The sequence below is a fragment of the Microbacterium sorbitolivorans genome, assembly GCF_003327285.1.
Classification (GTDB): Bacteria; Actinomycetota; Actinomycetes; order Actinomycetales; family Microbacteriaceae; genus Microbacterium; species Microbacterium sorbitolivorans.
Window position 1 is genome coordinate 57,328 of sequence record NZ_KZ848473.1, and the last position, 54,989, is coordinate 112,316.

A 54,989-nucleotide genomic window follows, 5' to 3' on the forward strand; every position below is an offset into this window, starting at 1 on the left:
TCGATGGGTGCGGCCGGGGCCCTTCCCGTCCGTTCCCAGGGGTCGACTCTCGAGAGTGTGCTCTCGGCCGCTGAAGCCATCGCAGCCGCGCGAGATGCACAATCAGGCGTCGTCATCATCGGCGATGACTTTGGAGATCGCCTTGACGCATCTTCATCTGAACACATGGCGCGGCTCATCCACGTAACGGCAGGGCAAGCGATCCTCACAACGCGCCGTCCTGAGGTAGTACGAGCATTCGATCCCGGTGAGCTGGTTCGGCTCACGGTCAGCCACGGCGAGAGACGACAGCACCAGCTCTCTGCAGTCACGGACAAGACGGGCCGAGTCAACCGGAGGCTCATCCTGGAGCAGCTTCTCGCAGCGCTGAGCGCGAGAACCGTTGTCCTCCTGGAGGGGCCGCTCGATGTCGAGGGGTACGGCGCGCTCGCGTCGCGGCTCTTCCGGAAGACGAACGAACCGCACCACAGCCTCCCCGCTAACGGCATCCGCCTGGTCGCCCCGCCAGGGTCAGACGGAGGAGTTACCCGGCTCCCAGCCATTGCCGAGATCGCCCTTGAACTCGGATTCCACGTCCGAGCGATCGTCGACAATGACAAGCCAGGACACGAAGATCCAGCAGTCGGAGTCCTTGCAGGAATGGTCGAACAACTCGTCGTGCTTCCCACTCGCACCGCCGTGGAGGCCGCGCTCATCCGCGGCGTACCTGGAGATCAGCTCCGAGAGACGGTCGAGACCCTGGAAGACTTCGGCATGCCTGCCCTGCCACCCGATCTCGGCGACGACGACATCGCGGACCACCTCATCGCGACGAAAGTGATCAAGAAGCAGGGGCTAGGGGCAGCCTGGGCTCACGCACTGACACGACAGCCGCCGATCGCGCGGTCCGCGATCGAAGCAGTCTGCGGCGATACGCTCGGACGCATCGACATCCCTGATCTGCCATGACATTCGCCCCGCAGAACCCGGAGCAGCAGCGAGTCGTAGCGACGCAGGCCGAACTCACTGTCGTGCTCGGCGGAGCGGGTGTCGGAAAGACGACCAGCGCGCTCGCCGCAGCTCACGCCCATCTTGAACGAGTAGCAGAAAGCGAACCCCACGATCGGGTCCTGTTCCTCTCGTTCTCTCGTTCCTCGGTGGCGCGCATCGCCTCCCGCGCAAATGAGATTCTCGGCCGCCGAGGCTCCCAGGTGGACATCATGACGTTCCACTCGCTCGCGTTCTCCGTGGTCCGGAGATTCGGGAATCTGGTCGGACACGGCGACGCCGTCCTCGTCAGCCCCGCTCGCGAGAAGCTCGGGCTGGCCCAGCACGAGATCGGATACAGCAGGCTCATCCCGCTCACACTTGAAATCGCTCAGGCCGCACCTGCTGTCGCAGAACACCTTCGCACCCGATGGGGCCTCGTAATCGTCGACGAGTTTCAGGACACCGGCGATGCGCAGCAAGACCTCCTTCAGCTGATTGCCCGCGACAGCAGGTTGATACTGCTCGGCGACCCGAACCAGTGCATCTACACGTTCCTCGCCGAAGACGGCGTCAGAGTGGAGCGCATCGATGAAGCCTGCTCGGCCGCTGGGACAGAGAACACCATCCTGCTGCCAGAAACCTCCTTCCGAGACCCCTCCGGGATCATCCCGGCCGTCGCCAACGCCATCAGGGGACGCCTGTTCGGCTCAGAGGCCATCGCGGCCGCCATCCAGGACGAAAGACTGGTCATCCAAGACGGAATACCACTCTCCGACGAGACCAGTCAGGTCGCACGGGTCGTTAGCGAGTTGGCCGCGGAAGATATGGGCGTGGCAGTATTCACGCACCATAACGACATGCTCGCGGCTCTCTCGGATGCACTTGAAGCCGCCGGGATCGAACATGAAGTTGCTGGTCTCAGTGACGCGCTCGCCGCCGCTCTCGACGCCCAGACAGCGATGGCGCGATTCCACACCGGCGATGGCACCTGGGGAATTGTTCTCGAAGCGATAGCCGTGTTCCTGACGAGCGCGCAACGTGGGCAGAAGGCGCCCCCCATCGCGTACCAGGTGATGAACGGTTCAGGCCCCACGACCCTGCAAGCTCGCCTGAGCGCTCTTCGAGAGCGTCTCTCCGAGGCGGGGTCCATTCGGGAGGTAATCGAGGTAGCGGCGACGGCACACGACGCGCTCGGACTACCGCAGAAGTCGGGCGCCTGGCAGCAAGCAGCCACCCTGCTCTCGGTGATGTACGCGCGAGCGGCACGCACGAGCAGCGCCCGCGATGACCGTCAGATGGTTGCAGCGATCTGTGCGGAAGCTCGTGAGGCGAGTTACGCGGCGCTCACGGACTCGGCGCTGAGCCCGCGAGAGGTTCAACTAATGAACCTCTACCAGACGAAGGGACGCGAGGCCGACGCAACCGTCGTGGTGTTGCGGGAGGGAGACTTCATGGGCTACGAATCGGAACCGTTCCCCACAACAAGTCGGCTCCTCTACGTGGTCTTTTCCAGAGCCAGACACAAGATCGTCGTGCTGCTCGTGGGCAACAGGTTCCACGCCGCCGTAGCGCCTCTCGCGGCTCTGGCCGCGAACTGAGCTTGCCTACGAGGGGGACCAGAAGGGGACCAGAATCATGCAATCCATGCATCCCGTGACGTGTTCTGCATGATCTGACGCCCGGAATCACGCGGAATCCGGGCAGACCGGAGCCGTCTGGACGCCTGGGGGTCAGGGGGTCGCAGGTTCAAATCCTGTCAGCCCGACGTAAAAGCCCAGGTGAGAGTAGGTTTCTCGCCTGGGCTTCTTCATGTCCGGGGGTCGTTTTCCGTGGTCCCCCTCTGGTCCCCCCCCGGCGCTCTCGTTGGTGGTCGACTGTGGACGAACGGACCGCCCTGGACCTGCTTCCTGTGGATAAGGGGACCAGAAGGGGACCAAAAGGGGACCAGAACGCTTCCGGGAGCACTCCCGCGGGGGTGGGAGCGCATCACAGGCCCCTGGTCGCGGGGCTGCTGCGCCGGGTGTGCTTGCGTTGTCCGGCGGCGGAGAGGAAGGCGTTGGCCTGCTCAGCGGCGGAGGCGAGGTGGCGGTCGTCGGGGTGCAGGTAGCCGCGGGTGGTCTCCATCGACGCGTGCCCGAGGATGTCTTGGAGGACGTGCAGCGGGATGCCAGCGTCGGCCATCCAGGTCGCCCCGGTGTGACGTAGCCCGTGCCGGGTGAGGTCGGGCAGGCCGAGCTTCGCGACGATGCCGTCCCAGTTGGTGGCGTCGCGGACGGTCGCGGTGGTGAGGTAGCCGCCCTTCGGGCCGACCAGTAGCGAGTCCTCGGGCTCCTTGCCGTCGGTGAGGCGTTCCAGCACGGGCCGGAGAGGTTCGAGGATCGGCACGCGGCGTTCTTTGCGGCTCTTGGTCGGCTTGGTGACCAGTCCGCCCTTGCCGGGGAACACCTGCCGGCGGATCACCACGAGGTTCTTGTCGAAGTCGACGTCCCCGACCTGCAACCCGGAGACCTCCGAGGATCGGGCCGCGAGCAGCGCGGCGAGCATCACGAAGTCGCTGTAGGACTGATGGACCTTCCCACACGCCCTGGTGAGCCGGTTGAGGGTCTTCATGTCGGGGATCGCGTGCGCCCGCGGGGAGGCGTGTTCGGCGGACTGGCCGCGGAAGGCGTTGCGGTTCAGGCTCCGCTTGGCACGGTTCTTCGCGGGGTTGATCTGGATCAGTCCGTCCCGCACGGCTTCATCGAGCACCCGGACGAGCGGGGCGATAGTGTTCTTGATGGTCGAGGCACCGTGGCGCTGTTCCCACTCATCAATGGTGCGGATCGATGATCCCCGCGGTGATCTGGGTGACCGGCAGATGCCCGAGCGCGGGCAGCACCCGCAGCTTCAGCCCGTACCCGTAGGTCTCACCGGTGGAGGTCGGGTCCAGGCCACGCGCCCACCGGTCGCCGATGGAGGTGACGAACTCCAGCAGCGTCATGGACACTTCCATGCCCTTGGTCGAGGAGCCGCGGACCCAGAGCGGACGATGACAACCTTGATGCAGTCATACGCCACCGGACCGATCGGACGATGCTCGGTCCGGGTCAAGGCCGTGATGGGTGAGCGCAGGCCTTGTTCGTCTGCCTCGAATCCCAACATGTTCTTGACCCGGACAGTCGCGTCTCAGCGTTCGTCCAGTGAGCGTTCCATCTCGCTTTCGCGCATCCGCCCCGCCAGCAGAGCGATCAGCGCAAGGGCGGGTGGCGCGATGCCGGCAATGACGAAGATCACGGGGATGGGCACGAGCAGTGAGAGCGGGCCTGCGATGGCGATCGAGACCGGCATGAAGGCGATCGAGACGAAGAAGTCGAGGCTCGCGACTCGGCCGATCATGTCGAGCGGCACCAGACGTTGCAGCAGGGTTCCCCAGATGACGACACCGGCTCCGGTCGCCGCGCCGACGATGAACAGTGCTGAGAGCATCAGAATCAGGTTGTCGGCGACACCGATGACCGCAAGGGGGAGGGTTCCGCCGCCCCAGCAAGCGATCATGAATGTGAGGTAGCGGCGCGGGAGTTTCAGCGATGACACAACGAGTGAGCCGATCGCCCCGCCGATGCCGAATGCGGCAAGGAGGAAACCGAACGTCGATTCGGCGTCCTCGAACCTGTCGCGGGTGATGAACGGCAGCAGCACTTCGATCGGTCCCTGGATGATGAGGGCGAGAGAGGAGCCGAAGATCAGAGTCCAGAGCAACCAGCGAGTGCGAGCCACATAGTTGACGCCTGCTCGAAGGTCGCCCCACACACTCGTGCGCTGCTCCGGAGAAGTGACCGTGGTCAGTTCGTCGCGTCGACTGAGGAACAGAGTGAGGATGAACGCGATCGCGTACGACGCTGCGACGATCATGGCCCCGATGGCGGGAAAGAACGTGCCGACGACGATTCCGCCGAGGGCGGGACCGAGGCCTTGCCCCATCGAGGGTCGGAGAGCGCCTTCGAGCCCGTTCGCGGCGAGGAGCTGCTCAGACTGAAGCACCTGGGGCAGATACGCGCTGTAGGCGGGGTAGAAGAACGCGCTTCCTGCGCCCATCGCGAAGGAAGCGGCGCCGACGTGCCACAGTTCGATCGTCTCGGTGAGGGACAGGACTGCCACCACGGTCATCACAGCCGCGGTGCATCCCTGCACGGTGATGATGATGCGTCGTTTGGAGAACCGATCGGCGACAACGCCACCCAGGATCGAGAAGGCGAACAGGCCCAAGCTCATCCCTGTTGCGACCGCTGAGAGCGCGAGCGGGCTGTCATCGAGCGCGAGGACTTGGAAGACCATCACGATGGTCCACATCCCGGTGCCGAAGACCTCGATGCCGACTGCGGCGAACAGGAGCCGATAATCCCGCGAACCCAGTGGCCGCAGGGCACGTATCCGGTTGAGGTTCTTCTCGCTCATACCAGCGCCTCGCCTTCGACCATCGAAGTCAGTTCGAGGCTCGGCCATTCGTCAACGTCACGGAGCAGCTGCCGGTCGTGCGTTGACAGGACGACCGCCGCTGCGGTCGCTCCGAGCGCGTCGGTGAGTTCGTCAACGAGCGCGATTGAAAGGTGGTTGGTGGGTTCGTCCAGGAGCAGCACATGCGGGCGCATCGCGAGCACGAGTGCCAGATCGAGCCGGCGCTGTTGCCCCATCGAGAGCTCGCCCACTCGTTTGCCCGCCTCGCGCGGGCGCAGGAGACCAAGCTGGGAGAGGCCGATCGCATCCGATTCCTGCAAGGTACCTTCGGACACGAGCGCGCCGACGTGCGTGGCGTACACCTCGCTCGCTCTCCGATCGGGCGGCAGGGTCGTCTCCTGATGGAGAAAGCCGAGGCGCGTGCTCCGAGGCATCCGAACCGCTCCGGTGTCCGGCGATAGCTCACTACCGACCACGCTCAGCAGTGTGGACTTGCCAGCACCGTTCGGGCCGGTCACAACGAGACGGCCGCGGTGGGAGAGTGAGAACGACACTGGCTGGCTCAGCCGCCCGGCGACGCTGACGTGATCGACGCTGAGGAGAACCGCGCCGGTTCTTGTGGGGAGTTCGGGGAACCGGAAGAGCTGAGGCGGTTCCGGCACGGTGACGGCGTGGGCTTCGAGTGCTTCCTGGCGTCGGTGCACGTTCTGCACAAGCCCGCCGGCCCGGGTGGCGCGCCCATGCTTGTTGGTGCCCTTCTCTGGTCTCCACCCCGAGACGAGTCGGTTCTGCGCGGCGCTGAGACTGTCCTGTAGCCGAGCATGCTCGGCCTGCTGGTGGTCATAGTCCTGTTCCCAGCGTTCCCGCTCGGCCAGACGTCCCTCCCGGTAGCCGGCATAGCCGTTCCCGTACACGCGCGGCCGATCGTCCGGCGTCGGGTCCAGGTCGACGATGGTCTCCGCGATGTCGGACAGCAGCGCGCGATCGTGGCTGACGACGACAACACCCCCGCTCCGCGCTCGGAGCTGCGCGGTCAGGAACTCGAGCCCGCTTCGGTCGAGGTGGTTGGTGGGCTCATCAAGCAGGACGAAGTCGTGATCGGCGCCCAGGAGGCACGCCAGCCGTACCCGATAACGCTGTCCCACCGAGAGGTCTGCGAGAAGCCTGGTCGAGTCCGTCTCCGCGTCGAGTGCTTCGAGCGCGATCTGCACGCGCCGTTCGGCATCCCACGCATCGAGCGCTTCGGCATGTTCCAACGCGGCCGTGTACTGCTCCTCCGCCCGGTCCGTGTTGTCCGCGAGAGCGAGAGCGGCCGCGTCGAGCGCCGCCAACGCGGCCAGTGGTTCGGCGATCGCCTCTGCGACCGCTTGCCCAACAGTTCGACTGTCAGCGGCGGTCATCTCTTGCTCGGCCACAGCGATCGTGCCAATGCGCTGGACTGTTCCGCTGTCCGGGACCAGGACGCCAGCGAGTACCTGCAGGAGGGTCGATTTCCCTCGCCCGTTCTCTCCCACGATCGCGACACGCGATGAGGAAGTGAGGGTGAGGTCGACATGATGGAGGACGGGTGTGGCTCCGCGCATCAAAGACACGTCGGAAGTGATGAGTTGCGCGCGATGGCGCGCCGGATGACGGTTCGTCGGGGTAAGCATTGAAGTCCTTCGAGACGACGCACCACCAGCCACGGACAGGCAGATAGGTACGCAAATGACGGCGACCCAGAAGGGTCAGAACGAGCGGCCGCCGCAGTCTCGGATTTCTCAACGAGCGCGGTAGGCCTGCTCAACCGTCACAGGAAGTACAAATGCATGGACTCGATTCTACCGCATGACACCGCCGGCTGGCGACTCTGCCTCGCTGCCGACCTCCTCCGCGACACCGGCGCGACGGTCGCCCATCAAGTCGACTCCTCCAACGCGTTCGTCCTCAGTACCGCCTTCGCCCGACAGTTCGGTCACCGGGCTCCGAACACCGACGCCTCCACAAGCGGTATCGATTTTGAGAACGTCAGCGAGAGCGACCTGCGAAGCATCAACCTGCTCGGTGCGATGCTCTATCACGGGGTCAACACCGAGGCAGGCGTGGTGATGCGGATGAGTTCAGTTCCGAGAACGGCAGCTAACTCGCTCGGGGCGGAGTTCGCACAGGGCCACGAACCAGGATCCCTTCGTCCGTCAGAGGCGCGTGAGTTCCTTTCGCAACTGTCTGACGCTGATTGGGGTCGGCACGTTCCGCGCGGGTCAGACCTCGCCGGTTCTGACCTGAGGGACCTGTGGCAAGTGCACTCAGGCAGCACCGCTGATCCCGGCGCTCGGTCTGCGGTTCGCACCGCGGAGCAACCTCGTTCAGGATCTTCGTGATTGATGAGGGGGACCAGAAGGGGACCAGAACCGTGCAAACCATGCATCTCGTGACGTGCTCCGCATGATCTGACGCCCGGAATCACGCGGAATCCGGTCCGGCCGAAGCCGTCTGGACGCCTGGGGGTCAAGGGGTCGCAGGTTCAAATCCTGTCAGCCCGACCAAAAACCCCGGAAAATCAACGATTTTCCGGGGTTTCGTTGTTTCTGCGGGGTGGCAAATCGGCCAATGTCACCGCTAGTATCACCGCTGGAAACCGGGAAACCCTGCGTGCCGGTGTCGGCCGCAGGGTTCTGATGACGCGAGTCTAGCGCGGACTGATCTGCTGTCGGACCCGTCTCGTATCGTGAGTGGATCCCGTCAGGCCCCGGCTCCGGCAGGGGTTTCCTACCTCGCGAGGACTCGTCATGATCGCACGCGCCACCATCGTCCACCACGTGTACGCCGACCGGGGCGATCTGCTGCCGCTGTGCGGCGTCGTTCCTGGTCCGGGGGATCCCGGCCTGGAGGAGGCCCACCTCTGGCACACCGGTCACGATCCGATGATGCTGCGTGTGCACCACCACATCGGCGGCGACTGCTGCATGACGTGCCTGGAGTACGCGACCGGTGAAGCCCGTCTGTGAGTGCTGACAAGATCGGAAGCATGCAGATCGAGATTGACGCTCCGCGGCCTCGGGTTCTCGCGATCGGACTGACCGACGCCGAAGTCGAGTTGCTTCGTCCTGTCGTGGGGAGCATCACGACGACAGAACGCATGTATGACGTGCACTTCGAAGAACACGACGTGCTGATCCACGTGAACGCCGATTTCTCTGACGCTGCCGGACTTCTCTCCCGTCGAATTGCGTTCGCTGCTCCGGTGGAGACGAAGCAACCGCGATTTGCGGTTGCTTCAGGCTCGGGGTCGTCGAACCACACGCCGCCGACGAGGGCGCGCACACAGTTCAATCCTTCGCACTCATTTGAGCTGACCGAGTTCGCGAATCAATCCGGTCTTGTCTCGCTCGTCCGTCGAAGCTGCTGGCCAGCCGAGAAAGCCACGTACACGGGCTTCCCGGGCGCGGTCCACCCGAAGCGAACCGTCTATCCACTGTTGCGTGAGCGGCTCTCGAACCCGCCCGCCGATAGGGGGTCAGAATTCAACCGACGTTGACAGAAGTCGGCTCATCGTCGGGGACCTCGATGTCTATCCCCAGCTACCCCGCACCACCGGCGCGCCCACAGTCAACTCTGAAGAGCCCAAATAGTCCTACGTGTGGGCACGTGGTGGAGTTCCGGTTCAACGTCTGAGTCGACCGGTGCTGAGGAACCGCAGCGCCGGTCGCTGAGCTCATCGGGCATGGGGTAGAACCTCGTAGGCCTGCAGTGATGAGCACTATTGCCCGTAGTACGGGATGAGGTCCCTCTCACGAGTAGCTCCTCGCGTCCGTCAGGGAACACATCGACAAGCTGGGCCGACGTTATGAGCAATCCTGAGACTCGGAGCTGAACGGATATTTCTGAGGGTGCGGACGAAGGGCTCGGAATCGCGCCGGGTCGGGGAAACAGTCAGGTACTCATTCGTCGGGGAGCAGTCCGGTTACAAGATCATCGATTACGTCATCGCTCGAGATGTCCGGGGCGATCGGGGTGGTCAGCAGGTCGAAGAGCAGGCCGTCGATCGCGTAGTGAAAGAGCGCGATCTCCCTGCGTCCGCCGGGCAGCCCCATCGACTGGTTGAACGCGATATCCGCTTCGAAGTTCGCGCGAAGCCACGGCGTGAGGACGGCGGAGAGGTCGGGTCGCCGTGCGGAGTCGAGTCGTAGTTCGAACAGGGCGCGAGCGATGTCGGGTTCGGCGGTCAGGCGTCGCACGATGTCGCGCATGTAGTCGGCAAACACAGCTCGCCCGCGTGGTTGTTCGGCGCGCTTGGCCAGATCATCCGGCGTGGGGGCGAGGCGAGTTCCGATTCTCTCGAACAGGCCCGCGAGGAGCGCTTCCCTGCTCCGGAAGTAGTTCGTCGTCGTCCCGGTGGGGACGCCCGCTTCCTGGTCGATGGCGCGGTGGGTCAATCCGCGGGCTCCTTCGCGTGCGAGTACGGCGATGCCTGCATCCGCGAGCGCGCTTCGGCGTGCATCGTTCTTGGCCATGAGGCGAGACTAGCGCAACCACTGCAGATGATGTAGTCTCACAACCACTGCAGATGCTGTGATTGGAGAACGATGCGAGAACTGACCTATTACGTCGCCGTCAGCCTGGACGGATACATCGCCGGACCCGGCGGTGAGTTCGACACCTTTCTTGCTGCCGGCGATCACGTGGAGCCGATCTGGTCCCGCTATCGCGGCACGGCTCCGACGCAACTGGCCGAGGCGGCCGGTCTTTCCGTCGCCGATGGGCCGTTCGACACGGTCCTCATGGGGAAAAACACTTACGCCATCGGGCTCCCGCACTTGCCGAACCCGTATCAGCACCTGCGGCAGATCGTCTTCACGAGCACGCCGTCACAGCGACCGGAAGGAAGTGACGCCGTCGAGTTCACGACGGCCGATCCGACAGCGGCCGCGCGTGCACTCAAACAGGAGGACGGGCTGGGCATCTGGTTGTGCGGCGGCGGCGCACTCGCTGCATCGCTCATCGAGGAGATCGATCGGCTGGTGCTGAAGATCAACCCTGTTGTGCTCGGCGCGGGCATCCCTCTGTTCGGGTCTGCCGGTTACTCGCCGATGGCATGGAAACCAACCCGCACGCAGGCGTTCGAGTCGGGCGTGATCCTCGCCGAGCACGTGCGCGCCTGAACCGAGCGCGGCATGCGGCGTACGAAGCAACGTCGCGCTTGCTGAGGCCGTTCCCGTTGCCCTGACCTCATTGGAGGAACAAGAAGTATGAGTGCGATGCCCTCGCCAGCAGTGCGTTTGTCCGGCTTGAGCATTCGTTTCGGCGATCGCGTTGCCGTCGATGAGGTCGACCTGTGCGTGCCGGAAGGCATGTTCTTTGGCCTTGTGGGGCCGAACGGTGCGGGGAAGTCGACGCTCCTGTCGATGATCGCCGGCATCCTCGACCCCGACGCCGGGAGCGTGGAGATCGCCGGATTCGATATCCGCCGGAGTCGAGAGCAGGCACTGGAGGTCATGGGGCTCATGCTGGAAGGATTCTCCCTTCCCGAACGGCTCACCGGCAGCGAACTCCTGGAATACACCGCCCGGTTGCGCGGCATCGGGAGCGAGGCGCGCGAACGTGCTGTGGACCTTCTCGAGATCCTTGAGCTCGACAGGTCGCCTTCGACCTTGATCGTCGACTACTCGACGGGCATGCGCAAGAAGATCGGACTGGCGGTCGCCATGATGCATCGGCCTCGCGTGCTGGTGCTGGATGAGCCGTTCGAAGCCATCGATCCGGTGTCCGCCCTGGCAATGGAAACGCTGCTCGGCCAGTACGTCGACGGTGGAGGGACAGTGTTGCTGTCCAGCCACATCATGGACGTGATCGAGCGCAGCTGCGAGCGGGTCGCCGTGATGAACGACGGGCATGTCCTCGCTGAGGGCACGATCGACGAGGTGTCTGCCGAAGGCACTCTCGCCGAGACGTTCATACGCCTCGTCGGTGCTCCTCCGCATCGCGACATCGGGTGGCTGCGATGAGACACCGTATCGACTTCATCTCATTGCGCTGGCGGGTCATCCGCCGCGGCCCGAACGACGAGCGGGTCTTCGGCCTGATCGCCGGACTCATCGCTGCCGCCGGCGTCATCGCCGTGGCGGCTCTCACTCGCGCTGGAGATCTCGATCCAGGCTGGCTCGCCGTTGCCATCTCAGTCTTCGGAGTGACATGGCTGCTCGGCCCGGTCCTGTTGCCGGGCGTTGCTCCGATCCTGGACCCGCAGTGGTTCCGCACGCTCCCGCGACCGCCGGTGCGTATCGCCAGGGAGATGTCGGCCAGCGAGGCGATGAGCGTGGGAACCGTGATCACCACATCTGCCCTGCTCAGCTTCATCGTAGTCGCCGCGCCACACGGGCCCGGCGTCATCGCTGTCGCCCTCCTGGCGGTAGGAGCACAGGTGCTTCTCCTGGTGTGGCTAGGGCGGTGCGCATCCGCCTTGGTGGCCCGTTTGCTCCGCTCGGCCTGGGGCGTCAGGACAGCGATCTTCCAGATGTCCGCGGTGCTGGCGCTCTCCTTCGCCGGGTGGGTTCCCTTGTTCGCGGTGGTCCTGCCGAACCTTGGTGACGGAGATGTCACGATGCACACCCCACCGACCGAGGCCGTCGTGCCCGAATCTCTCGTGACGACCCTGCTCACCCTTCCTACCGGGTGGGGTCTCGTCGCGGTGAACGCAGCGATGTCAGGAGCGGCACCGGCAGCGATCGCTGCACCGCTCGTCGGCACCCTGTCCTGTGCGCTGCTGCTACGCAGAGCATGGATCGAACTCACCGCACGCACGTTGCGCCAACCGCCTCGGACCGCGCGCTCGGGCATTTCCGTGCGTGAGCGTCGTCGCGTCCGTGTCGCGTGGCCGGAGAGCGCAACCGGGGCCGTCGTTGCGCGCGAGGTCAAGACCTGGTTCCGCGACCCGCATCGTCGCCTCGGCCTCGGGCATGCATGGCTCACGCCCGTTCTCATGGTGGTCCTGGTGGCTCCCAGCGGTTGGGCGTGGTCCCTCCCGTTCATCGGTGTCGTAGCGGCGGCAATCGCTGCGATGGCCGCCGTGAACACGTACGCCCTCGACGGCACGGCACTATGGCAGATCCTCACCACGCCCGGTGCCCTGCGCGCCGACATTATCGGACGACAGGTCACCTGGATGCTGCTCTTCGGCCTACCAGCAATAGTCGGCACGATTGCCCTCAGCATCGCCAGCAGGTCCCAGTTCGGTCCGCTCGCGGTCGGTATGACTCTCGCCGCGACCGGTGCCGGGTGCGCGACCGCACCACTGCTCAGCGCGCTGATACCGGCCATCGGAGCAGACGCGAGAAACCGAGTTGCGTCCTCGGACAACGCCGGCAATCCCGCCGGAGCACAATGGACGATCTTCACCGCTGTAGCCATCGCGGCAACCATCCCGCTCATCCCCGCCGGTCTCACCCTTACCGCACCATCCTCGGCCGCACACCTGGCCTTCGGCGCGATCGTCGGCTCGCTCACGCTCCTGCTCGCGCTACCTCTCACGCGTGCCCATGTCGAACGAAGAGGCCCAGCGCTGCTCGCCGCAATGGCCGCCGGAGACCCTACGCGTCACAGCGCAGGACAACGGCGTGCCCCTCAGTTCGACGCTGGCGCGATTCTGCGCAGCAAGGACAGCGATCGCATCTGACATGAGCAGTACGTCAAGCGGTCGATCGCACGGTGCAGCGAGCGACTCTGCGCAAGCTTGAGCCGATCCATGCGGCGAAGGACGTCGAGGGCGGATGTCGAACTCGCCGCCGGCCACTGAAGCCGACCTGATCGAGCCGATCCATCCGGGAGAGATCCTGATGGACGACTTCAGCAAAGTGTTCGAGATCACGCAGAATAGGCTGGCAGTGTCGATCGGAGTGCCGCCGCTGCGGATCAACGAAATCGTGCACGGTAGAAAGGGTCTCACGACTGACAGCGCGATCCGACTCGCGCGGCACTTCGGCATGTCCGAGGAGCTGGGGATGAACCTGCAGTCGAACGACGAGCTGCGCCTTGAGCGGCGAGCCCTGAGCGACCAGATCGCCGCGATCAGGCCCCTGGATGTCGCGTGAGCACTGTCCCTGAATCGAACGAAGGCGACGCAGCGCCGACAGCTCGTACGCGTCGCTCAACGCTTGACGATGCAGCAGCGCTCGTGGAATCGCAGGTCGAGGTGTGAAGCGCCCTGAGTTGGTTGGAGGCTCCTGACGATGCCGATCGCGCCGAATGCAGCGGCTCTCATGATCGGATGCGGTCTTTCATTCTCGGTGGCGGGAGTTGACCGGCGACCATCGCGATGAGTGCGGCGGCGAAGCCGAGAAGTTGGAGTGGGGTCAGGGCTTCACCTGCGATCGCGGTGCCGAGCACCGCCGCCATGAGCGGAGAGAGCAGGCCGAGCAGGGCGGTTGCCGTTACAGGCAGACGCCGGATGCCGGCGAACCAGATGGTGTAGGTCAGCAGCGCACCGATCAGCCCAAGCCAGGCGTACCCCAGCACGGCCTTGCCGTCGATACCGGGCGGAATGCCGTCGATGAGCAGAGCCGGCAGCAGCAGGACAAGACCGGCCGCGGTGAGTTGCCACCCGGCCAGACCGACTGCGGATACCCCTTCGGGGCGCCCCCACTTCTTCGTCAGCACCACGCCAGTGCCCATCGACACGGCACCGCCCAAGCCGGCGAGGATACCAAGAGGCGACATCGCAGCGTTCGGGCCGAGGACGACGAGCGCAACGCCGATCATGCCGAGCATGCCCCACGTGACTCGCCAGAGCGAGAGCTTCTCGTGCAGGATCGCCACGGCGAGGAACGCGATAACGATGGGCTGTGCCGCACCCAGCGTGGCTGCTACTCCGCCTGGCAGCTGCTGGGCTGCGAGGAAGAGCAGCGGGAAGAATGCGGCCATGTTCAAGGTGGCGAGCGCGAGGCTCTTCCACCACCACGAACCGTGCGGCAACTGCCTCGCGATCAGGAGCGCGATCAGACCTGCGGGAAGCGAGCGCATCATCGCGGCGAAAAGAGGATGCCCCTCGGGCAGCAGGTGCGTTGTCACGATGTAGGTGGTGCCCCAGGCCATCGGGGTCAGCGCAGTCAGTATCGTCCAGCCCGCTCGGCGCGTGGATCCTGCCTGCGGGCTTGGAGGCGTGCGCGGTGGGGTCGTGATGCTCATGGTTACATCGTCGGGGCCGACGTTCTGATGAGTCCAGGACATTGTTGTCATGACAGTGATGAACAGGAATCATTGAAGTGTGGAGTTTCAGCAGATGCGGTATGTGGTCGCGGTGGCCGAGGAGCGCAGTTTCACTCGCGCTGCGGACCGGTGTCTCGTGGTGCAGTCCGCTCTGAGCCACCAGATCAAGGCGCTCGAACGCGAACTCGGGGTGAGGCTGTTCGCGCGCACCAGCCGTAGGGTTGAGATCACCGCCGCCGGAGAGGCATTCCTGGCGCGAGCACGAGAGAGTCTCGATGCGGCTGAACGGGCGGTCTCCGAGGCGGCGGAGGCGGACGGTCAGATTCGAGGCAGTCTCACCATCGGTGTGATTCCGACGGTGACCGCCATCGATATACCCGCTGCGCTCGGGCACTTCCATCGCACCCACCCTGCGGTGCGGATCAAGCTCCGAGGCGGCGGTAGCGATGAGTTCGTCACCGCGATCAGCGAGGGCCGTATGGACGTGGCAGTGCTCGGGCTGCCCGACAGCGCACCCCCGAAAGGCGTGAACGCGCGCGTGCTCGCCCGGGAACGACTCGTCGCTGTCGTGTCCGCTGAACACCCACTGGCGCGGCGTCGCAGGTTGCGATTGGAAGACTTGGCCGATGAAGCGTTCGTGGACTTTCCCGAAGGAACACCCGGACGGCTTCCCTCCGACCTCGCGTTCCAGGCCGCCGGCATCCATCGCGAGGTCGCCTTCGAAGCGATGAGCGCCGACCTCATCCTCGACCTGGTCAGGCAGGGCCTCGTGATCGCCCTGCTGTCACCCGCCGTGATCTCACCCAGCAGTATGGGTCTTCGAACGATCCCGGTCACCGATGGCCCCACCCGTATCGAATACCTCGCGTGGAGCAGCTTCAACCCCACCCCCGCGGCAAGAGCATTCCTCGAAAGCCTGCCGATTCCTCAATCGGGCGACGACAAGTAGGTGCACGGGTAGGGGACCGGATGTCAGTCCGTCGGGCCTCACTTCAAGAACGCTTGACGAGTTCGACTGTTCCTTCGGGGTTCTCGGCGTGCTGGACGAATCCTTCGCTCGTGTACAGATGGATGTTCTTCGTGCTCCGCGATCCGGTGCTGAGTTGTATCCGGTCGCAGGAGCTGGCGAGAGCATCCGTCGCGTGCCGGAGGAGCCAGCGCCCGATTCCCCGCCCGTAGAGATCGGGAACGACGGCGAGTCTGCCGATGTGCCCTGTTCGCGATGCGCGTCGAGCGCGAACCATTCCGATGAGACGACCGTGGAGCCAGAGTCCGACGCTCTCCCAGTCGGTGAGCCAGGCCTGCACGTCTTCGAGGGTCTCGGTGAACGGAGCGAGGCCCAGCGTTTCGTTGCTCAACGCCTCGTCGACCCAGCAGCATCGCTGCAGAACCAGTACGTGCGGGGCGTCGTCGGGAGTCAACGGGCATGCGTAGCTACCGGGCAACGGCCCGACTTCGATACCGGGTCGTGCAGCCTCCCGCATGGGCTTGAGCGTGTGAGCTAGTCTGACCAGCTCCTCCAGCAAGCCGTTCGCCGACGCGGTCAGCTGTGCACTCGGACGCACTCCGGTCGAATCGATCGTGTCTTTCAGACGCAGGGCGACGGTCGAGCCGAGGGGGACGAGACGAAGCGTCGTTATCACCTGCTTCGCGTGCTGCACGGATCGGGTGCCTGCCGACGTGTTGCCGTAGCTCACGAACCCCATGGGCTTCCAAGCCCATTCGCGGCTCAGGTAGTCGAGGGCGTTCTTGAGCGTTGCGGGCATGCCGTAGTTGTATTCAGGCGTGACCGCGATGAAGCCATCGGCCTCGTCGACGATCTTGCTCCACGCTTTGGTGTGCGGGTTTCGATAGGCGCCGATTGCCGGATGCTCCTCCTCGTCCAAGAACGGGAGATCGAGATCGCGCAACGACACATGCTGAAGCTCGACATCGAGTGCGTCGGCGCGGGGGGTGAGGGTTTGCAGGAGCCAGTCTGCAACCGCCGGGCCTATCGCTCCGGGCCGGGTGCTGCACGTGAGGATCACGACTCTAGGGGGCTTCGTTGACATGTAAACGAGCATAGATCGTAGAATGATTACATGTCAACGAAAAGGATGGGGTCGGCGGCGCCTTGGTTGAGCGAGGATGAGGAAGTCGCCTGGCGCGCGTTCCGTCGCATGATGATCGCCGTGCAGGCCGGTGTGGTGCACGACCTCGCGGCATCGGGCCTCTCGGAGCCCGACTACGAAGTGCTCAGCACTCTGGTCGAAGCGCCGGAGATGACGAGCGCACTGCATGCCCAGGCGCAGAAGATGGGGTGGTCGCGGAGCAGGCTCTCGCGTCATGCCAGCAGGATGGAAGCGCGAGAGCTCATTCGCCGTGATCCCGACCCGGCAGATGGCCGCGGCTGTCTGCTCGTGCTCGCCCCCCTCGGGCTCGACGCCCTTCGCGGGGCGACTGCCGTGCACCTGGAGTCCGTGCGCCGTCGCTTCGCCGATCGGCTCGACGCGCGCGACCTCCTCGACATCGTGCGAATCTCTGGAAAGCTCGCCCACGCCCCAGAGTCGGGTCTACGACACGGAGGCCGTGAGTAGTCTGTCGAGAACCCTGTGGGACTGCCGGCGAGCCAGGTCGGTGTCATCGTGTTGGGCCGTCCAGAGGGCTGCCTCGTTCATCGCGCCGGAGAGCTGCGCGGTCGATGCATCGAGGATCTCTTCTGCAACTCCTGCCTCGCGTAGTGCCTCTCGCAGATGCGTCGCCGAATTCTCCGCGTCGAGTCGGCGCCATTCCTGCCAGCCGGTCACCGCAGGTGCATCGATGAGCAGGATGCGCATGGCGGCCCCGTTCGTGATCGCATCGAGGAACGCATGCGACCCGGCCCTGAGCTGTTCGAGAGGCTGCGGGTCTGCATTCTCCGCTGCCGCGACGACAGCTCGTGCGACGTCGGCTTGGAGGCGGGAGACGACCTCGCCGAACAGTGCGACCTTGTTCCGATAGTGGTGGTAGACCGCTCCTCGCGTGACCCCGGCGTCCCGGGCGACGTCGTCGATGGAGACTTCACTGAAGCCTCGTGCCGAGAAGAGCTCCTTCGCCGAATCGAGGATGCGTTGGGCTGTCTGAGCGGCGTGGGCCGCGGAGGCGCGGGGCATGGTCCTCTTCCTTTACGTACAGCGTGTATGTATGCTGGCTTCGTTACATTCATATCGTACGTAAAGGAGTGCAATGTCCGTCACCAGCCTCTATCCCGTGCTCATGTCTCGCGATGTCGACGCCGCGGCGTTCTTCTACCGCGACGTCATCGGTTTCGAGACGACCTTTGAATCGGACTGGTATGTCAGCTTGCGCTTAGGCGCGTTCGAGCTGGCAGTCTTGGCTCACGATCACTCCACGGTGCCGGACGGATACCGTGAGCTTCCCCGAGGAGTGATCGTCAACCTCGAAGTCACCGACGTCGATGCCTTCCACAAGCAGCTGGCCGGCAGAACAGGGGTGAACGTGGTGCTGCCGCTTCGCGACGAGGACTTCGGCCAGCGGCACTTCATCGTTGCTGCCCCCGACGGTGTCCTGCTCGACATCATCCAGCCCGTGGCCCCCAGTGAGGACTACGCGAGCGCGTATGCGCAACCATAGCGGCTCCCGTTCGGTGAGACCCTGGGTCCGGTCACCTCAGGTCTCGCCGAAGGGGAACGAAGACGGCGAGAATCGCCGCGATGGCCGCGTATGCCACGAGGGTTGCAGCGCCGACCACAGGTGAGACCATCGTCGCGGGCGTCAGCGCTGTCTGGCTCGCGATCGCGCCGGTGAGGAAGTCGAAACTCGTCAGCGATGCCGTTGCGCCGCCCGGCAGGAACGGGTATATCGCATTGACTCCGGGAATCATCATCAGGAGGTACTCGACGAACAGGAAGTAGCCGAGAACGACGCCGATTGCGACGAAGGGTGAACGGGCCAACGCGCCGATCCCTACGCCGAGCAGCATGTAGGCGGCAGCGGCGAGGCTGAGCTGTATGAGTGCCGGTACCAGATCCGCCACATCGACGCCCAGTGGTACACCGCGCATCCACGCTGCGACGATCAGGGTGAGCAGGGCCGACAGGGATGCGATCGTTCCGTAGGCGATGCCCAGCACCGTGTAAACGGCGAGCTTGGCTGTGAGCACTCGACCCCGTCGAGGAACGACGAGGAACGTCGTGCCGATTGTGCGGTGTCGATACTCGCTTGTGATCGCGATGGTTCCGATCAGTGCGGGGACGAACAGGAGCACGGTTCCGATGCCGAGCACGAATCCCACGCCTTCGGGGGTGTCGATGTCCGGCATGGGAGGCTGGGCGTTCTGCGGTCCGGTGAGTGCAAGGAGAAGCGTCAATCCGCCACCGCACGCGAGCGCAACCAGTGCCGACCACAGTGCTGTTCCGGTGGCGCGCAGTCGCGCGACTTCGCCGTGGACGGCATTCATGAGAGAGGTCCTTTCTGCGTGAGGCGCAGGAAGGCTTCCTCGAGGGGAGCATCTTGCGCCACGAGTCGTTCGAGCGCGCCCGTCCAGACGGTGCGGCCCTGGTCGATGAGGATGACGTCGTCGATCGTGTGCTCGATCTCATGAAGCACATGGCTGGAGAGCAGTACGGCGCCGCCAGCATCGGCGAACTCGCGCAGGAATGTGCGGAGCCAGGCGATTCCGCTCGGGTCGAGACCGTTCGACGGCTCATCGAGCACGAGGATGTCCGGGTCGCCGAGCATCGCGGTGGCCAGCGCGAGGCGCTGGCGCATCCCCGTGGAGAAGGTGCCGATCCGACGATCGGCGTACGACTGCGCCCCCACGAGGGATAACACGGTGTCAACCCGTGACCGGTCCATTCCTCCGAGTGCCGCGTACGTGTGAAGGTGAGCGCGTGCCGTCACGCGCGGATGCGCCGAAGCGATGTCCAGGACTGCGCCCACGGTCTTTGCGGGCGCAGGCAGGCGGGCATAGGGCGCGCCAGCGATGTGCGCCTCGCCGCTGTCTGAGCGGATCAGGCCGAGTAGCGCGCGCATCAGCGTCGACTTCCCTGCCCCGTTGGGCCCGAGGAACCCGACGACGCGCCCGTACTCGACTGTCAAGGTCACATCTTCGAGCGCAACGACTGCCCCGAACCGTTTCGAGAGCGCCTCTACCTCGATCGCAGCGTTCAAGAGCGCACGTCTGATCGAAGGTCTGCCGCGATCGACTCTGCAGAATCGGTGCTCAGGAGGATCTCGTCGAACCCGACGGCGGCCCGGTCGACGGCGATCCGCAGCAGCGGGAGCCCGCGCTTCATCGAGACCAGGCGCCGCACTCCCGAAGGGTGCCTGAACGTGCCCAGTTTGCGGTAGCCAGAGATGACGAGACCGGACTTCATCCCGAGGATCTCGGAAGTCCATCCCTGCTCGCTCGCGACACCACGGATCGCCGACCTCGGAATCGACAGCTTCGGCAAGCCCGTCATCGTCGACTCCCAACCGGGAAACTGCACGTGCACTCCCGCTCGGTCGCATGTGATGTTCGTCATCGTGCTCTCCTCGATCGCTAGAATGGAATCGTACTGAGAACATTATCATCGTGATAACAGTGAGGAGTCAAGGTGCCGGACAATACTGCTCTGGCAGAGGTCGTGCTGCACCCGGTGCGGTTACGGATCATCCAGCAGCTGGGTGGTCGCAATCGCACGACGGCACAGTTGCGCGAGGCGCTCCCGGATATCCCGCAGGCCACGCTCTACCGACATGTGGCCGCCCTCCTCGATGCCAGAGTTGTCGCCGTGGTCGACGAGCGCAGATCTCGAGGCGCAATCGAGCGAACCTTGGCGCTGGGGGACCGGATGGCCTCCATCGACCACGCCGAGCTTTCTGCGATGAGCAGCGCGCAGCTGAGCACTGCCTTCCTGACTTTCCTGGGAGACGTCACGGGTGACTTCGATCGCTTCCTCAGCGCGGATTCTCGCGAAGCCCGTGAGCTGGTCGGATTCGCCCGAACTCCCTTGTACGTGAACACGGAGGATCTCGCCACGATCCAAGCAGGTCTCGCTGAGCTACTGACCCCTTACCTGACGGAACGGCAGGACGGTCAGCAACGCGTCAACCTCGCCACGATCCTCTTACCAGACCCGTGAACGCATAAAGGAACGACGGCAACGCAAAGGAGCCAGGATGCCAACGACAAAGCACATCCTTGTGTACTCAGACTCGCTGACCTGGGGCATAGTCCCGACAACTCGGCAGCGACTTCCTTTCGAAGAGCGCTGGCCCGGCGTCCTGCACGCCGCGCTCAACACGGGAAGGGACGGTCGCATCCGGTTGACGGAGGACTGTCTCAACGGGCGTCGCACCGCCTTCGACGACCCGTACAAGCCTGGGCGGAACGCCCTCAGCGGCATCCAACAGGTCATAGAAGCGCAATCCCCGCTCGACCTCGTGATCCTGCTACTCGGTACGAATGACTTCCAATCCGTGCACCAGCACAAACCCTGGCACTCCGCGATGGGCATCTCAGCGCTCGTCCACGCGATTAGGACAGCGCCGATCGAGCCCGGGATGCCTACCCCGCCGATTCTCGTTATCGCGCCCCCGCAGCTGGACAACCCTCGAGGACCGATCGGCCCGAAGTTCGCGGGCGGGGATATAGCCGCTCGGGGTCTCGCGCGGGCGATTCGACAGGTCAGCGAAGACGCCGGCTGCCTCTTCTTCGACTCGAACACGATCATCACCAGCAGCAAGCATGACGGCGTGCATCTCGACGCCGACCAGCACCACGCCCTGGGTGTCGCACTCGCGCCCGTCGTCGCGGACCTGATGGCAGACCGCGATGGTGGCTGAGGCTCCACGGTCCAGCAACGAGGGTCTTCCGGCCCCTTCTGGGACGGTCTGAATCGGCCTGACTTTCGTTTCTATCGGGAGCCTTGTCCGGCAGGTGCCGGTTGGGCTGATTCGAGGTCAGCGTAGTACGCCTGCTCGACCTCGATCGGGGTGCGCATGTCGAGCTCGCCGTGGAGGCCGGAGTTGTTCCACCACCAGACGTACTCGAGCGTCGCGAGTTCGACCTGCTCGACGGTCCGCTAGGGCCCTTGCTGGCGGATCAGCTCGGTCTTGTAGAGGTTGTTGATCGCTTCCACCAGGGCGTTATCAAATGAGTCGCCGACGGTTCCCGTCGATGGGACGGCACCGAGTTCAACGACGCGGTCGGTGTAGACCATCGCCATGTAGTTCGACCCGTGATCCGAGTGATGCGTCAGACCGGTGAGATCGCCGCCGGCGTCCCACGCGGCCATGTCCAGGGGTTGTAGCGGCAGGATCTCGGCCTTCAGGGTCGCTGCGACGTTCCAGCCGACGATCCGCCTGGAGTAGACGTCGGTGACGAACGCGACGTAGGCGAACCCTGACCACGTCGCAACATAGGTCACGTCAGACACCCAGAGCCGGCGCGGGGCGTCGGCGGTGAACCGTCGGTTGACGAGATCAGTCGGCAGCGACTGCGTCCGATCGGTCTTCGTCGTGAACATCCGCTTCGACTTCTTCACTCCAACCGCGGGAGGTGAGGAACCCCTGGACCGCCGGGCGCAGGACCCGGCAGATGAGCTCGACCCCGAAACGATCCCGATGTTCATTGATGAACCGGATCATCTCAGTCAGGGGCGGTCGAGCTCCTTCGCGAAAAACACGCTCGCAGCCTTGAGGATCTCGTTCGCCTTCCGCAGCTCCGAGACCTCCTTCTGCAGCCGCTTGATCTCCGCAGCGGCCTCGGTCGTGACCCCGGGCTTCACCCCGGCGTCGACCTCGGCCCGGCGCTGCCACAACCGCAGCGTCTCTGGGCTCATCCCGAGCAGCCCGGCGACATGCCTGACCGCGCTCATCATCGTCGGGAGGGACGGCCGCGTCTCCGCGAGCATCCGCAACGCACGCTCACGCATCTCCGGCGAATACTTCCTGTTCATCGTGTTCCATCCTTGTTTGAAGAACGGAGCAAAAGTCAGGCCGATTCATGTCGGGGTGCAGCAGTGATGGCACCGGTGGCAATGCCGGGTCGACTCACCGCGCAGCATGCGAAAGATCGGTAGCGTCGAGACATGGTGACACTCGACCACGTGCTGCAGCGCCCGACCGCGAATATCGCGTACCGCGATTCCGGTCTGGGTTCGCCGACGGTCGTTTTCATCCATGGTGCGGGTCTCCATCACACCATGTTCGACGACCAAGCCGACGCGCTCGCGGCCGCTGGCGCCCGCGTCGTGCAGTGGGATCTTCGCGCGCACGGGCAGTCGACACTCGCCCCGGGCACGCGATTCAGGGCCGAGGATGCACTCGACGACCTTGCGGCGTTGCTGGATGAAACGCAGGCATCCGATCCCGTTCTCGTCGGCCACTCGCTCGGTGGCAACATCGCGCAAGCATTTGCTCGGATGCATTCGAACCGCGTGAGCGGCGTCGTGATCGTTGACTCCGCGTGGAACACCGGACCGCTTTCGGCCGCTTCACAATTCTTGCTCGGGCTTGCGGCACCCGCGCTCGCACTCATTCCGGCGCGTAACTTGCCTGGTCTCATGGCGAAGGCATCGGCCGTGACCCCGGCGGCGATTGAGCGAGCAACAGAGACTTTTGGCCGAATGCCCAAGAAGACATTCCTCGACGTATGGCGCGCGACTTCATCGTTCATCGCACCCGACCCTGCGTATCGCTCGCCCATCCCGATCGGGCTCATGCGCGGCAGCGACGATCAGACGGGCAATATCTCGCAGGCAATGGGCACCTGGGCTGCGACTGAGGGTGTCGCAGAGCACGTCGTTGCGGATGCCGGGCATATTGTCACGTGGGACGCACCCGCCCAAAGCACGGCGACCCTCTTCGAGATTCTCGGTCAGTGGCATCCGCAACTCGTGAGCGGCGAGGAGTGACGCACGTGTTTGTTACGGAGTACAACCCAGAGCGACCGCGCACCGTTGTTCTGCTGCACGGTGGTGGTGTCGCAGGCTGGATGTGGGAGCCTTTACGGACCGAACTTGGCGACGAGTACCACCTCATCGTGCCGGATTTACCGGGCCATGACCATAGTGCAGATGAAGACTACGTCTCGCATGAGCAAACACTCAAGCAGCTGCGCGCGATGCTCGCGGAGCGAGCCGCCGGCCCCGTTCCTGTCGTGGGTTTCTCGCTCGGGGCACAGCTCGCCCTCGCGTTCGCGAGTGAAAGCCCAGAGCTCGTGAGCGGGGTCGTCTCGATCAGCGCTCTCGCGATTCCATCGCGGGCTCCCGGCCTCACGCGAGTACTGCTCTCATCGACCGCGGGGCTTGCGAAGAGCAAACGGTTTGCAAATGCGCAAGCGAGAGCGCTCGGTGTGCCACCCACGCTCGTGCCCGACTATCTTCGAACCTCCGAGTCGATCTCGAAGACGACCTTGCTCACCGTTGTCGCAGCAAACGGCGCATTCGCGCCTCCATCTGGGTGGGCGAGTTTCACCGGTGCCGCCATTGTGCTCGCTGGCGGTCGAGAGCCGCGCCCGGTTCAGCGATCCGCACAGCGGCTGCACGCCGCCAACCCACGGAGCACCCTCGAGCTCGACCCAGACGCGGGCCACACGCTCCCCTTCAGCAACCCCGCTCTCGTTGCCCGCAGCATCCGCGCAGTGACGATCGGACCGGACAAGGCTTAGCGCCCGAGGACCCCGCAATTCTGGCCTCGTCCACGTGGCACTCCGGTGGCACAGACACCGAGCTCGAACATGATGGACCTTGAATCGTGTCGGGTTTGATGGAGGGTAGGAACACCCGGAAGGAACCCGCCATCATGGCAGCACCGCGTAAGTACCCCGTCGAGCTCAAAGAACGAGCAACGCGCATGGCGATCGATGCCCGCAGAGACCCCGAGACCCGCACCGGCGCCTACAAGCGCATCGGCGAGCAACTCGGTGTCCATCCCGAGGCGCTACGCACCTGGGTCAAGCAGGCCGAGACCGATGAGGGCCTACGTCCGGGTGTCACGACCGCGGACGCGGCGCGGATCGCGGAGCTGGAGCGGGAGGTTCGTGAGCTGCGGCGGGCGAACACGATCTCGAAGCAGGCGTCGGCTTTCTTCGCGGCGGAGCTCGACCGCCCCTCCCGATGAGCGCGCGTGTCCGGTTCGTCGCGGAGCATCGCTGCGAGCACGGGGTCGAGCCGATCTGCCGGGCTTTGGAAGGAACGCCCGGTCAGGTTGCCCCGTCGACGTTCTATGCCGCTCAGTCCCGGCCGCCTTCGACGAGGGAGGTTCGCGACGGGCAGTTGCTGATCACGATCCGGAAGATCCATGCTGACAATTACGGCGTCTACGGGGTCCGGAAGATCCATGCGCAGCTGCGTCGTCAGGGTGAGAAGGTCGCAGAGTCCACGGTTCGCCGTCTCATGCGCGAGGCGGGCCTGCGCGGCATCTCGCGGGCGAAGGGCCCGCGGACGACGAAGCCGGCTCCGGAGACGGGACGGCCGCTGGACCTGGTGAACAGGGAGTTCGTCGCGACGCGTCCGAACGAGCTCTGGGTCGCGGACATCACGTATGTCCGCGCGTTCTCCGGCTGGGTCTATGCCGCTTTCGTCACCGACGTGTTCTCCCGCCTCATCGTTGGCTGGCAGGTATCCACGAGGCTCTACACGGACCTCGCGCTCGACGCTTTGAAGATGGGCATCTGGCGGCGTCAGCACGCCGGCGACGACCTGACCGGGCTGATTCATCACTCCGATCGCGGAGTGCAATATCGAGCGATCCGCTACGCGGACCGCCTCGCGGACTGCGACGCGGTCGCTTCTGTCGGGTCGAAGGGCGATAGCTACGATAACGCGATGGCCGAGGCGCTGAACTCGCTTTACAAGGCCGAGTTGATCCGAAACCGCGGCCCTTGGACAGGGATCAACGACGTCGAGATCGCGATAGCGGAATACGTCGATTGGTTCAACAGTCGTCGTCTCCGTGGTGAGATCGGGCATGTCCCGCCCATCGAACTTGAAGCGGCTTATCGCGCCGCTACGCGCGATCTCTCATTGACCGAAACCAAGTAAATCAGCCTCTACCAAACCCGACACTTGACACTTCGCGAGCGCCTCGGTACACGAAACCCGCGCGGAACCGAGACGATCGAACCATGGCACCGCACGCTCGCTTCCAACTCCCCGAGCCCGACCATGAGCTCGGGTACTCCGAGGAACTCCTGGCCGGCGTGCTCGGCGAACACCTTGCGAAGTTCCACGAATACATGATGATGAAGACGCATGCCATGGGGTCACGCGGCCCGGTCTACTACCCGTCCGACGTGCGGCGCTTCGTCGACCACTACGTCACACGTACCGGTCGCCCGCTCAGCGATGCCGAGGTGCGGGCTCTGTTCGATTCGTGGGAAGCGGGCAAGCAAAGCACCGGGCACGTGAGGAGCATCACGAGTTCATCCCGGCGACGTCACAGGCACATTGTCGCGTCGACAATCGCGAGCACGAATCGCTCGCTCCCTACGAGGACCCCCGCACCACGAGCGTGGGGGAGGCCACCTCGCGCTCGGGCACTCCGCCGTCGAGCAGGCCGAGCGCCTGCGCCATGGCGGCCGCGCCCATCTCGCCGCGCGGCTGATCGACGCTCGTGAGGCCGGGGCGGATGAGGTCGGCGAGCTCGGTGTTGTCGTAACCGACGACGGCGAGGTCGTGGGGCAGGCGGATCCCGCGGTCGACCGCCTCGGCGACGATCTGGGCGGCGATGCGGTCGTTCGCGGCGAACGCGGCCGTGGGGCCGCCCGCCGCCACCGCGTCCAGCAATCGCGCGATGCCGTCGTCGTGCACGTCATACTCACGGGCTTCGGTCACTAGCGCGCGGTATGCGTCGCGGCGCGCGATCGATGCGGGGCGGGAGGATCCGTGCACGTAGGCGATGCGGTCGTGCCCGCGCTCCTGCAGGTGCGCGACGGCGAGCCGGGCGCCGGTCTCGTCGTCGTTGCGGATCCACCCGGCCGCGTCGGGCACGGACGCGGGGCGCCCGACGACCACCATCGGGACGCGATCGGCGAGCGCCGCGAGATCGTCGGCGTCGAGGTGGCCGGTAACGGCGATGACGGCGTCGACGCCGAGGGCGGTGAGGCTGGCGAGGCGCTCGCGCAGCAGCTCGCGGTCGCGTCGGCCGTGGCTGAGGACGACGTCGAATCCGGCCGCGGCGGCCGCATCCTCAATGCCGTTGACGATGTCGGTCTGATACGCGTTGCGCAGATCGGTGAGGAGCACGCCGACGAGGCTGCTGCGCCCGCTCACGAGGCGCTGCGCCCACCCGTTCGACCGGTAGCCGAGCTCATCGGCGGCGGCGAGGATCCGGGATCTGCTCGCGGCGCTCACCCCGGGCTCGCCGCGCAGAGCCGCCGAGACGAGCGACTTGGATACGCTCGCGGCGCGGGCCACGTCGACGATCGTGGGGCGTCGCGCGGTTCCGGTCATGCCTCTCATTCTGACAGGGGGAGTGGCGCTTTCACGGAACCGGGACGTCGCGTCTGGAACGTTCCGGATCCGTTCACTGAGGAGCCACCGGGATGTCACCCCGCGACCGTAGCGTCGCTGTCGTGACCGACTCGCAGACAATCCCCACGACACCGTCCTGGAACGTTCCAGAAGCGCTGTTGCTCGACTTCGGCGGCGTGATCTTCCAGACGCGAAAGGATCCGGCGGGCAAGCGGCGGCTGGCCCGCGCGCTCGTCGCCCGCCTCGCGCGGGCGGGGATCGTCGCCGATCTCGACCGCGTGCACTCCTCGATCGAGGCGGGGCTCACCGCGCTGAAGCATTGGAAGCACGCGCAGAGTCGTCGTCGCCTGCCGCGGGAGCTCCAGCCGCGCGAGATCGTCGGTGACTTCCTCGTCGCCGACCTCGACGACGCCTCACGGGCGCTCCTCACCGCGGAGGCGAGCGACGTGCTGCTCGAGGTGACGACGACCCTCTCGACCCACGAGGTGCGCCCCGGAATCCGGGAGCTTCTCGATCTGGCCGACGCGCACGGAATCCCGGTCGGGATCGTCTCGAACGCCCACTCGGGCCGCAGCCACCGCGCCGTGCTGGCCGAGCACGTGCTCGCAGACCGCTTCGCGGTGCAGTGCTACTCGGACGAGGTCGGTCTGCGCAAGCCGCACCCGGGGATCATCGAGCTCGCGGCCGAGGCCTGCGGCACCACGCCGGATCGTTGCTGGTACGTCGGAGACACGCAGGACCGCGACGTCGTCGCCGGGCGCCGCGCCGGCGTCGCCGCGGTCATCCTCACCCGCAGCGCCCACACGGACGCCCCACCCTTCGCGGTCGACGCGACGGCCGACGCGGTCTATGCGACTCCCGAGGGGCTCGCCGGCGCGCTTCGCAACGCGCTCGCCGCCGGGAATGCGGCGGCGCCGATGCGTGGTCTGACCCACGATGACGACACGCTCGGCCGTGCGCTGTTGATCGACCACGGCGGTGTGATCTCGCTCTCGGTCGACGACCACGAACGGGTGGACGCCTTTGCCGCCTGGTTGTCGCGCCTGCTCGCGGGCCCCGAAGCGGGGCCCGACCCGGCCGAGGTGACGACGCTGATCGCGCGCGCCCGCCTGGCGCACGGGGCGTTCAAGCGCGAGGCGACGCGGCGCTTCCTCGACGACGCCGCACCGCTCGCCGAGGCGGATCCGGTCGTGTTCTGGCGCGACTGGTTCGGAGGCTCCCTCAGTGCGCGCCAGCGCGCCGTGCTGACGGCCGAGGCGCACGACGTCATGGCCCGCTACGGCCGCGCGAAGTCGCGCCGGAGCCTTCGGGCGGGCGTGCGTGAACTGCTCGAGACGTGCCGCGCCGAGCGCGTGCCGGTCGTGGTCGTGTCGAACACCGTCAGCGGCCGCGCCGTGCGGGCCGAGTGCGCGGCGCACGGCATCGACCACCTCATCGCGGCGTCGGTGTGCTCGGACGAGGCGGGCGTGCGCAAGCCCGACGCATCGCTCGTCCGGGAAGCTCTCGTGATCGCCCGCGCAGATCCGGCGCGCACCTGGTTCCTCGGCGACAAGCCGCAGAACGACGCCGTGGCCGCGCGCGCGGTAGGCATCGCTCACCGCGTGATCGTGCGCGGCGGATCCACCGCCGACGCCGACGTCGACGCCGCCCTGACGACGGGCCTCGCCACGCACGCCGTCGACGAGCCCGGCGACCTCGTCTCCCTGATCTCGGCCGTGTCCGCGGCCGCGTCCGCCTGACCCTGATCCGAAAAGGAACTCCCCGATGTCCCTCTCCCAGACCGATGTCCGCCGCGGCGAGTTGCGCGGTGGCGACGCTCCAACGACGAACACACCGCAGAACCTCATGGTGTTCGTGCTGTCGATGGCACTGTTCGGGCTCTCGAACATCATCCTCGAGGTGATTCCCGATATCACCATCGGGCCCGTCGACTTCTCCGTCAGCTACTTCGTCTTCGTCCCGATCACGCTGGCGGCCCTCCTCAGCCCGTTCTGGGTCGCCCTCGGCGCCCCGCTCGGCGAGATCATCTTCACCGACCTCCTGATGGGCGACTTCTCCGGCCTCGCCGAGGTCGAGGGCTTCATCCAGATGTTCCTCGCGATCTACATCGCGGGCTCCGTCATCCGGAACCCCCGCAGCAAGGGCCAGATCGTTCTCGGCTCGCTCCTCGTCGTTGGCATCGACAAGTTCCTCTCGGCGACCGTCGACCTCCTCAAGGTCTGGGTCGGCGTGGAGGACGCGGAGTTCGTCGAGGGGCTGCCCGAATCGGTCCTCCTGCTCGAGGGCATCGGCTTCGGCATCGACCTCATCATGTCGGGCGTCCTCTTCGGCGCGATCCCCGCGCTCTGGCTCATCCCCGCCCTCTACCAGCGCATCGAGCCGATGCTCGGCCTGCAGCCCCGCGAGCCCGGCAAACGGATCCCCGGATCCGTCCCGCGCGGCGGCTGGTTCGTCGCGGTCGCGATCCTCGCCGGCATCGGATCCTTCTTCTTCGCCTTCCTCGAGGCCTGGGACGTCGAAGTCGGCTCCGTCGGCGGGGAATTCCGCGATCGCTTCGGAGACGGCTTCCTGTGGGTCAGCGTCGGCGCCATCGTGGTCGTCCTCGTCATCGCCGTCATCCTGTTCGCCGTGTGGCGCGGCCGCCGCGGCGCGGGGGAGCGCTGATGGCGGATCCGATCATCGAGGTGCGCGAGCTCAGCTTCCGCTACCCCGGCGCCGGGCGCGACACCCTGCGCAACGTCGACCTCACGATCGAGCGCGGCGACTTCGTCGCGATCGTCGGCGGCAACGGATCCGGCAAGACGACGCTCTGCAAGACCTTCAACGGTCTCGTGCCGCACTACTGGTCGGGGGAGTTCGCCGGCTCGGTGCGCGTCGCGGGGGAGGACACCTGGGAATCGTCGGTGGCGCGGCTGTCGTGGACGGTCGGATACGTCTACCAGGACTTCCAGAACCAGCTCGTGCGCCCCACGGTGCGCGACGAAGTCGCGTTCGGCCCGATCAACTTCGGCTTCGACGACCACGCCGAGCGCACGGAGGAGGCGCTCGCCGCGGTGGGCATCGCCCACCTGGCGGACCGTTTCGTCTGGCAGCTCTCCGGCGGGCAGGCTCATCGCGTCGCGCTCGCGTCGGTGTTGGCGATGCGGCCCGAGGTGATCGTCGTCGACGAGCCCGTCGCCGAGCTCGACCCCGCGGCAGCGCACGAGGTCTACGAGCAGCTCACGGCCCTGAACCGCGAGCGGGGCATCACGGTCATCACGATCGAACACCACGCCGAGTTCATCGCCCAGTACGCGCGGTCGGTGGTGTTGATGAGCGACGGCGCGCCGGTGTGGCACCTGCCCGCCGACGAGGCCCTCGAGCGCGCGGGCGAGCTCGCCGACCACGGGATCCCCGCGCCGCAGATCGTCGACGCGATGCGCGCCGCCGGCGTGGGCGGCGTCGCGCGCTCCGTGGACGCGGCGGCGGCGCGGATCCGCGCGGCGCGGGCCGCGGCGCCGGTTGCCGGAGCCGCGGTGCCAGAGCCGCGACCCGATCGGGCGGTGGTCGTCGAGGCGCTCCGCGTCTCGCACGGCTTCCGCAGTGTCTCGGGCGAGGTGCAGCCCGTCATCGACGAGCTCGATCTGGCGCTCCGAGAGCGCGACCGCGTCGCGATCATCGGCGGTAACGGCGCGGGCAAGACCACACTCATGCGCTTGCTCGCGGGGATCCACGTGCCCCGATCGGGCGAGGTTATGTTGGACGGCTCCAACACTCGCGCCTCGCGCGCCGGCCGCCTCGCGGAGAAGGCCGCGTACCTCTACCAGCAGCCGGAGCGGATGTTCCTCAAGGAATCGGTGCGCGCTGACGTCGAACTGTTCCCCCACAGCCGGAAGGACCCGGAGACGACGGCGATCGTCGACCGGATCCTCGAACGGGTGCGGCTGACCGAGTTCGCCGAGCGAGACGGCCGGACCCTCTCGGGTGGCCAGCAGCGGCGCGCAACGCTCGCGATCGGGCTGGCGATGCGGCCCGCCCTCCTCCTGCTCGACGAGCCGACCGCGAGCCTCGACGTCGCCAGCCGCGACGACGTCATCGACATGCTCGCGGAACTCGACGGCGCGATCTCCTGCGCCGTCATCGCGACGCACGACATGCACCTCGTCTCGGAATGGGCCACCCGCGTGATCGCGCTTGAAGACGGGCGCATCGTCGCCGATACGACACCGCGCGCCCTGTTCGCCGATGACGAGCTGCTCTCTCGCGCCCGCCTCGTTCCGCCGCAGGTCGTGCAGCTGGGGCGCGCGCTCGGCATGGATCCGCTTCCGCTCACGGTCGCCGAGTTCGCGGCCGCATTCGACCCCATGGAGGTTCCGGCATGAGCGTCGCCCGAAAGCAGCGCGATGTGGTGAGCGTCGAGTGGGTCAAGCTCGAGCTCATCCGCACCGCCTACTCGACCCGCGGCGGACTCTTCGCCGCCATGGATCCGCGCGCCGTCCTGGCCTGGTACGTGATGCTCGCACTCGCCCCGTGGTTCACTCACAACCTCACGACGATTGCCTGCCTGTTCGCACTGGGCGTCGTCTCCGTCGCCGTCGCGCGCGTCGGCCCGCTCGTGCTCGGCCTGTTCGTGATCGGGCTCGGTTTCGAGCTCGTGTACCTCGTCTTGGCCGCGACCCTCTTCGGCGGCGATTTCACCACCTTCGTCGCCCTGACGGAGGTGACGATGAAGATCGGTGTCGTCTCGCTGGCGAGCCTGGCCGCCTTCGTGTCGCTCGACCCGGAGAAGCTGTCGGACGCGCTCCTGGCTCTGCGCTGCCCACCGACGATCGCCTTCGCCGTGTCGTACGGATACCGGATGATGCCGATCCTCGTCGAGGAATTCTCGACGGTGATGGAGGGGTACCGCCTGCGGCAGGCGCCGCCCGCGAAGGCCGGGTTCCTCGGCTGGCGGCATCTCGTGCACTGGGCGACGCTCGCGGTGAAGGCCTTCTACCCGATCTTCCTCAACACGGCCAAGTCGGTGCGGACGACCGTCGAGGCGCTCGAGGCGCGGGGCTTTACCTTCGCGACCATCGACGGCCGCGGTCGCCGGATCCGGATCGCCGGGCTCCGGTATCGGTGGCTCGACCTCGTGGTCGTCCTCGCGACGGCGGCGCTCATCGCCGCCGGCTTCGCCATCGGTGCGGAGTGGCCCCTGTATCGCGGGTGACTCGCCGGGATCGTGGGCGACGCGCCGAGGTTCCTACAGCGCCGCCCCGAGCTCCGCGCACCGCGCCCTGCCGCGCCGAGCGCGGCCGTCAGCGCTCGCGTGCGCGAGGATGCGAGGTCGGCCGAGGAATCGATGTGCAGGAGCTGGGGCATAGAGCGCAGACTATCGCGGTTCCGGAACCCGGACACGGCCCGCCGCGAAGGCGGACACGGCGACCGTGATCAGCGCGCCGAAGAGGATCCCGGCGCCTTCGCCCGGCGCGAGGGCCGAGGTTTCGATGCCGAGGGCGACGGCGGCGATCGGGATGCCGAGCTGGCCGGAGGAGGAGATGGCCTGCATCCACGGAAGACCGAAAGCGCGTGCCGCCAGGTGGGCGACCACGGCCCCCGTCGCGAGCGCGAGCCCCAGGAGGATCTTGTCGGGATGCTCGGCGAGGTCGCGCAGGTTGATCGACGCGCCGAGCCAGACGAAGAAGAGCGGCCCGAGGAAGCCCTCGGTGACGCCGAACAGCTGGCGGGCGAGCCGGCGCGGCTGTCCGATGCTCGCCAGCACGAGGCCGAGTGCGAATCCCGCGAGCATCACCGAGACGTGCGTCGCCTGCGCGATCGCGGCGAGGAGGCACAGGATCAGCACGCTGATCCGCATCTCGAGCGCGAACTCGCGCGACTCGGAGAACCGGTGCAAGCGCCGCGTCCACCCGCGGCGCCCGGCGAAGCGCACCGCGAGCGTGAGCATGACCGCGAACACACCGATGGCGACGGCGCCCAGCGCCGCGACGGGCGCGCGGGACGGCACGATCACCAGCGGCAGCGCCGCGATGCAGGCGATGTCGGCGATGGCGATCTGCGCGATGAGCTGCGCGATCTTGCCCTGGTCGATGTTGAGCGACTGCAGGATCGGCAGGACGAGCGCGGCGGAGGAGGAAGAGAGCAGCACCCCGTAGAGCGCGGCGTGCTCGGTGCCGAACCACAGCCAGATGAGGGTCCCGAGCACCGCCCCGACAATGCCGACGGCGATCGCCCCGAGGAAGCCGCGCCCGATCACCGCGCGCACCTCGCGGTCGCGCACCGGCACCTGCGAGCCGATCACCAGCATCGTGAGCCCGAAACCGGTGTCGGCGAGAAAGGCGAGCGTCGCGTCTTCCGGGTCGATCCAGTTCAGGGCGGTCTTGCCGATCACGACGCCGGCGAGGAGTTCGCCGATCACGACGGGCACGCGCCAAGACTTTCGCGCCGCCAAGAGAGGCCCCAGCATGCCGACTGTCACGATGAGGGCCAGGGTCGTGAAGGTCATAGCCACAAGGTAGCGCCCGCCCGAGCGCGAGCGTGGGGCTTGCGGTCAGGCGGGCGATGTGCGTCGGCGAGCGGGGCAATGCTGTGGAGCTGGTGGGGTAGATGTTGTTGATTGGAGGTTGTCGACACGAGTTTCCTGAACGGCTTGACTCTGCCGTAACGTCAACCGACAGAGTGATGTTCATGACCAAGAACAACGAACCGGCAATCGACCGGTCGATCTACCCAATGCCCATGTTTGTGAACCTCGTAGTCAGCAACCTCGCAGCTGCAGAAGCGCTCTACGCGTCTGCGGGATTCATCACCCTCGCGGCCATCCCTGGACCTGGCGATGTGCCTTCCCTGGTGCATCTGCGTCGCGAAAAGTATCAAGACATCCTCATGACTCAAGGGCCTGCAGAGCGTGGGACGACTACTGCTTCCTTCGCCGCGGGTGCTATCGACTTGGCCGTGGCTGCTGAACGCATCCGCGCGGCCGGCGGCGATGTCACCGGGCCGATCGATACCCCGTGGTTCACGACCGATGTCACATTCTCAGATGCGGATGGCAACACAGTGACGCTGACCGCGCCGCGACAGGTCGATCAGGCTGCAGCGCAGGCGTGGGTGGCCGATCAGATCACCGGGGACTTCGAGACTTCCGGAGCTCATCCATTCAATCCGAGCGAAGACTAATCCGGGGGATATTCATGTCGGAGTGGCCGATCAAGGAAGTAGCTCGCGCGACCGGGCTCACCAGCCGCACGTTGCGACACTACGAACAGATCGGCCTGCTCCGACCTTCGCGCGTCGCGCACAACGGGTACAGGTTCTACGGAGACGTGGAACTATCGCGACTCTACCGGATACTGTCGCTGCGCGCGCTGGAGCTTCCGCTCGCCACCATTCAGATCGCCCTCGACGACGACGCAACACTCGCCGAGGCGATCGCATCTCATCTCGTGCTCCTGGAGGAGCGGCGAGATCGCACGAACCAACAGATCGCTGCCGTCCGACACACGTTGGATGCAGTAACGAGAGGCAAGACCATGACCATCAAGGAGATCTTCGACGGAGTCGACCAGGCTCATTACGAAGCCGAGGTGCGCGAGAGGTGGGGTGATGAAGCGTGGGAGCGCAGCGCAAAGCGGCGTGACCGCATGAGCAATGAGCAGCTCCAGGCTGATGATGAGCGCAGCGTTGACGTCAACGCAGCGCTCCGCGACGCTGCGACCTCACGCGAAGACCCAACTGGCGCGAGCTTCCAGGCGCTGATTGACGCGCACTATCGCTGGGTAACCGAGTACTGGGGAGGGCGTGCACCCGATCGCGACGCGTATACCGGGCTGTCCGAGCTGTATGTCGCAGATGCGCGTTTTGCGGCCACCTACGGCGGCCAGCAGAATGCCGAAGCTATCCGCGACGCAATGCAGGTCTGGATCGCAGCCAATCTGCATTGACGGGGTGAAGTGCGACGCTGGAGTCTGCTGCACGGATAGGTGACAGGTTGTAGTCAGGCCGCGAGGGCGACGTCCTTGGTCATGATGGTCTCGAATTCGATGGGCGTCAAACGTCCAAGGCGGGCCTGGCGTCAGCGGCGAACACGTGCCGTGTGCGGCCATGCTCATCGACGACCGCGCAAAGGTCATCGTGAACGGGCGGGCCGGGTCGGCGGTGTTTGCCGCGATTGGGTTTACCGAACGCGGACCACCAGCTGTTGCTCGACGTGATCCGCCACGCCGTCCGGTCCGACATCGCTTCGCCATTGTTGCGGGCCTCGTCGGCGAGGAGCCGGTGCCCGAACTCGGGGTCGTCACGATGGGCGTCGAATAGGGCGTTCGCGCGATACGCCTCCACCACCTCGCTCTCGGCGCATTCCGAACCCTGCCGGCACTGACGGGCTCCCTGCCCTCGGCGAGAGCGCGGCGTCAGGCGCAGGCCTCCTGGAGCACCGCATGCCCGCCATCGAGGACGCCAGTGCCCTGGCGGGCCAGCACGTCGTGGTGGTCGGCAACGGGCACTCCGCGGCGACGACGATCGGGATCCTTTCGTGAGTGGCCAAGCGCACGCCGGGGACGCGGATCACCTGGGTGCTGCGGCGCGGCGCGGTCGGCAACACCTTCGGCGGCGGCAGCGCCGACGAACTGCCCGAGTGGGGCGCGCTCGGGTAGCGGGCGAAGAGTGCCGTCGAAGACGGCCTCGTCGATCTCGTCACCGGGTTCCGCACCGAGCAGGTCATCATCGACGGCGACCAGGCCGTGCTCGTCGCGGAGGACGGCCGATGCCTCGGGCCTGCTGCTCGGGTCTTCGTCGCCACCGGCTTGCGACCCGACCTGTCCTTCCTCTCCGAGATCCGTCTCGACCTCGACATGCGCCTGCAGGCCCCGTCGAAGATCGCCGCGGAGGTCGACCCGAACGTGCACTCCTGCGGCTCCGTCCGGGCCACCGGCGCGGCAGACCTCGAGCAGCCCGAGCCGGGCTTTTACATCGTGGGAGCGAAATCCTACGGACGCGCGCCCACGTTCCTCGCCCTGACCGGTTTCGAGCAGGTCCGCAGCGTCGTCGCCGCGATCGCCGGGGACCGCGAGGCCGCGGAACGGGTGGACCTCGTTCTGCCCGACACGGGCGTGTGCGGCGGCTCGGGGCTCTTCGATGCGCCGGACGAGTCCGCCAGCGCGGGATCGTGCTGCGCGCCGGCCCCGCAGCTCATCCAACTCGGCGTGGGTTCGGCATCGTAGGTTCACTACCCTTGGTTCAGGTCAGTACTGGCTGTATAGTTCAGTGCATGCTGACCATTGCTTCTCGCCTCGACGTCATGAACCGGCTCGGCCGGGCCATGGCGGACCCGACGCGCTCCCGGATCCTGATGACCTTGCTCGTTGGCCCGAGCTACCCGGCCGTGCTCTCTCGCGAGCTGGAGCTGACGCGCTCGAACGTGTCGAACCACCTGACCTGCCTACGCGACTGCGGGATCGTGGTCGCCGAGCCCGAGGGTCGGCAGACCCGCTACGAGATCGCGGACCCGCACCTGGCGGCGGCGCTGACGGCGCTGGTGGACGTGACCCTCGCGGTCGATGAGCACGCGCCGTGCGTCGACGCCGAGTGCACGGTGCCGGGCTGCTGCGCGACGAGGGCGGGCGAGTGAGCGCGGCGTGTGGCTGCGAGCACGAGCCGGAGAGCATGGTGGGCGAGGAGTCCGAGGAGGCGGAGCGCCCCTGGTGGCGGGACCGCGGGATCATGGTCCCGGTCTTCTCCGGCGTGGCCTTCCTGATCGGCCTCGTCCTGGAGTGGTCCGGGCTCGAGTTCCCGGCGCTGGTGGCGTTCTGGATCGGCCTGTTACTAGGCGCGTCGACGTTCACCCGCGGCGCGATCCGCAAGCTGTTCCAGGGCAAGCTCGGTATCGGCCTGCTGATGACGATCAGCGCGGTCGGCGCAGTGATCCTCGGCTACGTCGAGGAGGCCGCCGCGCTGGCGTTCCTCTACTCGATCGCCGAGGCCCTGGAGGACAAGGCGATGGACCGGGCCCGTGGCGGGCTGCGGGCGCTGCTCAAGCTCGTCCCGGAGACCGCGACGATCCGCCAGGACGGGGCCTCGGTCGAGGTCGCGGCCAAGGATCTCGCCGTGGGCCAGGTCATGCTGGTGCGTCCGGGTGAGCGGATCGCGACCGACGGGATCGTCCGTACGGGGCGCTCCAGCCTGGATACGTCGGCGATCACCGGGGAGTCGATCCCGGTCGAGGTCGAGCCCGGCGACGCGGTGTCGGCCGGGGCGATCAACACCGCCGGTGCGCTGGAGGTCGAGACGACCGCGGCGGGCACCGACAACTCGCTGACCACGATCGTGGAGCTGGTCGAGCAGGCGCAGGCGGAGAAGGGGGACCGCGCCCGCCTCGCGGACCGCATCGCCCGCCCGCTCGTGCCCGGCGTGCTGATCCTCGCCGTCCTGGTGGCGGTCATCGGGTCGCTGTTCGGCGACCCGGAGCTGTGGGTCACCCGCGCCCTCGTGGTCCTCGTCGCGGCGTCGCCGTGCGCGCTGGCGATCTCCGTGCCCCTGACGGTGGTCGCCGCGATCGGGGCGGCGAGCAAGTTCGGCGTGATCATCAAGTCCGGTGCGGTGTTCGAGCGGTTCGGCGTGATCCGTCACGTCGCCGTCGACAAGACCGGCACCCTGACCCGCAACGAGCCCGCCGTCACCGCGGTGCTCACTGCCGACGGCGTCACTGAGTCGCAGGCTCTGGCCTGGGCGGCCGCGCTGGAAAAGCACAGCACCCACCCGCTCGCTGCGGCGATCACCGCCGCTGCGCCGGGTGCGCCCGCGGCGGAGGCCGTGACGGAGCAGGCCGGTCACGGCATCGAGGGCACCCTCGACGGCGCGCGGATCACGGTCGGCAGCCCGCGCTGGCTTGACGCCGGCCCGCTCAAGGACCGGGTCGCGGGCCTGGAGGAGCAGAGCATGACCGTCGTGATCGTGCACCGCGACAGCGCCGCGGTCGCCGCGATCGGCGTCCGCGACGAGCTGCGCCCCGAAGTCCCCGAGGTCGTCCGTACGCTCGCCGCCCAGAGCATCGGGACGACCATGCTTACCGGCGACAACGCCCGCACCGCCCGCGCCCTGGCCGCGCAGGCCGGGATCGAGGACGTGCGCGCCGAGCTGCGCCCGGAGGACAAGGCCTCAGCGATCGCCAAGCTCGGCGAGAAGCACGGGTCGGTCGCGATGATCGGCGACGGCATCAACGACGCCCCCGCCCTCGCTGCGGCGGACATCGGGATCGCGATGGGCACGACCGGTTCCGATGCCGCGATCGAGTCCGCCGACGTCGCCTTCACCGGCCACGACCTCCGCCTGCTCCCGCGCGCGTTCGACCACGCCCGCCGGGGACGGCACATCATCAACCAGAACATCATCCTGTCGCTGCTGATCATCACCGTCCTGCTGCCGCTGGCCCTGTTCGGCGTCCTAGGCCTCGCGGCCGTGGTGCTCGTGCACGAGATCGCCGAGGTGATCGTGATCCTCAACGGGCTGCGCGCCGCGCGCACCAGGAAGTCGATCGCGTGACCGCGCAGGGCACCGTCGTCGCCGAAGGGACGAGCCCGCCCTCCCCGAAAGGTCGGAGGGCACTCGGCGTCGTCCTCGCGGTCGCCGTGCTCGCCGTGGCCCTCGATCAGGGGTCGAAGGCCCTCGCTGTGGCGCAGTTGACTTCTGGCGAGCGGGTTCCGCTGGTCGGCGACCTGTTCGGCCTGTCCCTGGTCTACAACCCCGGAGCCGCGTTCTCGCTCGGCTCCGGGTCCACCTGGATCTTCACCCTCGTCGGCCTCCTCGCCGCCATCGCGGTAGTTGTGTTCGCTGTGCGGCTGCGTGGCGCGCGGTGGGGTGCCGCGTTGGGCCTGGTCCTCGGCGGCGCGGTCGGCAACCTCGTCGACCGGCTCCTGAACCCGCCCTCCTTCGGACAGGGGCAGGCCACGGACTTCCTCGCCTACGGCGACCTGTTCGTCGGGAACGTCGCCGATGTCTTCGTCGTCGCCGGTGTCGGCCTGGTCTGCCTGAACCTTCTCCCGCCAGGCCCGGACCGGGCGTCGAACGACGCGCGATTCGAGGATGCCGCATGAAGGTCGAGTTGCTGCACATTGTCGGTTGCCCGAACACGGACGTGGCCGAAGCCAACGCGCGCGCAGCACTGGACGCTCTTGGATTCAGGGCCGTGCCTGTCGAGCTGGTCACGATCCGGACCGAGGCCGAGGCGGTAAGCACCCGGTTCGGAGGCTCGCCCACGATCCTCGTCGACGGCGTCGACCTGTTCCCGACAGCACCGGTCCGCTCGCTCGCGTGCCGCGTCTATGCGACGAGGAACGGGTTCGCCGGAGCGCCTACGCAGGAGCAGATCGAAGCAGCGCTGCGAGGCGCGTCCCGGTAGAGCAAGAACGGGCTGTAGCGCGATCGATGGCGCACGCCTCACGGCACATCGGTGTTCGCCGCAGGGACCAGGAAACCCGGAAACACAGCGGAGAGGCAGGGCCATTGGCCGCTGCCCCTCCCGTGCTCGCAGTCCCTCAGACGAGCAGTTCCGCCAGCAGCGTTTCGACGCGACCTTTGATCTCGTCCCGGATCGGGCGCACGGCATCGATGCCCTGACCGGCCGGGTCCTCGAGCTTCCAGTCCTCGTAGCGCTTGCCCGGGAAGAACGGGCACGCGTCGCCGCAGCCCATCGTGATCACGACGTCGGAGTCCTGCACCGCCTCGGTGGTGAGCACCTTGGGCTGCTCGGCGGTGATGTCGATGCCCACCTCGCGCATTGCCTCGACGGCGACCGGGTTGATCTGGTCGGCGGGCATCGACCCTGCCGAGCGGACCTCGACGCGGTCGCCCGCGAGCTCGCGGAGCCAGCCGGCGGCCATCTGGGAGCGCCCGGCGTTGTGGACGCAGACAAAGAGGACGGAGGGCTTCTGGTCGGTCATGGTTGTTCGCTTCTTTCAGTCGGTGAGCGTGGCGAGGAGGCCGCGGACGCGGCCCTCGATGTCCTGGCGGATCGCCTCGACCCCTTCCGGGGAAGCGAGAGCCGGGTCGCCGACGGCCCAGTCCTCGTATCGGGCACCGGGGATGATCGGGCAGACGTCGCCGCAGCCCATCGTGACCACCACGTCGGCCGCGCGCACGGCGTCGTCGGTGAGGGGCTTCGGGAACGCCGTCCCGGCCTCCAGCGCGCCCTCGATCTCGGTGAGCAGCGAGCGCACGTGCGGGTGCACATCCGACGCCGGGGCGGAACCGACGGAGCGTGCGACCACGCGGCCGCCGGCGAGCTGGTTGACGATCGCGGCGGCGAGCTGGGAGCGGCCCGCGTTCTGCACGCACACGAACAGCACCTGCGGCACCCCGGTCTCATGGTCGCGGGTCATGTCGGCGAGGCGCTGCCGGGCGAACCTTTCGGTCAGCGGGATCATGTGCGCCGTCAGCTTCGCGGACCGCACCAGGCCGGCGTAGGACTCGCGCACGATCGCGATCACGAGGTCCCGGTTCAGCCCGGTCAGCTCGTCCGCGAGTTCCTCCGCGAGCCTGGTGACTCGGGCGTCCATCTGCTGCAGGGCCTCGGCCCGTGCCGCGGCGTCTTCGGGGTCGTCGGTGACGGCCGCGGCGGGAGCGAACGCGTCGAGGAGGGCTGCGACGGCGCGCTGTTTGCCCGGGGCGATGCGGTAGTAGACCCAGGTGCCGCGGCGCTCGGACAGCAGCATCCCGGTCTCCTTCAACACCTTCAGGTGGTGCGAAACGGTCGGCTGGGACACCTCGGCGAGGTCGGCGAGGTCGCAAACGCAGGACTCGCCGCGCGGGTCGGTCGCGATCGCGGAGAGCATCCGCAGCCGCAGCGGGTCAGCGAGCGCTTTCAGCGCCCCGGCCACGGTCGTGGCGGCCTCGGGGCCGATTGCGTGCGCCGTGGACGGTGCGCACGTGTCGGCGTCAGAGATGACGGTCGTGTCGGTCATGACGTCCTCGATTCGGTGGCGTAGGGGTCGGTGTGGAACCAGGTCTTCGCGGCCCAGAGTGAGACGTAGACCAGGCCCACGAGCACGGGCACTTCGATGAGCGGGCCGACGACCCCGGCCAAGGCCTGGCCGGATGCCGCGCCGAAGGTGCCGATCGCGACCGCGATGGCGAGCTCGAAGTTATTGCCCGCGGCGGTGAACGCGAGCGTCGTGGAGCGCGCGTAGCCCAGGCCGAGTGCCTTGCCAAGCAGGATGCCGGCGAACCACATCAGCGCGAAGTAGACCAGCAGCGGCAGCGCGATCCTGGCGACGTCCATCGGGTGGGAGGTGACCTGTTCGCCCTGCAGGGCGAACAGCAGCACGATCGTGAACAGCAGCCCGTAGAGCGCCCACGGCCCGATCCTCGGGAGGAACTTCTCCTCGTACCAGTCGCGCCCCTTGCGTTTCTCGCCGACGAAGCGGGATGCGAATCCGGCCGCCAACGGGATGCCGAGGAAGACGAGGACGTTGAGTGCGATCTGCCAGACGGAGAGCTCCAGGCCCTGCGCGTCCAGTCCGAGCCATCCGGGCAGCACGGTCAGGTAGAACCAGCCCAGCACCGAGAACATCACGACCTGGAAGACCGAGTTGATTGCGACCAGCACCGCGGTCGCCTCGCGGTCGCCGCACGCGAGGTCGTTCCAGATCACGACCATCGCGATGCAGCGGGCGAGCCCGACGATGATCAGCCCGGTCCGGTACTCGGGCAGGTCCGGCAGGAAGATCCACGCGAGCGCGAACATGACCGCGGGCCCCACGAGCCAGTTCAGCACGAGCGAGGAGACGAGGAGCTTCTTGTCGCCCGTGACGGCGGCGACCTTGTCGTAGCGGACCTTCGCGAGCACCGGGTACATCATCACCAGCAGGCCCAGCCCGATCGGGATCGAGATCCCGCCGACCTCCATCGCGGACAGCGCGTCCGAGAGCGCGGGCACGAAACGGCCGAGCAGGAGGCCTGCGACCATCGCGAGGCCGATCCACAGCGGCAGCCACTTGTCGAGGGTGGACAGCCGTTTCGGGGCAGTGCGGGTCAGGGTGTCGGTCATGCGAGCAGCTCCTCGATCTTCGCGACGTAGACGGGCTTCGGATGCGCGCCGATCAGCACGTCCACGCGCTCCCCGTCCCGGTAGAAGCCGAGGGTCGGGATCGAGGTCACGCCGGCCGCGGTCACGGTCTCCGGGTTCTGGTCGGCGTCGACCTTCACGACCTTCACCCGGCCCGCGTACTCGCCGGCGAGCTGGTCCAGTATCGGGGCAATCGCCCTGCACGGGCCGCACCAGGTCGCCCAGATGTCGACCACGACGGGCAGCTCGGACTCAAGAACCTCCGCCCGGAAGGTCACGTCGGTGACGGGGACTGGCGAGGCTTGATTCGACATACTTCTATATTGAAGATCTTCTATTCGGCTCGCAACCTCAAGCCGTGCACGTCATCGAATGTTCACTTTCCCGCGGGCACCGAGTACCGCCTCGCAAGCAATCACAAGTCGCCGAGCGGTGGGCCTTGGCCCTTAATCGTGGACACGGTGTCGGTTCGGTTATGCAGCTTCCGCGAGCGTAGCGGAGCGCGCGGCTTCGTAGGCGTTCGGGCTGATGTTGCCGATCGCGGAGTGGCGCCGGCCAGTGACCCGCGGTCACGGTGAGCGGCGCGGAGGGCGACTTCGACGAGCCCTGCGCGCATGTGGTCGGCGACCTGCCAGCCCGCGAGCTTCCGGGAGCCGAGATCGATGCAGGACGCGAGGTAGAGGTTCGTGCCGTCGGCGATAGGCAGGTAGGTGATGTCGCCCACGTAGCGGCGGCCGGGGACGCCGACGGAGAAGTCCCGTCCGATCAGGTCGGGGAAGCGCCTGGCGGACTGGTCCGGGATCGTGGTCTTCACCCGTCGTCGCAACCGGATCCCCGGGAGGCGGTGCTCACGCATTACCCGCGCGACGCGCTTGTGATTCACCCGCGCCGCCAACACCGCGTCGTCTGTCGCCTTCGCGGCTCGCTTCCCGGCGGAGTCCAGCCAGGCGGAGAACGACGAGCGGGCGACCTCGACGACCTCACACAACCGCTTCACGCCGTAGGCGTCCTTGTGATCCTCAACAAACTGGAAGCGGTTCACCAGTTCGTCTCCCCGGCGAAATACTTCGCCGCCTGCGACTCCGCTCGCCCCGTCGCACCCGGCGTGGACTCATACAAGTCCACTGCCCGCTACCGGAATTCGTCCGTGTAGTTCTTCCTAGCCATCTCTTTGATTCTCGCTTCCCCAGCAACGCGCTGGAATCAGCGGGTCCAAGATCAGGGGTCAAGCGCCGATCCCGCGTCTTCGGATCTGTGCGCTTCTCGCCCCCGTGACCGAGGAGGAGTTCTCGACCCTTCGCGAACTCATTCAGACCACCGACTCCGCGCCGAGTGAGCAGCTGGCCACGCTGGCTGACGCCGGTTAGGTGGGCCAGCGTCGAGCGGCGCGAGGCGGGCGTAGCCGCGTCTGGGTCGCCCTCACCGATTCCGGTCGACGGGCGTTCCGGCACCACCTCCAGGCCCTCACCGCCCTCGCCGACTCGCCGCAGGAAGGCCCCCACCACCCTTACAGGTTGCGGGAGCGACATCGGCGAAGCGGGCGGCAGGTCGCCGCGAACCCGTCAATGCGCCGTAGCGACCCCGATGGTGTCGTGCACGATGACGGCGGCCGCCCTCGCGCCCGTTCCGGCGGCGACGATGAGCTGCTGCGGGCCGGGAGCGGCTGTGTCGCCGGCGGCGTAGAGCCCCGGAACGTCGGTGCGGCCCGAGCGGTCGGTCACGAGGTGCCCGTGCGCGTCGACCGAGGGCGCGATGCCGTCGAGGAACGACAGCTCGGCGTGCCACTCGGGCCGCACGAAGCCGCCGTCGACCTCGACCGCCGCGCCGTCCGCGAGCACGATCGCCTCGAGGCGCCCGCGGTCGCCGACGAGCTCCGCGATCGGATCCCGCAGCACGGGGATGCCGCTCGCTGCGAGCTCGGCCTCCTCCGCGGTGCCGACGGCGCCGGATCCGTTGGTGAAGACCGTGAGGTGCTCGGTCCAGCGGCCGATGAGCCGGGCGCGATCGGCGAGGTCTGCTGTCTCGCCGATGAGCGCCATCCGGCGCCCGCGCAACTCCCACGCGTCGCACGCCGCGCAGCTGAAGAGGCTCATGCCGTAGAAGCCGCGCAGGTTCGGCACGTCGGGCAGGGTTTCGCGCAGGCCCGTCGCGAGCAACACGGCATCGGCCGTGATTGTTTCGGTCGCTGCCGTGCGGCCGATGCCCGCGGCGAAGCGCGCGTCGTGGTCCGCCGGCGCGAGCGAGACGACCCGCACGCGCGAGCGGATCTCGACGTTCGGGTATGCGGCGAGCTCCTCGCGCGCGATCTTCCGAAGCTCCTGCGGCGGCACGCCGTCGCGGGTGAGGAAGCCGTGCGAGTTGAGGGTCGCGGCGTTTCGGGGCCGATCGGCGTCGACCACGAGCACGCGCACGAGAGAGCGCCCGAGGTTGAGGGCAGCCGAGAGGCCCGCGGGCCCGCCGCCGACGACGATCACGTCAAAGTCAGCCATGGTCGCCTCCCCGCGGGGGAAGAGCCGACACGAGCGCGTGGTCGAAGGCGTACGGGCCGACCTTGGCGGCGCCGCCGGGCGATCCGATCTCGGAGAAGAACTCGACGTTGGCGGTGTAATAGTCGGCCCACTCGTCCGGCACATCGTCTTCGTAGTAGATGGCCTCCACGGGGCAGACGGGCTCGCACGCGCCGCAGTCGACGCACTCGTCGGGGTGAATATAGAGCGTGCGCTCGCCCTCGTAGATGCAGTCGACGGGGCACTCGTCGATACAGGCACGGTCTTTCACGTCGACGCACGGAAGCGCGATCACATAGGTCATCGGGCGAGCGCCCCGTCTCGCGACAGGGCAACCTGCTCCTCACGCGGCACGACCTTCACGCGCTCGCGCGCGTGCTCGTGCGTCTCGCCGAGGCGGCGCTCGTGCGCGTCGAGCGCGAGCCAGCCGTCCCACGTCGTGTATTCGGTCTCGCGCTCGTCGAGCAGGTCGACAATGTCGCCGGCGGATCCGTTATCGAGCGGCAGCAGTCCGGCCTCCGCGTCGTCGATCAGGTTCGTGATCGTCTCGAGCGCGTCCGACTTCGTGTGGCCGATGAGCCCCACGGGGCCGCGCTTGATCCAGCCCGTCGAATACAGGCCGCGCTCGCCGTCGACGCGGCCGCCGGCGTTCGGAATCACGCCGCGCTCGGCGTCGAAGGGCGCGCCTGCGACGCGTGTTCCGTAGTACCCGACGGCGCGGTACACGGCCTGCACGTCGTACTCGCGGAACTCGCCGGTGCCGACGAGCCGCCCGTCGTCGGTGCGGGTGCGCTCGAAGCGGATTCCCTCGACACGGCCGTCGCCGGTGATCTCGGCCGGCGCGTGCCAGAAATGCAGGTGCAGGCGGCGGGACGCCGATCCCGCAGGGCGATCGCGCCAGTTATTCAGGGTGCGCAGCATGATCTTGAGCTGGTTATTGGGTGCAGCGGCCGGGTCGACGCCGTCGAAGTCTTCGTCGTGCAGCACGATGTCGACGTCCGGCACCTCGCCGAGCTCGCGCAGCTCGATCGGCGTGAACTTGATGTCGGCGGGGCCGCGCCGCCCGAAGACGTGCACGTCGGTGACGGCCGAGGCCTCGAGGCCGGTGAGCACGTTGTCGGGAACCTCTGTCGAGCGCAGGTCGACCGCGTGCTTGGCGAGCACTCGCGCGACATCGAGCGCGACGTTGCCGTTGCCGATGACGGCGACCGACGACGCCTCGAGCGGCCAGGTGCGCGGGACATCGGGGTGCCCATCGAACCAGGCGACGAAGTCGGCCGCGCCGTAGGATCCGGGCAGGTCGACGCCCGGAACGTCGAGCGCTGCGTCGCGAATCGCACCCGTGGCGAGGATCACGGCGTGGTAGCGCTCCCGCAGCTCGTCGACGGAAACGTCGCGGCCCACCTCGACGTTGCCGAGGAAGCGAATCGTGCGGCGGGAGGCGCCCTCCGGCAGGTCATCGAGCATCTCGTGCAGCGAGTTCACGATGCCCTTGATACGGGGGTGATCGGGCGCGACGCCGTAGCGGATCAGGCCGTAGGGCGCGGGAAGCGACTCGAAGAGGTCGATCTCGACCTCGCCGCCGCGATCACGCACCGCGTTGGCGAGGAGGTTGCCGGCGTAGATGCCGGCCGGGCCCGCGCCGACGATCGCGACGCGCAGGGAGAGGGGAACGGATGACATAGGGGTCCTTTGGGAGGGAGGAAAGAAAGCTGCGTCAGGCCGCAGCGAGCAGGTTGGTGGATCCGGTGGGCACCGCGGCCGCGTCGGGGCTCAGCAACACGACGTCGCCGACGACGACCACGGCGGGGGACCGCACGCGGCGTGCCGCAGCGAGGGCCGCGATGTCGGCGAGCGTGCCGATCGTGACGCGCTGGCGTTCGCCGTAGCCGTCTTCGATGATCGCGACGGGGCAGTCGGCGCCGCGCGAGCCCGCCGCCAGCACGTGTGCCGAGTGCGCGAGCGTGTTCACGCCCATCAGCAGCACGACGGTGTGCTCGCGGCCGCCGGCGACCCGCTCGATCTGCTCGTGGGCGCTGACGATCGTGAAGGATGCGGCGATGCCGCGGTGCGTGAGCGGGATCCCCGCGACGGCGGGCACCGAGATGGCGCTTGTCACGCCGGGGACGACCTCGGCCGCAACGCCGTGCTCCTCGCAGAACAGCTGCTCCTCGCGGCCGCGCCCGAAGATGAAGGGGTCGCCGCCCTTGAGCCGCACGACCCGCTTGCCCTGGCGCGCGAGGCGCACGAGCATCTCGTTGATGTCGTCCTGCGGCACCCGGTGGTAGCCGGGGAGCTTGCCCACGTCGACGATCTCGGCGCTAAGGCGCGTGCCCTCGGCGGCGAGCTGATCGAGCACCTGCCGGGCGCCGAGGCGGTCGGCGACGATCACGTCGGCGGCCTGGAGGGCGCGTAGCCCGCGCAGGGTAAGCAGGCCCGCGTCGCCGGGGCCGGCGCCGACGAGCGTGACGAGGCCGGTCATCGCTGGCCTCCCGTCAGCAGGCCGCGATTGCGCAGCATGCGGCGCTCGACGGGGCCGAACAGGGCCAGCTCGATGAGGATCCCGATCGCGAGGATCAGCAGGATCGTCGCGAGCACGCTCGCGAGGTCTGCGAGCTCGCGCGACTGGTTGAGCAGCGTGCCGAGGCCGAAGCCCATCGTGCCGCCCATCGTGATGATCTCGGCGGCCATGAGCGAGCGCCACGAGAAGGCCCAGCCCTGCTTGAGCCCGGCGAAGTATCCGGGCAAGGCAGCCGGGAGGGTGACGGAGGTCGCGAGCTGCCAGCGGCTGGCGCCGAGCACGACGCCAACGCGGCGTAGCTGCGGCGGCACCTGGTCGATGCCGGAGAGCAGGCCGTTCACGATCGACGGGATCGCGCCCATCAGGATCACGAAGTAGGCGGTCGCGTCGGTGAGCCCGAACCAGATGATCGCGGCGGGAACCCAGGCCACCGACGGCAGCACCGTGAGGCCCGAGATGAGGGGGCCGGCGGCCCGGCGCAGCAGCCGCCACTCGGCGAGCAGCATGCCGAGCACCGTGCCGACGGCGATGGCGATGAGGAAGCCGAGCACGCCGCGCTCGAGGCTCGTGAGCACGGCCTCCTGCAGCCGCCCGGATCCCCACGCGTCGCGCAGGGCACCGGCGACCGCGGCCGGGCTCGGGGCCTTATCAGGGCGCGGGCTCGCGATGACGATGTACAGCTGCCAGACGCCAAGCAGCACGGCCAGGAGCGCGATGGGCGGCAGGGCCTTGCCGAGCACGTCGTTCCAGCGCGAGGCGCGCTGTTCCGGATCCGATTGCAGGCGATCGAGGCCCGCCGAGACCGTCGCGAGGTCGGCGACGGCGCTCGCGGTGGGGACGGTGATCTGGTCACGACGCATTGCGGGCAAGCTCCTTCCGCAGCTCGGCGGTGATCTCGGCCGCGAGCGCCGCCACGTCGGGAGACTCGATGCGGCGTCCGGTGGTGTTGTGGATCCGCCACTCGCCGGCCACCCGGCCGGGGCGGCTCGAGAGCAGCACGACGCGCTGCCCGAGCCGCGCGGCCTCCCGCACGTTGTGGGTGACGAACACGATCGTGCGGCCGGTGGCGCGCCAGACGCGCTCGAGCTCTTCGTGCAGCAGGTCGCGCGTGATGGCGTCGAGGGCGGCGAAGGGCTCGTCCATCAGCAACACGTCGCGGTCCTGGGCGAGCGCGCGGGCGAGCGCGACGCGCTGGCGCATGCCGCCGGAGAGCTCGTGCGGCCGCTTATCGGCGGCCTCCGTGAGGTTCACGGTGCCGAGCAGGCGCTCGGCCTCCTCCCGGCGCTCCGCGCGGGGCACCCCGCGCAGCCGCAGGGCCAGCTCGACGTTGTGCCGTGCGGTGAGCCAGGGCATGAGGGCCGACTCCTGAAACATGACCGCCGAGCCGCCCGCGGACGTCGACAGCTCGCCCGAGGTGATCGGCTCGAGACCGGCGATGAGGTTCAGCAGTGTCGACTTGCCGCAGCCCGACGCTCCGAGGAGACAGACGAACTCACCGGGAGCGATGTCGAGCGAGACGTCGTCGAGAATGACGGGGCCGGATCCGTACCGCTTGGTGACGTGGGAGATGCGAACCGCGGGATCGATTTCGGGCGCGGGTGCGGCTTGCGGCGTGATGCCGTCGAAGCTCGGGGCGAGGCGTGTCGCGGCGTTCGTCATTCTTCCCCGATCCCGGCGGCCGAGATGGGCTCCTCGCCGTCCTTCTCGAGCAGGGCGTTCAGGGCGCGCAGGTCGAAGAGGCCGTCGATCGAGCCCTCCTTCTGCGTGCCCGCGACGGTGCCGTTCTCGACGAGCTTCTGGAATGCGTCGGCATGCGGATCGACCGAGAACGTCACGTGCTCGAGCGCCCGGTCGAGCACGTCGTCGGGGAGGCCCTTCCCCGTGGCGTCCTCAAGGGCGCCGTTAATCACGGAGGCCGCCTCCTCGGCGTTCTTATCGAGCCACTTCACCGAGTTGATGTGGCCCTCGAGAAGCTCGTCGACGACGTCGGGGTGTTCCTCGGCGAACTCGGCCCGCACGAGCAGAACGGTGGTCGGGAACGCGCCGTCCGGCCACAGATCGGCCTCGTCGACGAGCACGTTCGCGCCGGCCTCGATGACGAGCCGCGAGACCCACGGCTCGGGAAGCCAGGCGCCGTCGAGCTGGCCGTCTTGGAACAGCGTCAGCGTCTGCGCGTTCTCGGTCGGGCTGATGGTGACGTCGCTCTCGCCCGAGATCGAGGTCTCGTATCCCTCTCCGGCGAGCCAGCTGCGCAGCGCGACGTCCTGCGTGTTGCCGAGCTGTGGCGATGCGATGGTGGCCCCCGCGAGGTCGTTCGCACCCGCGATGCCGTCGCGCACGACCAGGGCTGCGCCGCCGGTCGTCGCGCCGGCGATGACGCGCGCCGACGCTCCGCCCGACTGGATGAAGGTGTTGATCGCGGGGTTCGGACCGATATAGGTGGCGTCGATCGCGCCGGCCGAGAGAGCCTCGATCGCCGACGGGCCAGCGTTGAACACCTCGATCGAGAGGTCGACGTCGCCCAGCGCGTCCTCGAACAGCCCCTCCGACAGACCGATGAGCGCCGGCGCGTGGGTGACGTTGGCGAAGTAGCCGAGGCGAACCTCGGTGACCTCGTCGCCGTCCTTCGACTCGGCCGACGCGGAGGCGCACCCGGCGAGCATCATCGCGGTGATTCCCAGGGCAGTGAGAGCGGTGGCGGTGCGGTTGATCTTCACAGGTATCGCCTCCTCAGCGATTCACGGGTGGTGCGGGGTAGGGGTGGCGCTCTCCTCGACGACGGTCGCCGCCGCGAGGGTGGCACCATCGGTCGGGTGGATGAGCACGAGAGATCCGCCGGAGCGGCTCTGCGCGTAGGGCTCGAGCGGGAGTTCGGTCGCGAACCGCAGGCGCACGCGCCCGATCTCGTTGACCGAGAGTGACGCGGCGTCGTGGTGGGCGAGCGTCTCGAGGTCGCGCCGGTCGATGATCTCGGCCACGAGCGCCTGCACCGTCGAGGTGCCGTGCTTGACGAGCACCTTCGCGCCCCACTCGATGGGGCGCGGGTCGAGCTGGAACAGCTCCACCACAGCCTCGCGGCGCCCCGCGGGCGCGGTGCCGGCCGCCGTGATGACGGCGCCGCGCGCGGCGTCGATCTCGTCGGCGAGCGTGAGCGTCACCGACTGCGGCGCGGTCGCCTGATCCGCGTCGGCACCCGCCAGGTGGATCCCGGTGACGGTCGTCTCGTGACCGCCGGGGAAGACCTCGACGGGGTCGCCGACGCGCACGGATCCGGCCGCGATGCGCCCCGCGAAGCCGCGGAAGTCGCGGTACTGCTCGGCCTCCTCGGCCGCGACCGTGGGGCTGATCGCGCCCTGCGGGCGCAGGACGAGCTGCACGGGCAGCCGGAAATCGGACTCCTCGGCCTCGGCCTCGTCGGTCGACGGCAGCGTCTCGAGCAGCTCGATGAGCGTCGCGCCCTGATACCAGGGCGTGCGCTCGGAGCGGTCGACGATGTTGTCGCCCTCGAGCGCCGAGACCGGCAGCACGTGCAGGCCCGAAACGCCCAGCTGTTCGGCGACGCGCGCCGCCTCCAGCTCGATCTCGACGAAGCGATGCTCGTCGAAGTCGATGAGGTCGATCTTGTTGACGGCGACGATGACGTGCGGCACGCGCAGAAGCGAGACAACGGCGAGGTGGCGCCGGGTCTGCTCGACGACGCCCTTGCGGGCATCGACCAGCACGATCACGGCGTCTGCGGTGGCGGCGCCGGTGACCATGTTGCGCGTGTACTGCACGTGGCCGGGGCAATCGGCGAGGATGAAGCTGCGGCGATCGGTCGCGAAGTAGCGGTAGGCGACGTCGATCGTGATGCCCTGCTCGCGCTCGGCCCGCAGGCCGTCGGTCAGCAGCGCGAAGTCGAACTCGCCGTGTGCGAAGCCGCGCTGGCGACTCGTCGCCGCCACCTGCTCGAGCTGGTCGGCGAGGATCGCCTTCGCGTCGTGCAGCAGCCGGCCGACGAGGGTCGACTTGCCGTCGTCGACGGATCCGGCGGTCGCGAAGCGGAACAGCGTCGCCTGACGGCTCGCCGAGGCCGGGAGCGCGGTCACGGTGTCAGTCATCAGAAGTACCCATTCTTTTTGCGATCTTCCATGGCGGCCTCGCTGATGCGGTCGTCGGCCCTGGTAGCTCCGCGCTCGGTGAGGGTGGATCGGGTGACCTCAGCCACGACCGCCGACGTGTCGGTGGCGTCCGACTCGACAGCGCCGGTGCAACTCATGTCGCCGACCGTGCGGTAGCGCACGAGGCGGCGTTCGGTCTGCTCGCCCTCGCGGGGTAGCGAGACCTCGCCGACCGACCACCACATGCCGTCGCGGCGGAAGACCTCGCGCTCGTGTGCGTAGTACAGGGGCGGGAGGGCGATGTTCTCGCGCTCGATGTAGTTCCACACGTCGAGCTCGGTCCAGTTCGAGATCGGGAACGCGCGCACGTGCTGGCCGGGGAGGTGGCGCCCGTTGTACAGGCTCCACAGCTCGGGGCGCTGGTTGCGCGGATCCCACTGACCGAACTCGTCGCGCAGCGAGATAATGCGTTCCTTGGCGCGGGCCTTGTCTTCGTCGCGACGGGCGCCGCCGAAGACCGCATCGTGCTTGCCCGCGGCGATGGCGTCGAGCAACGGCTGCGTTTGCAGCGGGTTGCGCGTGCCGTCGGGGCGCTCTGCGAGCCGGCCGTCGTCGATGTAGTCCTGCACCCGCGCGACCTTGAGGTCGATGCCGAGGCGCTCGACGGTCTCGTCGCGGAAGCGGATGACCTCGGGGAAGTTATGCCCCGTGTCGACGTGAAGCACCGGGAACGGAACCTTGCCCGGCGCGAACGCCTTGGCGGCGAGGTGTAGCACGACGACAGAGTCCTTGCCGCCTGAGAAGAGCAGCACGGGCCGCTCGAACTCGGCGACGACCTCGCGGATGATGTGGATGCCCTCGGCCTCGAGCAGGTCGAGCGCGCTCAGCCCCTGCCGGGTCGAGACGTCTGGCGTCACGGTAGTCATAGGTGGAGTCCGCATTCTGTCTTGGCGAGCCCCGCCCAACGGCCGGAGCGGGGATCCTCGCCGGGGGCGACGGGCTGGGTACACGGGGCGCATCCGATGGACGGATATCCGTTTGCGATCAGGGGGTTGACGGGCACGGTGTGCGCGGTGGCGTAGTCGATGAGGTCGTCGAAGGTCCACGCCGCGACGGGGTTGACCTTGACGAGCCCGTTGCGCTCGTCCCACGTGATGAGAGGGGTCTCGGCGCGGGTCGGCGCCTCCTCCCGGCGCACGCCCGTGAACCACACCTCGTAGTCGCCGAGCGAGCGCTGCAGGGGCTCGACCTTGCGGCGCGCGCAGCAGAGGCCGGGGTCGCGCGCGAAAAGGTCTTTACCGAACTCGGCGTCCTGTTCTTCGACCGTCTGCTCGGGCGTGACGTCGACGACGCGCACATCGAGACCGCGCTCGACCTCGTCGCGCGTGAACGCGGTCTCGGCGAAGTGGTAGCCGGTGTCGAGGAAAAGCACGTCGACGCCGGGCAGACCCTGCGCCACGAGGTGGGGGAGGGCGGCATCGGCCATCGAGCACGCAACGGCGGCGTGGGCGGTGGCGAAGTTCTCCGCGACCCAGGCGACGACCTCGGCGGGCGAGGCCTCGTCGGGCTGGCGGCTGCGCAGCTCGGCGTTGCCGCGCTCGGCGAGCGCCTTGAGCTCGTCGGCCGGGCGCCGGGCGGGGCGCGGCGGGCGGATCAGAACCGCGGTCACTGCAGCGCCTCCTCGTCGGCTCGGTGTGCCCACTGCGCGAACGTCTCGTTTTCGTTCTCGCGGTCGCCGAGATAGCGGCGGATGACGCGCTCGGCGTAGTCGGCGATGCCATCGGCGGGAACCTTGAGGCCGCGCACGGTACGGCCGAGCCCGGCCTCCGCGCGGTCGACGTTCGCGAGGCCGCCGCCGAGGTGCACCTGGTAGCCCGGCACCTGCTCACCGTCGATGTTGACGAGCTGGCCCTTCAGGCCGATATCGGCGGTCTGGATGCGGGCGCAGGAGTTGGGGCATCCGTTCACGTGCAGCGTGATCGGGCGGCCGATTTCGGGCTCGAGGGCGCCGAGGCGCTGCTCCAGCTGTTCGATCGCGGTCGCGGCGTTCGCCTTGGTCTCGACGATCGCGAGCTTGCAGAACTCGATGCCGGTACACGCGATCGTGCCACGGCGGAACAGGCTGGGGCGGGCCGAGAGTCCGAGCGCGTCGAGGCCCGCGATGAGGCCCTCGACCTCGGCCTCGGGCACGTCGAGCACGAGCAGCTTCTGGTGCGGCGTGGTGCGCACGCGCCGCGAGCCGTGCACCTCGGCGAGGTCGGCCAGGGCAGTGAGAACGCTGCCCGAGACGCGGCCGACGAGGGGAGCGGCGCCGACGTAGAACCGGCCGTCCTTCTGCGCGTGCACGCCGACGTGGTCGCCGAGGGTCGTCGGCTTCGGCGCCGCGGGGCCGTCGGGCAGGGGCTCGGACAGATACTCGGTCTCGAGCACCTCGCGGAACTTCTCGGTGCCCCAATCGGCGAGCAAGAACTTCAGGCGGGCCTTGTTGCGCAGGCGGCGGTAGCCGTAGTCGCGGAAGATCTGCGTGACGCCGTGCCAGACCTCGGCGACGCGCTCGGGCGCGACGAAGGTGCCGAGGCGCTCGCCGAGGCGCGGCACGACCGAGAGCGCTCCGCCGACCCAGAGGTCGTAGCCGATGCCGAGCTCGGGGTGCTCGACGGCGACGAAGGCGCAGTCATTGATCTCGTGCACGACGTCCTGGCTCGGGTGCCCGGTGATCGCCGTCTTGTACTTGCGCGGCAGGTTCGCGAGCGACGGATCCCCGATGAAGCGATCGGCGATCTCGCGGATCTGCGGGGTCGGGTCGATGATCTCGTCGGCGGCGATGCCGGCGACGGGGGATCCGAGGATTACGCGCGGCACGTCGCCGCAGGCCTCGGTCGTGCTGAGCCCGACCTCCTCGAGCCGGCGCCAGATCTCCGGAACGTTTTCAATGTCGATCCAGTGCAGCTGCACGTTCTGGCGGTCGGTGAGGTCGGCGGTGTCGCGGGCGAACTCGCTCGAGATCTGACCGATCACGCGGAGCTGCTGCGTGGTGAGCTGCCCGCCGTCGATGCGCACCCGCAGCATGAAGAACTCGTCTTCGAGCTCGTGCGGCTCCAGCTGCGCCGTGCGGCCGCCGTCGATCCCGGGCTTGCGCTGTGTGTAGAGCCCCCACCAGCGGAAGCGCCCGTGCAGGTCCGTCGCGTCGATGCTCGCGAACCCGCCCTCGGCGTACTCGCTCTCGATGCGCTCGCGCACGTTGAGGCCGTTATCGGCGAGCTTGAATTCCTCGTTGCCGTTGAGGGGCTCTTGGCCGTCGACGACCCACTGGCCGTGCGGCTTGGTCGGCGTGCGCGTCGTGCGCGTGCGGGCGCCGCGGTTCGGCGCTGTTGGCTGTGCGGTCATGGACCCTCCCTCGAAGACTTTCGTTAAAGCTAGGGAGGATGGACGGCGTCCACTAATTGTTACGACACGTGGCGTCAGGGAATGTCATACGGCGTCAACAAAGGTCATGTGGCGTTGCGCGACGAGGAAATGCCCTAGAGTAACGCCCGCTCATAGCGCTCGACGACGAGGTCGACGAGCGGTTGCGGCACCGGGCCGCCGTCGAGCAGCGGGGCGCTGATCTCGCGGCCGCCCGCCTGGCGCGAGGCGAGGTCGAAGAAGTATCCGTGGGCCAGCAGGTAGGTCGAGACGACGGCCTCGGGGTGCCGCTTCAGGGCCGTCGGCAGGTCGGGCTGCCGGGCCGCCAGGTAGGCGAGCTCGACGCTCGCCGGGATGCGGGCGCGGAGCAGTTTCGCCATCCCCTCCGCGTCC

Annotated in this window: 56 protein-coding genes, 3 pseudogenes and 1 other annotated feature (2 of these 60 only partly in view); of the genes and pseudogenes, 28 read left to right on the plus strand and 31 right to left on the minus strand. The window is 67.5% G+C overall.

The window, feature by feature from the left end; translation table 11 throughout:
• Both DTO57_RS00275 and DTO57_RS00280 read left to right on the plus strand, forming a co-directional pair.
• On the plus strand, positions 1-948 hold the 3' portion of the coding sequence (locus DTO57_RS00275; RefSeq protein ID WP_114116244.1) for an OLD family protein. It extends 774 nt beyond the left edge of the window; only the last 948 of its 1,722 coding nucleotides appear in the window; the start codon falls outside the window, past its left edge; the stop codon is at positions 946-948.
• Entirely contained in the window at positions 945-2,567 is a 1,623-nt protein-coding gene (locus DTO57_RS00280) for a UvrD-helicase domain-containing protein (RefSeq protein WP_083311014.1), read from the plus strand. The genes DTO57_RS00275 and DTO57_RS00280 overlap by 4 nt, the downstream gene beginning before the upstream one ends.
• Positions 2,568-2,955: 388 nt before the next feature.
• Here DTO57_RS00280 and DTO57_RS00285 read toward each other — a convergent pair whose 3' ends face one another.
• The 4 genes from DTO57_RS00285 to DTO57_RS00295 all read right to left on the minus strand — a co-directional run bounded on the left by DTO57_RS00285 (position 2,956) and on the right by DTO57_RS00295 (position 7,055).
• On the minus strand, positions 2,956-3,717 hold the full coding sequence (locus DTO57_RS00285) for a tyrosine-type recombinase/integrase (RefSeq protein WP_229730357.1): 762 nt from the start codon (positions 3,715-3,717) through the stop codon (positions 2,956-2,958).
• Between the two features lie 61 nt (positions 3,718-3,778).
• The gene (locus tag DTO57_RS14595) at positions 3,779-3,949 is read right to left on the minus strand and encodes a hypothetical protein (protein ID WP_229730356.1); all 171 of its coding nucleotides are present in this window, start codon (positions 3,947-3,949) and stop codon (positions 3,779-3,781) included.
• A 185-nt stretch (positions 3,950-4,134) separates the two neighbouring features.
• Positions 4,135-5,403 carry an MFS transporter gene (locus DTO57_RS00290; RefSeq protein WP_114116245.1) on the minus strand — a complete coding sequence of 423 codons (1,269 nt, stop codon included), beginning with the start codon at positions 5,401-5,403 and terminating at the stop codon, positions 4,135-4,137.
• Positions 5,400-7,055, minus strand: a complete 1,656-nt coding sequence (locus tag DTO57_RS00295) for an ABC-F family ATP-binding cassette domain-containing protein (protein ID WP_114116246.1) — start codon at positions 7,053-7,055, stop codon at positions 5,400-5,402. The genes DTO57_RS00290 and DTO57_RS00295 overlap by 4 nt, the downstream gene beginning before the upstream one ends.
• A 1,116-nt stretch (positions 7,056-8,171) precedes the next feature.
• On the opposite strand from DTO57_RS00295, the gene DTO57_RS00305 reads away from it, so the two are divergent.
• Both DTO57_RS00305 and DTO57_RS14255 read left to right on the plus strand, forming a co-directional pair.
• Positions 8,172-8,390 carry a hypothetical protein gene (locus tag DTO57_RS00305; RefSeq protein ID WP_114116248.1) on the plus strand — a complete coding sequence of 73 codons (219 nt, stop codon included), beginning with the start codon at positions 8,172-8,174 and terminating at the stop codon, positions 8,388-8,390.
• Positions 8,391-8,410: 20 nt separating this feature from the next.
• The gene (locus DTO57_RS14255; protein ID WP_162785600.1) at positions 8,411-8,920 is read left to right on the plus strand and encodes a hypothetical protein; all 510 of its coding nucleotides are present in this window, start codon (positions 8,411-8,413) and stop codon (positions 8,918-8,920) included.
• 403 nt (positions 8,921-9,323) lie between these two features.
• Here the strand turns inward: DTO57_RS14255 and DTO57_RS00310 are convergent, their stop codons facing one another.
• Entirely contained in the window at positions 9,324-9,896 is a 573-nt protein-coding gene (locus tag DTO57_RS00310) for a TetR/AcrR family transcriptional regulator (protein WP_114116249.1), read from the minus strand.
• 72 nt (positions 9,897-9,968) lie between these two features.
• Here DTO57_RS00310 and DTO57_RS00315 point away from each other — a divergent pair, with 72 nt between their 5' ends.
• From DTO57_RS00315 to DTO57_RS00330, 4 genes are all read left to right on the plus strand, one after another.
• Complete coding sequence (locus DTO57_RS00315) at positions 9,969-10,544, plus strand: dihydrofolate reductase family protein (RefSeq protein WP_114116250.1); 576 nt, start codon at positions 9,969-9,971, stop codon at positions 10,542-10,544.
• An 87-nt stretch (positions 10,545-10,631) separates the two neighbouring features.
• The gene (locus tag DTO57_RS00320; protein ID WP_114116251.1) at positions 10,632-11,387 is read left to right on the plus strand and encodes an ABC transporter ATP-binding protein; all 756 of its coding nucleotides are present in this window, start codon (positions 10,632-10,634) and stop codon (positions 11,385-11,387) included.
• Positions 11,384-13,054 carry a hypothetical protein gene (locus tag DTO57_RS00325; protein WP_162785601.1) on the plus strand — a complete coding sequence of 557 codons (1,671 nt, stop codon included), beginning with the start codon at positions 11,384-11,386 and terminating at the stop codon, positions 13,052-13,054. Before DTO57_RS00320 ends, DTO57_RS00325 begins: the two co-directional genes overlap by 4 nt.
• Before the next feature lie 94 nt (positions 13,055-13,148).
• Entirely contained in the window at positions 13,149-13,469 is a 321-nt protein-coding gene (locus tag DTO57_RS00330; RefSeq protein ID WP_114116253.1) for a HigA family addiction module antitoxin, read from the plus strand.
• A gap of 166 nt (positions 13,470-13,635) precedes the next feature.
• On the opposite strand, the gene DTO57_RS00335 is transcribed toward DTO57_RS00330, so the two are convergent.
• Complete coding sequence (locus DTO57_RS00335) at positions 13,636-14,562, minus strand: EamA family transporter (protein WP_114116254.1); 927 nt, start codon at positions 14,560-14,562, stop codon at positions 13,636-13,638.
• Between the two features lie 79 nt (positions 14,563-14,641).
• Between DTO57_RS00335 and DTO57_RS00340 the strand changes: the two genes are divergently transcribed.
• Entirely contained in the window at positions 14,642-15,532 is an 891-nt protein-coding gene (locus tag DTO57_RS00340; RefSeq protein ID WP_114116255.1) for a LysR family transcriptional regulator, read from the plus strand.
• Between the two features lie 43 nt (positions 15,533-15,575).
• Here the strand turns inward: DTO57_RS00340 and DTO57_RS00345 are convergent, their stop codons facing one another.
• A complete protein-coding gene (locus DTO57_RS00345) occupies positions 15,576-16,634 on the minus strand; it encodes a bifunctional NAD(P)H-dependent oxidoreductase/GNAT family N-acetyltransferase (protein WP_114117225.1) in 1,059 nt (352 codons plus the stop codon).
• A 30-nt stretch (positions 16,635-16,664) separates the two neighbouring features.
• Here DTO57_RS00345 and DTO57_RS00350 point away from each other — a divergent pair, with 30 nt between their 5' ends.
• Positions 16,665-17,159 carry a MarR family winged helix-turn-helix transcriptional regulator gene (locus tag DTO57_RS00350; protein ID WP_114116256.1) on the plus strand — a complete coding sequence of 165 codons (495 nt, stop codon included), beginning with the start codon at positions 16,665-16,667 and terminating at the stop codon, positions 17,157-17,159.
• Here the strand turns inward: DTO57_RS00350 and DTO57_RS00355 are convergent.
• Positions 17,136-17,714 carry a TetR/AcrR family transcriptional regulator gene (locus DTO57_RS00355; RefSeq protein ID WP_114116257.1) on the minus strand — a complete coding sequence of 193 codons (579 nt, stop codon included), beginning with the start codon at positions 17,712-17,714 and terminating at the stop codon, positions 17,136-17,138. The genes DTO57_RS00350 and DTO57_RS00355 overlap by 24 nt on opposite strands.
• 73 nt (positions 17,715-17,787) lie before the next feature.
• On the opposite strand from DTO57_RS00355, the gene DTO57_RS00360 reads away from it, so the two are divergent.
• Positions 17,788-18,195: a VOC family protein gene (locus DTO57_RS00360; RefSeq protein ID WP_114116258.1), complete on the plus strand. Its 408-nt coding sequence runs from the start codon at positions 17,788-17,790 to the stop codon at positions 18,193-18,195.
• 31 nt (positions 18,196-18,226) lie between these two features.
• On the opposite strand, the gene DTO57_RS00365 is transcribed toward DTO57_RS00360, so the two are convergent.
• From DTO57_RS00365 to DTO57_RS00375, 3 genes are all read right to left on the minus strand, one after another.
• Positions 18,227-19,021 carry an ABC-2 transporter permease gene (locus DTO57_RS00365; protein WP_114116259.1) on the minus strand — a complete coding sequence of 265 codons (795 nt, stop codon included), beginning with the start codon at positions 19,019-19,021 and terminating at the stop codon, positions 18,227-18,229.
• Positions 19,018-19,668, minus strand: coding sequence for an ABC transporter ATP-binding protein (locus DTO57_RS00370; RefSeq protein ID WP_244909097.1), 651 nt, complete (start codon positions 19,666-19,668; stop codon positions 19,018-19,020). The genes DTO57_RS00365 and DTO57_RS00370 overlap by 4 nt, the downstream gene beginning before the upstream one ends.
• Before the next feature lie 62 nt (positions 19,669-19,730).
• The gene (locus tag DTO57_RS00375; RefSeq protein ID WP_114116261.1) at positions 19,731-20,090 is read right to left on the minus strand and encodes a hypothetical protein; all 360 of its coding nucleotides are present in this window, start codon (positions 20,088-20,090) and stop codon (positions 19,731-19,733) included.
• A gap of 72 nt (positions 20,091-20,162) precedes the next feature.
• On the opposite strand from DTO57_RS00375, the gene DTO57_RS00380 reads away from it, so the two are divergent.
• Both DTO57_RS00380 and DTO57_RS00385 read left to right on the plus strand, forming a co-directional pair.
• On the plus strand, positions 20,163-20,690 hold the full coding sequence (locus tag DTO57_RS00380; RefSeq protein WP_114116262.1) for a helix-turn-helix domain-containing protein: 528 nt from the start codon (positions 20,163-20,165) through the stop codon (positions 20,688-20,690).
• 37 nt (positions 20,691-20,727) lie between these two features.
• Entirely contained in the window at positions 20,728-21,393 is a 666-nt protein-coding gene (locus tag DTO57_RS00385) for an SGNH/GDSL hydrolase family protein (RefSeq protein WP_114116263.1), read from the plus strand.
• Positions 21,394-21,464: 71 nt separating this feature from the next.
• On the opposite strand, the pseudogene DTO57_RS14600 reads toward DTO57_RS00385, so the two are convergent.
• Positions 21,465-22,508: pseudogene (locus tag DTO57_RS14600) on the minus strand (IS3 family transposase).
• Positions 22,120-22,236, minus strand: a sequence feature (AL1L pseudoknot). (Overlaps the previous pseudogene by 117 nt.)
• Before the next feature lie 132 nt (positions 22,509-22,640).
• On the opposite strand from DTO57_RS14600, the gene DTO57_RS00400 reads away from it, so the two are divergent.
• The 3 genes from DTO57_RS00400 (at position 22,641) to DTO57_RS00410 (ending at position 25,595) form a co-directional block, all read left to right on the plus strand.
• Positions 22,641-23,465 (plus strand): alpha/beta fold hydrolase, encoded by an 825-nt coding sequence (locus DTO57_RS00400; protein WP_114116266.1) that lies wholly within the window; start codon positions 22,641-22,643, stop codon positions 23,463-23,465.
• A 5-nt stretch (positions 23,466-23,470) separates the two neighbouring features.
• Positions 23,471-24,220 (plus strand): alpha/beta fold hydrolase, encoded by a 750-nt coding sequence (locus DTO57_RS00405; protein ID WP_229730355.1) that lies wholly within the window; start codon positions 23,471-23,473, stop codon positions 24,218-24,220.
• A 134-nt stretch (positions 24,221-24,354) separates the two neighbouring features.
• A protein-coding gene (locus DTO57_RS00410; RefSeq protein WP_229730354.1) for an IS3 family transposase occupies positions 24,355-25,595 on the plus strand; the annotation gives its coding sequence in 2 pieces (ribosomal slippage) (positions 24,355-24,634 and positions 24,634-25,595; 1,242 coding nt in all).
• A 444-nt stretch (positions 25,596-26,039) separates the two neighbouring features.
• Here DTO57_RS00410 and DTO57_RS00415 read toward each other — a convergent pair.
• Entirely contained in the window at positions 26,040-27,005 is a 966-nt protein-coding gene (locus DTO57_RS00415) for a LacI family DNA-binding transcriptional regulator (RefSeq protein WP_114116268.1), read from the minus strand.
• 122 nt (positions 27,006-27,127) lie between these two features.
• On the opposite strand from DTO57_RS00415, the gene DTO57_RS00420 reads away from it, so the two are divergent.
• Genes DTO57_RS00420 through DTO57_RS00435 form a run of 4 tightly spaced genes read left to right on the plus strand, consistent with a single transcriptional unit; the run spans position 27,128 to position 32,217 of the window.
• Positions 27,128-28,765, plus strand: a complete 1,638-nt coding sequence (locus DTO57_RS00420; protein ID WP_222843207.1) for an HAD family hydrolase — start codon at positions 27,128-27,130, stop codon at positions 28,763-28,765.
• Positions 28,766-28,790: 25 nt separating this feature from the next.
• Complete coding sequence (locus DTO57_RS00425; protein ID WP_114116270.1) at positions 28,791-29,690, plus strand: DUF8171 family membrane protein; 900 nt, start codon at positions 28,791-28,793, stop codon at positions 29,688-29,690.
• Positions 29,690-31,387: an ABC transporter ATP-binding protein gene (locus DTO57_RS00430; RefSeq protein WP_114116271.1), complete on the plus strand. Its 1,698-nt coding sequence runs from the start codon at positions 29,690-29,692 to the stop codon at positions 31,385-31,387. Before DTO57_RS00425 ends, DTO57_RS00430 begins: the two co-directional genes overlap by 1 nt.
• The gene (locus DTO57_RS00435) at positions 31,384-32,217 is read left to right on the plus strand and encodes an energy-coupling factor transporter transmembrane component T family protein (RefSeq protein ID WP_114116272.1); all 834 of its coding nucleotides are present in this window, start codon (positions 31,384-31,386) and stop codon (positions 32,215-32,217) included. Before DTO57_RS00430 ends, DTO57_RS00435 begins: the two co-directional genes overlap by 4 nt.
• Positions 32,218-32,379: 162 nt before the next feature.
• Here DTO57_RS00435 and DTO57_RS00445 read toward each other — a convergent pair whose 3' ends face one another.
• Positions 32,380-33,510, minus strand: a complete 1,131-nt coding sequence (locus tag DTO57_RS00445) for a cation:proton antiporter (protein WP_114116273.1) — start codon at positions 33,508-33,510, stop codon at positions 32,380-32,382.
• A 182-nt stretch (positions 33,511-33,692) separates the two neighbouring features.
• Here DTO57_RS00445 and DTO57_RS00450 point away from each other — a divergent pair, with 182 nt between their 5' ends.
• From DTO57_RS00450 to DTO57_RS00485, 8 genes and pseudogenes are all read left to right on the plus strand, one after another.
• Positions 33,693-34,184, plus strand: coding sequence for a VOC family protein (locus DTO57_RS00450; RefSeq protein ID WP_114117226.1), 492 nt, complete (start codon positions 33,693-33,695; stop codon positions 34,182-34,184).
• Between the two features lie 14 nt (positions 34,185-34,198).
• Positions 34,199-34,948: a MerR family transcriptional regulator gene (locus DTO57_RS00455; RefSeq protein WP_114116274.1), complete on the plus strand. Its 750-nt coding sequence runs from the start codon at positions 34,199-34,201 to the stop codon at positions 34,946-34,948.
• Positions 34,949-35,108: 160 nt separating this feature from the next.
• Positions 35,109-35,321 (plus strand): hypothetical protein, encoded by a 213-nt coding sequence (locus tag DTO57_RS14260; protein WP_162785603.1) that lies wholly within the window; start codon positions 35,109-35,111, stop codon positions 35,319-35,321.
• A 44-nt stretch (positions 35,322-35,365) separates the two neighbouring features.
• Positions 35,366-36,226: pseudogene (locus DTO57_RS00465) on the plus strand (Rossmann-fold NAD(P)-binding domain-containing protein); the annotation flags it as partial.
• A gap of 47 nt (positions 36,227-36,273) precedes the next feature.
• A complete protein-coding gene (gene cmtR, locus DTO57_RS00470; protein ID WP_091182441.1) occupies positions 36,274-36,633 on the plus strand; it encodes a Cd(II)/Pb(II)-sensing metalloregulatory transcriptional regulator CmtR in 360 nt (119 codons plus the stop codon).
• Positions 36,630-38,543: a heavy metal translocating P-type ATPase gene (locus tag DTO57_RS00475; RefSeq protein ID WP_187346575.1), complete on the plus strand. Its 1,914-nt coding sequence runs from the start codon at positions 36,630-36,632 to the stop codon at positions 38,541-38,543. The genes cmtR and DTO57_RS00475 overlap by 4 nt, the downstream gene beginning before the upstream one ends.
• Positions 38,540-39,094, plus strand: a complete 555-nt coding sequence (lspA, locus tag DTO57_RS00480) for a signal peptidase II (RefSeq protein ID WP_114116276.1) — start codon at positions 38,540-38,542, stop codon at positions 39,092-39,094. The genes DTO57_RS00475 and lspA overlap by 4 nt, the downstream gene beginning before the upstream one ends.
• Positions 39,091-39,399, plus strand: coding sequence for a hypothetical protein (locus DTO57_RS00485; RefSeq protein ID WP_010157044.1), 309 nt, complete (start codon positions 39,091-39,093; stop codon positions 39,397-39,399). Before lspA ends, DTO57_RS00485 begins: the two co-directional genes overlap by 4 nt.
• A 136-nt stretch (positions 39,400-39,535) precedes the next feature.
• On the opposite strand, the gene DTO57_RS00490 is transcribed toward DTO57_RS00485, so the two are convergent.
• From DTO57_RS00490 to DTO57_RS00575, 17 genes and pseudogenes are all read right to left on the minus strand, one after another.
• Positions 39,536-39,940 carry an arsenate reductase ArsC gene (locus DTO57_RS00490; protein ID WP_114116277.1) on the minus strand — a complete coding sequence of 135 codons (405 nt, stop codon included), beginning with the start codon at positions 39,938-39,940 and terminating at the stop codon, positions 39,536-39,538.
• A 15-nt stretch (positions 39,941-39,955) separates the two neighbouring features.
• Positions 39,956-40,960 (minus strand): metalloregulator ArsR/SmtB family transcription factor, encoded by a 1,005-nt coding sequence (locus DTO57_RS00495; protein ID WP_114116278.1) that lies wholly within the window; start codon positions 40,958-40,960, stop codon positions 39,956-39,958.
• A complete protein-coding gene (gene arsB, locus DTO57_RS00500; RefSeq protein ID WP_114116279.1) occupies positions 40,957-42,045 on the minus strand; it encodes an ACR3 family arsenite efflux transporter in 1,089 nt (362 codons plus the stop codon). The genes DTO57_RS00495 and arsB overlap by 4 nt, the downstream gene beginning before the upstream one ends.
• A complete protein-coding gene (gene trxA, locus DTO57_RS00505; RefSeq protein WP_114116280.1) occupies positions 42,042-42,377 on the minus strand; it encodes a thioredoxin in 336 nt (111 codons plus the stop codon). Before trxA ends, arsB begins: the two co-directional genes overlap by 4 nt.
• 233 nt (positions 42,378-42,610) lie before the next feature.
• A pseudogene (locus DTO57_RS00510) lies at positions 42,611-43,126 on the minus strand (DDE-type integrase/transposase/recombinase); the annotation flags it as partial.
• A 499-nt stretch (positions 43,127-43,625) separates the two neighbouring features.
• A complete protein-coding gene (locus tag DTO57_RS00520) occupies positions 43,626-44,552 on the minus strand; it encodes an NAD(P)/FAD-dependent oxidoreductase (protein ID WP_114116282.1) in 927 nt (308 codons plus the stop codon).
• Positions 44,545-44,874, minus strand: a complete 330-nt coding sequence (gene fdxA / locus DTO57_RS00525; protein WP_114116283.1) for a ferredoxin — start codon at positions 44,872-44,874, stop codon at positions 44,545-44,547. Before fdxA ends, DTO57_RS00520 begins: the two co-directional genes overlap by 8 nt.
• Positions 44,871-46,253, minus strand: coding sequence for an FAD-dependent oxidoreductase (locus tag DTO57_RS00530; protein WP_114116284.1), 1,383 nt, complete (start codon positions 46,251-46,253; stop codon positions 44,871-44,873). The genes fdxA and DTO57_RS00530 overlap by 4 nt, the downstream gene beginning before the upstream one ends.
• Positions 46,254-46,287: 34 nt before the next feature.
• Complete coding sequence (cobA, locus tag DTO57_RS00535; protein ID WP_114116285.1) at positions 46,288-47,052, minus strand: uroporphyrinogen-III C-methyltransferase; 765 nt, start codon at positions 47,050-47,052, stop codon at positions 46,288-46,290.
• On the minus strand, positions 47,049-47,951 hold the full coding sequence (locus DTO57_RS00540; protein WP_114116286.1) for an ABC transporter permease: 903 nt from the start codon (positions 47,949-47,951) through the stop codon (positions 47,049-47,051). Before DTO57_RS00540 ends, cobA begins: the two co-directional genes overlap by 4 nt.
• Positions 47,941-48,750 (minus strand): ABC transporter ATP-binding protein, encoded by an 810-nt coding sequence (locus DTO57_RS00545; protein ID WP_114116287.1) that lies wholly within the window; start codon positions 48,748-48,750, stop codon positions 47,941-47,943. The genes DTO57_RS00540 and DTO57_RS00545 overlap by 11 nt, the downstream gene beginning before the upstream one ends.
• Positions 48,747-49,808 carry an ABC transporter substrate-binding protein gene (locus DTO57_RS00550; RefSeq protein ID WP_229730353.1) on the minus strand — a complete coding sequence of 354 codons (1,062 nt, stop codon included), beginning with the start codon at positions 49,806-49,808 and terminating at the stop codon, positions 48,747-48,749. The genes DTO57_RS00545 and DTO57_RS00550 overlap by 4 nt, the downstream gene beginning before the upstream one ends.
• 21 nt (positions 49,809-49,829) lie before the next feature.
• A complete protein-coding gene (locus DTO57_RS00555) occupies positions 49,830-51,191 on the minus strand; it encodes a sulfate adenylyltransferase subunit 1 (protein WP_114116288.1) in 1,362 nt (453 codons plus the stop codon).
• Positions 51,191-52,117, minus strand: coding sequence for a sulfate adenylyltransferase subunit CysD (gene cysD, locus DTO57_RS00560; RefSeq protein ID WP_229730352.1), 927 nt, complete (start codon positions 52,115-52,117; stop codon positions 51,191-51,193). The genes DTO57_RS00555 and cysD overlap by 1 nt, the downstream gene beginning before the upstream one ends.
• Positions 52,114-52,860 (minus strand): phosphoadenylyl-sulfate reductase, encoded by a 747-nt coding sequence (locus DTO57_RS00565; protein ID WP_229730351.1) that lies wholly within the window; start codon positions 52,858-52,860, stop codon positions 52,114-52,116. Before DTO57_RS00565 ends, cysD begins: the two co-directional genes overlap by 4 nt.
• Positions 52,857-54,578: a nitrite/sulfite reductase gene (locus DTO57_RS00570; protein ID WP_114116290.1), complete on the minus strand. Its 1,722-nt coding sequence runs from the start codon at positions 54,576-54,578 to the stop codon at positions 52,857-52,859. The genes DTO57_RS00565 and DTO57_RS00570 overlap by 4 nt, the downstream gene beginning before the upstream one ends.
• 134 nt (positions 54,579-54,712) lie before the next feature.
• On the minus strand, positions 54,713-54,989 hold the 3' end of the coding sequence (locus tag DTO57_RS00575) for a sirohydrochlorin chelatase (RefSeq protein WP_114116291.1). Its footprint extends 386 nt past the window's final position; the window shows 277 of its 663 coding nt (coding positions 387-663); the start codon falls outside the window, past its right edge — the gene reads right to left on this strand; the stop codon is at positions 54,713-54,715.

Bases quoted from the DNA above. Each gene is read 5' to 3' on its own strand.
- DTO57_RS00520 (WP_114116282.1), bottom strand. From the start codon at position 44,552: ATGGCTGACTTTGACGTGATCGTCGTCGGCGGCGGGCCCGCGGGCCTC.
- DTO57_RS00435 (WP_114116272.1), top strand. From the start codon at position 31,384: ATGAGCGTCGCCCGAAAGCAGCGCGATGTGGTGAGCGTCGAGTGGGTC.
- DTO57_RS00335 (WP_114116254.1), bottom strand. From the start codon at position 14,562: ATGAGCATCACGACCCCACCGCGCACGCCTCCAAGCCCGCAGGCAGGA.
- DTO57_RS00355 (WP_114116257.1), bottom strand. From the start codon at position 17,714: ATGCCCCGCGCCTCCGCGGCCCACGCCGCTCAGACAGCCCAACGCATC.
- DTO57_RS00430 (WP_114116271.1), top strand. From the start codon at position 29,690: ATGGCGGATCCGATCATCGAGGTGCGCGAGCTCAGCTTCCGCTACCCC.
- DTO57_RS00490 (WP_114116277.1), bottom strand. From the start codon at position 39,940: ATGACCGACCAGAAGCCCTCCGTCCTCTTTGTCTGCGTCCACAACGCC.
- DTO57_RS00375 (WP_114116261.1), bottom strand. From the start codon at position 20,090: ATGACGAACATCACATGCGACCGAGCGGGAGTGCACGTGCAGTTTCCC.
- DTO57_RS00295 (WP_114116246.1), bottom strand. From the start codon at position 7,055: ATGCTTACCCCGACGAACCGTCATCCGGCGCGCCATCGCGCGCAACTC.
- DTO57_RS00360 (WP_114116258.1), top strand. From the start codon at position 17,788: ATGTCCGTCACCAGCCTCTATCCCGTGCTCATGTCTCGCGATGTCGAC.
- DTO57_RS00290 (WP_114116245.1), bottom strand. From the start codon at position 5,403: ATGAGCGAGAAGAACCTCAACCGGATACGTGCCCTGCGGCCACTGGGT.
- cmtR (WP_091182441.1), top strand. From the start codon at position 36,274: ATGCTGACCATTGCTTCTCGCCTCGACGTCATGAACCGGCTCGGCCGG.
- arsB (WP_114116279.1), bottom strand. From the start codon at position 42,045: ATGACCGACACCCTGACCCGCACTGCCCCGAAACGGCTGTCCACCCTC.
- DTO57_RS00330 (WP_114116253.1), top strand. From the start codon at position 13,149: ATGTCGAACTCGCCGCCGGCCACTGAAGCCGACCTGATCGAGCCGATC.
- DTO57_RS00570 (WP_114116290.1), bottom strand. From the start codon at position 54,578: ATGACCGCACAGCCAACAGCGCCGAACCGCGGCGCCCGCACGCGCACG.
- DTO57_RS00345 (WP_114117225.1), bottom strand. From the start codon at position 16,634: ATGTCAACGAAGCCCCCTAGAGTCGTGATCCTCACGTGCAGCACCCGG.
- DTO57_RS00530 (WP_114116284.1), bottom strand. From the start codon at position 46,253: ATGTCATCCGTTCCCCTCTCCCTGCGCGTCGCGATCGTCGGCGCGGGC.
- DTO57_RS00400 (WP_114116266.1), top strand. From the start codon at position 22,641: ATGGTGACACTCGACCACGTGCTGCAGCGCCCGACCGCGAATATCGCG.
- DTO57_RS00365 (WP_114116259.1), bottom strand. From the start codon at position 19,021: ATGAATGCCGTCCACGGCGAAGTCGCGCGACTGCGCGCCACCGGAACA.
- DTO57_RS00450 (WP_114117226.1), top strand. From the start codon at position 33,693: ATGACCAAGAACAACGAACCGGCAATCGACCGGTCGATCTACCCAATG.
- DTO57_RS00320 (WP_114116251.1), top strand. From the start codon at position 10,632: ATGAGTGCGATGCCCTCGCCAGCAGTGCGTTTGTCCGGCTTGAGCATT.
- DTO57_RS00540 (WP_114116286.1), bottom strand. From the start codon at position 47,951: ATGCGTCGTGACCAGATCACCGTCCCCACCGCGAGCGCCGTCGCCGAC.
- DTO57_RS00455 (WP_114116274.1), top strand. From the start codon at position 34,199: ATGTCGGAGTGGCCGATCAAGGAAGTAGCTCGCGCGACCGGGCTCACC.
- DTO57_RS00280 (WP_083311014.1), top strand. From the start codon at position 945: ATGACATTCGCCCCGCAGAACCCGGAGCAGCAGCGAGTCGTAGCGACG.
- DTO57_RS00415 (WP_114116268.1), bottom strand. From the start codon at position 27,005: ATGACCGGAACCGCGCGACGCCCCACGATCGTCGACGTGGCCCGCGCC.
- trxA (WP_114116280.1), bottom strand. From the start codon at position 42,377: ATGTCGAATCAAGCCTCGCCAGTCCCCGTCACCGACGTGACCTTCCGG.
- DTO57_RS00425 (WP_114116270.1), top strand. From the start codon at position 28,791: ATGTCCCTCTCCCAGACCGATGTCCGCCGCGGCGAGTTGCGCGGTGGC.
- cysD (WP_229730352.1), bottom strand. From the start codon at position 52,117: ATGACTACCGTGACGCCAGACGTCTCGACCCGGCAGGGGCTGAGCGCG.
- DTO57_RS00350 (WP_114116256.1), top strand. From the start codon at position 16,665: ATGTCAACGAAAAGGATGGGGTCGGCGGCGCCTTGGTTGAGCGAGGAT.
- DTO57_RS00485 (WP_010157044.1), top strand. From the start codon at position 39,091: ATGAAGGTCGAGTTGCTGCACATTGTCGGTTGCCCGAACACGGACGTG.
- DTO57_RS00545 (WP_114116287.1), bottom strand. From the start codon at position 48,750: ATGACGAACGCCGCGACACGCCTCGCCCCGAGCTTCGACGGCATCACG.
- fdxA (WP_114116283.1), bottom strand. From the start codon at position 44,874: ATGACCTATGTGATCGCGCTTCCGTGCGTCGACGTGAAAGACCGTGCC.
- DTO57_RS00310 (WP_114116249.1), bottom strand. From the start codon at position 9,896: ATGGCCAAGAACGATGCACGCCGAAGCGCGCTCGCGGATGCAGGCATC.
- DTO57_RS00325 (WP_162785601.1), top strand. From the start codon at position 11,384: ATGAGACACCGTATCGACTTCATCTCATTGCGCTGGCGGGTCATCCGC.
- DTO57_RS00385 (WP_114116263.1), top strand. From the start codon at position 20,728: ATGCCAACGACAAAGCACATCCTTGTGTACTCAGACTCGCTGACCTGG.
- DTO57_RS00445 (WP_114116273.1), bottom strand. From the start codon at position 33,510: ATGACCTTCACGACCCTGGCCCTCATCGTGACAGTCGGCATGCTGGGG.
- DTO57_RS14260 (WP_162785603.1), top strand. From the start codon at position 35,109: ATGCTCATCGACGACCGCGCAAAGGTCATCGTGAACGGGCGGGCCGGG.
- DTO57_RS14255 (WP_162785600.1), top strand. From the start codon at position 8,411: ATGCAGATCGAGATTGACGCTCCGCGGCCTCGGGTTCTCGCGATCGGA.
- DTO57_RS00555 (WP_114116288.1), bottom strand. From the start codon at position 51,191: ATGACTGACACCGTGACCGCGCTCCCGGCCTCGGCGAGCCGTCAGGCG.
- DTO57_RS00495 (WP_114116278.1), bottom strand. From the start codon at position 40,960: ATGACCGACACGACCGTCATCTCTGACGCCGACACGTGCGCACCGTCC.
- DTO57_RS00305 (WP_114116248.1), top strand. From the start codon at position 8,172: ATGATCGCACGCGCCACCATCGTCCACCACGTGTACGCCGACCGGGGC.
- cobA (WP_114116285.1), bottom strand. From the start codon at position 47,052: ATGACCGGCCTCGTCACGCTCGTCGGCGCCGGCCCCGGCGACGCGGGC.
- DTO57_RS14595 (WP_229730356.1), bottom strand. From the start codon at position 3,949: ATGACGCTGCTGGAGTTCGTCACCTCCATCGGCGACCGGTGGGCGCGT.
- DTO57_RS00315 (WP_114116250.1), top strand. From the start codon at position 9,969: ATGCGAGAACTGACCTATTACGTCGCCGTCAGCCTGGACGGATACATC.